The 53,111-nt window shown below is 58.8% G+C and carries 57 protein-coding genes and 1 rRNA gene (2 of these 58 running past the window's edge); 37 read left to right on the top strand and 21 right to left on the bottom strand.

From position 1 onward, the window contains the following. The 3 genes from JFT91_RS06535 to JFT91_RS06525 form a co-directional block, all read right to left on the bottom strand. Window positions 1–59, bottom strand: a 16S ribosomal RNA gene (locus JFT91_RS06535) (it extends 1,478 nt beyond the left edge of the window). 644 nt (window positions 60–703) lie between these two features. Further along, the gene (locus tag JFT91_RS06530; protein ID WP_201231869.1) at window positions 704–1,924 is read right to left on the bottom strand and encodes a CaiB/BaiF CoA transferase family protein; all 1,221 of its coding nucleotides are present in this window, start codon (window positions 1,922–1,924) and stop codon (window positions 704–706) included. Window positions 1,925–1,937: 13 nt separating this feature from the next. Beyond that, entirely contained in the window at window positions 1,938–3,119 is a 1,182-nt protein-coding gene (locus JFT91_RS06525; protein WP_095049508.1) for an acyl-CoA dehydrogenase, read from the bottom strand. Between the two features lie 158 nt (window positions 3,120–3,277). Between JFT91_RS06525 and JFT91_RS06520 the strand changes: the two genes are divergently transcribed. The 11 genes from JFT91_RS06520 (at window position 3,278) to JFT91_RS06470 (ending at window position 13,401) form a co-directional block, all read left to right on the top strand. After that, on the top strand, window positions 3,278–4,177 hold the full coding sequence (locus JFT91_RS06520; protein ID WP_201231868.1) for a LysR family transcriptional regulator: 900 nt from the start codon (window positions 3,278–3,280) through the stop codon (window positions 4,175–4,177). 434 nt (window positions 4,178–4,611) lie between these two features. Beyond that, complete coding sequence (locus JFT91_RS06515; protein ID WP_201231867.1) at window positions 4,612–5,733, top strand: Re/Si-specific NAD(P)(+) transhydrogenase subunit alpha; 1,122 nt, start codon at window positions 4,612–4,614, stop codon at window positions 5,731–5,733. A gap of 15 nt (window positions 5,734–5,748) precedes the next feature. Beyond that, window positions 5,749–6,069, top strand: a complete 321-nt coding sequence (locus JFT91_RS06510; RefSeq protein WP_003187417.1) for an NAD(P) transhydrogenase subunit alpha part 2 — start codon at window positions 5,749–5,751, stop codon at window positions 6,067–6,069. After that, window positions 6,069–7,502 carry an NAD(P)(+) transhydrogenase (Re/Si-specific) subunit beta gene (locus tag JFT91_RS06505; RefSeq protein WP_201229661.1) on the top strand — a complete coding sequence of 478 codons (1,434 nt, stop codon included), beginning with the start codon at window positions 6,069–6,071 and terminating at the stop codon, window positions 7,500–7,502. Before JFT91_RS06510 ends, JFT91_RS06505 begins: the two co-directional genes overlap by 1 nt. Window positions 7,503–7,716: 214 nt before the next feature. Beyond that, on the top strand, window positions 7,717–9,210 hold the full coding sequence (gene scpC / locus JFT91_RS06500; RefSeq protein ID WP_201231866.1) for a succinyl-CoA:acetate CoA-transferase ScpC: 1,494 nt from the start codon (window positions 7,717–7,719) through the stop codon (window positions 9,208–9,210). A 321-nt stretch (window positions 9,211–9,531) separates the two neighbouring features. Next, complete coding sequence (locus JFT91_RS06495; protein WP_007911656.1) at window positions 9,532–9,747, top strand: DUF1127 domain-containing protein; 216 nt, start codon at window positions 9,532–9,534, stop codon at window positions 9,745–9,747. A gap of 257 nt (window positions 9,748–10,004) precedes the next feature. Continuing rightward, on the top strand, window positions 10,005–10,214 hold the full coding sequence (locus JFT91_RS06490; RefSeq protein WP_201199422.1) for a DUF1127 domain-containing protein: 210 nt from the start codon (window positions 10,005–10,007) through the stop codon (window positions 10,212–10,214). A 134-nt stretch (window positions 10,215–10,348) separates the two neighbouring features. Beyond that, complete coding sequence (locus JFT91_RS06485; protein WP_201199420.1) at window positions 10,349–10,666, top strand: DUF2388 domain-containing protein; 318 nt, start codon at window positions 10,349–10,351, stop codon at window positions 10,664–10,666. Window positions 10,667–10,771: 105 nt separating this feature from the next. Further along, entirely contained in the window at window positions 10,772–11,080 is a 309-nt protein-coding gene (locus JFT91_RS06480) for a DUF2388 domain-containing protein (RefSeq protein ID WP_201231865.1), read from the top strand. 42 nt (window positions 11,081–11,122) lie between these two features. Beyond that, window positions 11,123–11,443 (top strand): DUF2388 domain-containing protein, encoded by a 321-nt coding sequence (locus tag JFT91_RS06475; protein WP_034152281.1) that lies wholly within the window; start codon window positions 11,123–11,125, stop codon window positions 11,441–11,443. Next, the gene (locus JFT91_RS06470) at window positions 11,440–13,401 is read left to right on the top strand and encodes a DUF7844 domain-containing protein (RefSeq protein ID WP_201231864.1); all 1,962 of its coding nucleotides are present in this window, start codon (window positions 11,440–11,442) and stop codon (window positions 13,399–13,401) included. Before JFT91_RS06475 ends, JFT91_RS06470 begins: the two co-directional genes overlap by 4 nt. Window positions 13,402–13,585: 184 nt before the next feature. Here JFT91_RS06470 and JFT91_RS06465 read toward each other — a convergent pair whose 3' ends face one another. The 3 genes from JFT91_RS06465 to trpB all read right to left on the bottom strand — a co-directional run bounded on the left by JFT91_RS06465 (window position 13,586) and on the right by trpB (window position 16,208). Continuing rightward, complete coding sequence (locus tag JFT91_RS06465) at window positions 13,586–14,041, bottom strand: anti-virulence regulator CigR family protein (RefSeq protein WP_201231863.1); 456 nt, start codon at window positions 14,039–14,041, stop codon at window positions 13,586–13,588. 122 nt (window positions 14,042–14,163) lie between these two features. Next, window positions 14,164–14,976 carry a tryptophan synthase subunit alpha gene (trpA, locus tag JFT91_RS06460; protein ID WP_201229651.1) on the bottom strand — a complete coding sequence of 271 codons (813 nt, stop codon included), beginning with the start codon at window positions 14,974–14,976 and terminating at the stop codon, window positions 14,164–14,166. Continuing rightward, window positions 14,976–16,208 carry a tryptophan synthase subunit beta gene (trpB, locus tag JFT91_RS06455; protein WP_201231862.1) on the bottom strand — a complete coding sequence of 411 codons (1,233 nt, stop codon included), beginning with the start codon at window positions 16,206–16,208 and terminating at the stop codon, window positions 14,976–14,978. Before trpB ends, trpA begins: the two co-directional genes overlap by 1 nt. A gap of 114 nt (window positions 16,209–16,322) precedes the next feature. On the opposite strand from trpB, the gene JFT91_RS06450 reads away from it, so the two are divergent. After that, window positions 16,323–17,240 (top strand): LysR family transcriptional regulator, encoded by a 918-nt coding sequence (locus JFT91_RS06450; protein ID WP_201229650.1) that lies wholly within the window; start codon window positions 16,323–16,325, stop codon window positions 17,238–17,240. On the opposite strand, the gene JFT91_RS06445 is transcribed toward JFT91_RS06450, so the two are convergent. After that, window positions 17,213–17,539: an ElaB/YgaM/YqjD family protein gene (locus JFT91_RS06445; protein WP_007911686.1), complete on the bottom strand. Its 327-nt coding sequence runs from the start codon at window positions 17,537–17,539 to the stop codon at window positions 17,213–17,215. The two genes, JFT91_RS06450 and JFT91_RS06445, sit on opposite strands and share 28 nt — an antisense overlap. A gap of 157 nt (window positions 17,540–17,696) precedes the next feature. Between JFT91_RS06445 and JFT91_RS06440 the strand changes: the two genes are divergently transcribed. After that, a complete protein-coding gene (locus tag JFT91_RS06440; RefSeq protein WP_007911688.1) occupies window positions 17,697–17,912 on the top strand; it encodes a dodecin in 216 nt (71 codons plus the stop codon). Between the two features lie 128 nt (window positions 17,913–18,040). Further along, a complete protein-coding gene (locus JFT91_RS06435) occupies window positions 18,041–18,262 on the top strand; it encodes a DUF1161 domain-containing protein (protein WP_201229649.1) in 222 nt (73 codons plus the stop codon). 164 nt (window positions 18,263–18,426) lie between these two features. Here the strand turns inward: JFT91_RS06435 and JFT91_RS06430 are convergent, their stop codons facing one another. After that, complete coding sequence (locus JFT91_RS06430; protein WP_201147185.1) at window positions 18,427–19,428, bottom strand: LLM class flavin-dependent oxidoreductase; 1,002 nt, start codon at window positions 19,426–19,428, stop codon at window positions 18,427–18,429. Between the two features lie 241 nt (window positions 19,429–19,669). On the opposite strand from JFT91_RS06430, the gene JFT91_RS06425 reads away from it, so the two are divergent. Continuing rightward, complete coding sequence (locus JFT91_RS06425; protein WP_201229648.1) at window positions 19,670–20,101, top strand: OsmC family protein; 432 nt, start codon at window positions 19,670–19,672, stop codon at window positions 20,099–20,101. 259 nt (window positions 20,102–20,360) lie between these two features. After that, window positions 20,361–20,600 (top strand): DUF1161 domain-containing protein, encoded by a 240-nt coding sequence (locus JFT91_RS06420; protein WP_201231861.1) that lies wholly within the window; start codon window positions 20,361–20,363, stop codon window positions 20,598–20,600. 6 nt (window positions 20,601–20,606) lie between these two features. On the opposite strand, the gene JFT91_RS06415 is transcribed toward JFT91_RS06420, so the two are convergent. Both JFT91_RS06415 and JFT91_RS06410 read right to left on the bottom strand, forming a co-directional pair. Continuing rightward, entirely contained in the window at window positions 20,607–21,026 is a 420-nt protein-coding gene (locus JFT91_RS06415) for a PA0061/PA0062 family lipoprotein (RefSeq protein ID WP_201231860.1), read from the bottom strand. Window positions 21,027–21,066: 40 nt separating this feature from the next. Further along, window positions 21,067–21,489: a PA0061/PA0062 family lipoprotein gene (locus tag JFT91_RS06410; RefSeq protein WP_201229644.1), complete on the bottom strand. Its 423-nt coding sequence runs from the start codon at window positions 21,487–21,489 to the stop codon at window positions 21,067–21,069. A 60-nt stretch (window positions 21,490–21,549) separates the two neighbouring features. Here JFT91_RS06410 and JFT91_RS06405 point away from each other — a divergent pair, with 60 nt between their 5' ends. Beyond that, the gene (locus JFT91_RS06405; protein ID WP_201231859.1) at window positions 21,550–22,632 is read left to right on the top strand and encodes an aminopeptidase; all 1,083 of its coding nucleotides are present in this window, start codon (window positions 21,550–21,552) and stop codon (window positions 22,630–22,632) included. 93 nt (window positions 22,633–22,725) lie between these two features. Here JFT91_RS06405 and JFT91_RS06400 read toward each other — a convergent pair whose 3' ends face one another. Next, window positions 22,726–23,376 (bottom strand): HAD family hydrolase, encoded by a 651-nt coding sequence (locus tag JFT91_RS06400; protein WP_201231858.1) that lies wholly within the window; start codon window positions 23,374–23,376, stop codon window positions 22,726–22,728. A gap of 28 nt (window positions 23,377–23,404) precedes the next feature. Further along, a complete protein-coding gene (locus JFT91_RS06395) occupies window positions 23,405–23,950 on the bottom strand; it encodes a gamma carbonic anhydrase family protein (RefSeq protein WP_201229638.1) in 546 nt (181 codons plus the stop codon). 88 nt (window positions 23,951–24,038) lie between these two features. Here JFT91_RS06395 and prlC point away from each other — a divergent pair, with 88 nt between their 5' ends. The 3 genes from prlC (at window position 24,039) to JFT91_RS06380 (ending at window position 28,524) form a co-directional block, all read left to right on the top strand. Next, complete coding sequence (prlC, locus tag JFT91_RS06390; protein ID WP_201231857.1) at window positions 24,039–26,090, top strand: oligopeptidase A; 2,052 nt, start codon at window positions 24,039–24,041, stop codon at window positions 26,088–26,090. Then, complete coding sequence (locus JFT91_RS06385) at window positions 26,087–26,380, top strand: YheV family putative zinc ribbon protein (protein WP_201229636.1); 294 nt, start codon at window positions 26,087–26,089, stop codon at window positions 26,378–26,380. Before prlC ends, JFT91_RS06385 begins: the two co-directional genes overlap by 4 nt. Before the next feature lie 113 nt (window positions 26,381–26,493). Next, window positions 26,494–28,524: a M3 family metallopeptidase gene (locus JFT91_RS06380; protein ID WP_201231856.1), complete on the top strand. Its 2,031-nt coding sequence runs from the start codon at window positions 26,494–26,496 to the stop codon at window positions 28,522–28,524. A 9-nt stretch (window positions 28,525–28,533) separates the two neighbouring features. Here JFT91_RS06380 and JFT91_RS06375 read toward each other — a convergent pair whose 3' ends face one another. Next, window positions 28,534–29,178, bottom strand: a complete 645-nt coding sequence (locus JFT91_RS06375) for a dual specificity protein phosphatase family protein (RefSeq protein ID WP_201231855.1) — start codon at window positions 29,176–29,178, stop codon at window positions 28,534–28,536. Window positions 29,179–29,483: 305 nt separating this feature from the next. Here JFT91_RS06375 and JFT91_RS06370 point away from each other — a divergent pair, with 305 nt between their 5' ends. Genes JFT91_RS06370 through JFT91_RS06360 form a run of 3 tightly spaced genes read left to right on the top strand, consistent with a single transcriptional unit; the run spans window position 29,484 to window position 33,328 of the window. After that, complete coding sequence (locus tag JFT91_RS06370) at window positions 29,484–30,230, top strand: gluconate 2-dehydrogenase subunit 3 family protein (protein WP_201231854.1); 747 nt, start codon at window positions 29,484–29,486, stop codon at window positions 30,228–30,230. Window positions 30,231–30,232: 2 nt separating this feature from the next. Next, complete coding sequence (locus JFT91_RS06365) at window positions 30,233–32,017, top strand: GMC family oxidoreductase (protein WP_201229631.1); 1,785 nt, start codon at window positions 30,233–30,235, stop codon at window positions 32,015–32,017. 12 nt (window positions 32,018–32,029) lie between these two features. Continuing rightward, window positions 32,030–33,328 carry a c-type cytochrome gene (locus JFT91_RS06360; protein WP_201231853.1) on the top strand — a complete coding sequence of 433 codons (1,299 nt, stop codon included), beginning with the start codon at window positions 32,030–32,032 and terminating at the stop codon, window positions 33,326–33,328. Window positions 33,329–33,383: 55 nt separating this feature from the next. Here JFT91_RS06360 and JFT91_RS06355 read toward each other — a convergent pair whose 3' ends face one another. After that, entirely contained in the window at window positions 33,384–33,656 is a 273-nt protein-coding gene (locus JFT91_RS06355; protein WP_201231852.1) for a hypothetical protein, read from the bottom strand. A gap of 262 nt (window positions 33,657–33,918) precedes the next feature. Here JFT91_RS06355 and JFT91_RS06350 point away from each other — a divergent pair, with 262 nt between their 5' ends. Next, entirely contained in the window at window positions 33,919–34,464 is a 546-nt protein-coding gene (locus JFT91_RS06350) for a hypothetical protein (protein ID WP_201231851.1), read from the top strand. A gap of 103 nt (window positions 34,465–34,567) precedes the next feature. Here the strand turns inward: JFT91_RS06350 and JFT91_RS06345 are convergent, their stop codons facing one another. Then, complete coding sequence (locus JFT91_RS06345; RefSeq protein ID WP_201231850.1) at window positions 34,568–34,870, bottom strand: hypothetical protein; 303 nt, start codon at window positions 34,868–34,870, stop codon at window positions 34,568–34,570. A 244-nt stretch (window positions 34,871–35,114) separates the two neighbouring features. Here JFT91_RS06345 and JFT91_RS06340 point away from each other — a divergent pair, with 244 nt between their 5' ends. Then, on the top strand, window positions 35,115–36,173 hold the full coding sequence (locus tag JFT91_RS06340; RefSeq protein ID WP_201231849.1) for a PA0069 family radical SAM protein: 1,059 nt from the start codon (window positions 35,115–35,117) through the stop codon (window positions 36,171–36,173). Between the two features lie 100 nt (window positions 36,174–36,273). On the opposite strand, the gene JFT91_RS06335 is transcribed toward JFT91_RS06340, so the two are convergent. After that, entirely contained in the window at window positions 36,274–36,708 is a 435-nt protein-coding gene (locus JFT91_RS06335) for a hypothetical protein (protein ID WP_242489222.1), read from the bottom strand. A 353-nt stretch (window positions 36,709–37,061) separates the two neighbouring features. On the opposite strand from JFT91_RS06335, the gene JFT91_RS06330 reads away from it, so the two are divergent. Together JFT91_RS06330 and JFT91_RS06325 are read left to right on the top strand one after the other, a co-directional pair. Then, entirely contained in the window at window positions 37,062–37,793 is a 732-nt protein-coding gene (locus tag JFT91_RS06330) for a carbonic anhydrase (RefSeq protein WP_201231848.1), read from the top strand. Between the two features lie 90 nt (window positions 37,794–37,883). Beyond that, window positions 37,884–39,410: a SulP family inorganic anion transporter gene (locus JFT91_RS06325; protein WP_201231847.1), complete on the top strand. Its 1,527-nt coding sequence runs from the start codon at window positions 37,884–37,886 to the stop codon at window positions 39,408–39,410. 137 nt (window positions 39,411–39,547) lie between these two features. On the opposite strand, the gene JFT91_RS06320 is transcribed toward JFT91_RS06325, so the two are convergent. Further along, window positions 39,548–40,198, bottom strand: coding sequence for a hypothetical protein (locus JFT91_RS06320; protein ID WP_201229617.1), 651 nt, complete (start codon window positions 40,196–40,198; stop codon window positions 39,548–39,550). A 369-nt stretch (window positions 40,199–40,567) separates the two neighbouring features. Here JFT91_RS06320 and coxB point away from each other — a divergent pair, with 369 nt between their 5' ends. The 4 genes from coxB (at window position 40,568) to JFT91_RS06300 (ending at window position 45,267) form a co-directional block, all read left to right on the top strand. Further along, the gene (gene coxB, locus JFT91_RS06315; protein ID WP_201229615.1) at window positions 40,568–41,698 is read left to right on the top strand and encodes a cytochrome c oxidase subunit II; all 1,131 of its coding nucleotides are present in this window, start codon (window positions 40,568–40,570) and stop codon (window positions 41,696–41,698) included. 82 nt (window positions 41,699–41,780) lie between these two features. Beyond that, window positions 41,781–43,367, top strand: coding sequence for a cytochrome c oxidase subunit I (gene ctaD, locus JFT91_RS06310; RefSeq protein WP_201229613.1), 1,587 nt, complete (start codon window positions 41,781–41,783; stop codon window positions 43,365–43,367). 435 nt (window positions 43,368–43,802) lie between these two features. Continuing rightward, window positions 43,803–44,354, top strand: coding sequence for a cytochrome c oxidase assembly protein (locus tag JFT91_RS06305; RefSeq protein WP_201229610.1), 552 nt, complete (start codon window positions 43,803–43,805; stop codon window positions 44,352–44,354). A 25-nt stretch (window positions 44,355–44,379) separates the two neighbouring features. Beyond that, window positions 44,380–45,267 carry a cytochrome c oxidase subunit 3 gene (locus JFT91_RS06300; protein ID WP_201229609.1) on the top strand — a complete coding sequence of 296 codons (888 nt, stop codon included), beginning with the start codon at window positions 44,380–44,382 and terminating at the stop codon, window positions 45,265–45,267. 76 nt (window positions 45,268–45,343) lie between these two features. Here JFT91_RS06300 and JFT91_RS06295 read toward each other — a convergent pair whose 3' ends face one another. Then, window positions 45,344–45,547 carry a twin transmembrane helix small protein gene (locus tag JFT91_RS06295; protein ID WP_102902573.1) on the bottom strand — a complete coding sequence of 68 codons (204 nt, stop codon included), beginning with the start codon at window positions 45,545–45,547 and terminating at the stop codon, window positions 45,344–45,346. 71 nt (window positions 45,548–45,618) lie between these two features. On the opposite strand from JFT91_RS06295, the gene JFT91_RS06290 reads away from it, so the two are divergent. From JFT91_RS06290 to JFT91_RS06270, 5 genes are read left to right on the top strand one after another with little or no spacing between them, the layout of a single operon-like run. Continuing rightward, a complete protein-coding gene (locus JFT91_RS06290) occupies window positions 45,619–46,359 on the top strand; it encodes an SURF1 family protein (protein WP_201231846.1) in 741 nt (246 codons plus the stop codon). Next, window positions 46,325–46,918, top strand: a complete 594-nt coding sequence (locus tag JFT91_RS06285) for a PA_0111/PP_0108 family redox-active disulfide protein (protein ID WP_201229607.1) — start codon at window positions 46,325–46,327, stop codon at window positions 46,916–46,918. The genes JFT91_RS06290 and JFT91_RS06285 overlap by 35 nt, the downstream gene beginning before the upstream one ends. 10 nt (window positions 46,919–46,928) lie before the next feature. Next, window positions 46,929–48,008: a COX15/CtaA family protein gene (locus JFT91_RS06280; RefSeq protein WP_201231845.1), complete on the top strand. Its 1,080-nt coding sequence runs from the start codon at window positions 46,929–46,931 to the stop codon at window positions 48,006–48,008. Then, on the top strand, window positions 47,996–48,895 hold the full coding sequence (gene cyoE, locus JFT91_RS06275; protein WP_201148741.1) for a heme o synthase: 900 nt from the start codon (window positions 47,996–47,998) through the stop codon (window positions 48,893–48,895). Before JFT91_RS06280 ends, cyoE begins: the two co-directional genes overlap by 13 nt. Then, window positions 48,892–49,527: an SCO family protein gene (locus JFT91_RS06270; RefSeq protein ID WP_008081211.1), complete on the top strand. Its 636-nt coding sequence runs from the start codon at window positions 48,892–48,894 to the stop codon at window positions 49,525–49,527. The genes cyoE and JFT91_RS06270 overlap by 4 nt, the downstream gene beginning before the upstream one ends. A 232-nt stretch (window positions 49,528–49,759) precedes the next feature. Here the strand turns inward: JFT91_RS06270 and JFT91_RS06265 are convergent, their stop codons facing one another. From JFT91_RS06265 to JFT91_RS06255, 3 genes are all read right to left on the bottom strand, one after another. Continuing rightward, a complete protein-coding gene (locus JFT91_RS06265) occupies window positions 49,760–50,530 on the bottom strand; it encodes a MetQ/NlpA family ABC transporter substrate-binding protein (protein WP_201148743.1) in 771 nt (256 codons plus the stop codon). Between the two features lie 79 nt (window positions 50,531–50,609). Then, the gene (locus tag JFT91_RS06260; protein WP_201231844.1) at window positions 50,610–51,284 is read right to left on the bottom strand and encodes a methionine ABC transporter permease; all 675 of its coding nucleotides are present in this window, start codon (window positions 51,282–51,284) and stop codon (window positions 50,610–50,612) included. Further along, window positions 51,284–52,291, bottom strand: a complete 1,008-nt coding sequence (locus JFT91_RS06255) for an ATP-binding cassette domain-containing protein (RefSeq protein WP_201231843.1) — start codon at window positions 52,289–52,291, stop codon at window positions 51,284–51,286. Before JFT91_RS06255 ends, JFT91_RS06260 begins: the two co-directional genes overlap by 1 nt. A 260-nt stretch (window positions 52,292–52,551) precedes the next feature. Between JFT91_RS06255 and katE the strand changes: the two genes are divergently transcribed. Beyond that, window positions 52,552–53,111 carry the beginning of a catalase HPII gene (gene katE, locus JFT91_RS06250; RefSeq protein WP_201232244.1) on the top strand. The gene runs 1,582 nt beyond the window's last position, so the window shows 560 of its 2,142 coding nt (coding positions 1–560); it begins with the start codon at window positions 52,552–52,554; the stop codon falls past the right edge of the window.

Raw genomic sequence — 53,111 nt, 5'->3', positions numbered from 1 at the left:
TGCATGTGTTAGGCCTGCCGCCAGCGTTCAATCTGAGCCATGATCAAACTCTTCAGTTCAAACATCTTTGGGTTTTTAAGAAACCCTAAACTTGGCTCAGCAATCGTTGGTTACATCTTTGATTTCTCGCGGAGTAACTTGTGATGCTGATAATCTTGTTGACTATCAGTCTGACTCCACAAGCACCCACACGAATTGCTTGATTCAGTTGTTAAAGAGCGGTTGGTTAAGATCTTTCGTCTCAACCGAGGCGCGCATTCTACAGCAGCCTCATTTGCTGTCAAGTGATTATTTTCAGAAGTTTTCGAAGAATTCTTCAACAACTTCAACCACTTGCGCTTCCGATCTCTCGTCAGCGGGAGGCGAATTCTACAGCGTTACACGCTGCTGTCAACACCTCTTTTTCTCCGCTTTCGACCGAGAAGATCGAAACGTTGAAAGCGCCATAACAACCGGCATTTCCAACTCCTTCCAGGCTTCGATGAACTGAAGCAACCTACCGCCGAAACCTACATAACTCATTGAATCTCAAGGAGTTTTCCGTTTCGACTGCGCCGGAAGTGGGGCGAATTATAGACGTCCAGAATCTGCCGTCAACCGTTAATTTCGCTTTTCTTTCAATCACTTGCAGATTGACTAAAAAACACCCAATTACATCGATATAAACGAAGGAATCACAGAGCCTTCTATATAGAAGGAGGAATCAAAGCACCCCAGCCGTCTTCAAATCAGCCACCGCACCGGCGCCCAAGCCCAGCACTCGCTGCAAAACCTCCAACGTATGCTCACCCAGCATAGGAGGGGCACGACGATACTCGACCGGCGTCTGCGACATCCGAATCGGGCTGGCGACTTGAGGCACCATCCCTGCCAACGCGTGCGGCATTTCTATCGCCAACCCGCGAGCCTTCACCTGCGGATCCTCGAACACCTGCGACAAGTCATTGATCGGACCACATGGCACACCCGCCTGCTCCAGCTGAGTGACCCACTCGGCAGTGGACTTGAACACGGTTGCCTGACGGATCAACGGAATCAGCACCGCCCGATTTGCCACCCGCAGCTTATTAGTAACGAACCTTGGGTCATCCGCCCATTGCGGTTGCCCGGCCACCTCAGCAAATTTGCGGAACTGCCCGTCATTACCAACGGTAAGAATGAAATCACCGTCAGCCGTAGGAAAGTCCTGATAGGGCACGATGTTTGGATGCGCATTACCCAGACGCTTAGGCGCGTTGCCCGTCGTCAGGTAGTTCATTGCCTGGTTGGCCAGACACGCCACCTGCACATCCAGCAATGCCATATCGATATGCTGGCCACCACCGTCATGATCACGGTGAGCGAGTGCTGCGAGTATCGCCACCGTCGAATAGAGACCGGTCAGAATGTCAGTCAGCGCCACCCCTACCTTCACCGGGCCAGCACCTTCCTCACCCTCGGGACGACCGGTCAGGCTCATCAGCCCGCCAAGCCCCTGAATCATGAAGTCATACCCGGCTCGCTTGGCATAGGGCCCGGTCTGGCCGAATCCGGTAATCGAGCAGTAAATCAGATCCGGATTGATTGCCTTCAGCGACTCATAATCCAATCCATATGCCGCCAGGCCACCGACCTTGAAGTTCTCGATGAGGATGTCCGACTTCGCCGCCAGCTCGCGCACCAGCTTCTGCCCTTCAGGGCGGGTGAAGTCGATGGTCACCGATTGCTTGTTGCGGTTGGCCGACAGGTAATAAGCCGCCTCTGTCGTATTCTCGCCATAAGTGTCTTTAAGGAAGGGCGGGCCCCAGGCGCGCGTATCATCACCATTGCCCGGGCGCTCGACCTTGATCACCTCCGCGCCAAGGTCAGCAAGAATCTGCCCGGCCCAGGGCCCGGCCAATACTCGCGATAAATCCAGTACCCGCAGATGCGACAGCGCGCCCATGGTCGCTCTCCTATTAATAGAACGCCTGCAGACCGGTTTGCGCACGACCAAGGATCAACGCGTGAACGTCGTGGGTCCCTTCATAGGTATTCACCACTTCCAGGTTGACCAGGTGACGCGCCACGCCGAACTCGTCGGAGATACCGTTGCCACCCAACATGTCGCGAGCCATACGGGCGATGTCCAGCGACTTGCCGCACGAGTTGCGCTTCATGATCGAAGTGATTTCAACGGCGGCCGTGCCTTCATCCTTCATACGCCCCAGACGCAGGCAGCCTTGCAGTGCCAGAGTGATTTCGGTCTGCATGTCGGCCAGTTTCTTCTGGATCAATTGAGTAGCGGCCAATGGGCGACCGAATTGCTGACGATCCAGCGTGTACTGGCGAGCGGTGTGCCAGCAGAACTCGGCGGCGCCCAGCGCACCCCAGGAGATGCCGTAGCGTGCAGAGTTGAGGCAGGTGAACGGGCCTTTCAGACCGCGCACGTCCGGGAAGATGTTCTCTTCCGGTACGAACACGTTGTCCATGACGATCTCACCGGTGATCGACGCACGCAGGCCGACTTTGCCGTGAATCGCCGGAGCGCTCAGACCTTTCCAGCCTTTTTCCAGCACGAAACCACGGATGTCGCCAGCATCGTCCTTGGCCCAGACCACGAACACATCGGCGATCGGGCTGTTGGTGATCCACATCTTCGCGCCAGTCAGGCTGTAACCGCCATCGACTTTGCGTGCACGGGTGATCATCGCGCCCGGGTCGGAACCGTGGTTCGGCTCAGTCAGGCCGAAGCAGCCGATCCACTCGCCGGAAGCCAGTTTCGGCAGGTATTTCTGTTTCTGGGCTTCGGTACCGAATTCGTTGATCGGCACCATCACCAACGAAGATTGCACGCTCATCATCGAACGGTAGCCGGAGTCGACACGCTCCACTTCACGAGCAATCAGACCGTAGCTGACGTAGTTGAGCCCGCTGCCACCGTATTGCTCTGGGATGGTTGCGCCCAACAGACCGACTTCGCCCATTTCGCGGAATATCGCCGGATCAGTCTTCTCATGACGGAAAGCTTCAAGAACGCGCGGCGCGAGCTTCTGCTGAGCGAACTGCTCGGCGGTGTCGCGGATCATGCGCTCCTCTTCGGTGAGCTGTTGATCCAGCAGCAGGGGATCGATCCAGTTGAAGCTAGCTTTACCGCCCATGAGTGTGTCCTCGTAAATCGGGTGAATTAACGTGGCATTGATCCTAGGCGCGGTTCGCCGTCGCGGCAAACGAGGATTTCGCATCCTGTTGTGCTAATTTCTCACTTCGAAACGTCGCTGAATGCCTTTTATGCGGCGCATTAGTGAGGTTGACGTACATGCGCAGGAAGATCCCCAGCACCACCGCTTTGATCAGCTTTGAAGCAGCCGCTCGACACGAAAGCTTCACCAGGGCCGCCGAAGAACTTTCCCTCACTCAGGGGGCCATTTGCCGACAGATCGCCACCCTGGAGGATTTCCTGAGTGTGGAACTGTTCCGACGCTCGCGGCGGGGCGTGAAGCTGACCGAAGCAGGACTTTCCTACAGCCGCCGCGTCGCGACGCAACTGGATGCAGTCGAACGCGACACTCTCTCGGTGATGGGCCAGCAAGGCACCAATGTGATCGAACTGGCGGTGGTGCCGACCTTTGGCACCCAATGGCTGCTCCCACGTCTCAAGGATTTCCAGCTCCAGCACCCGGAAGTCACGGTCAACCTGACTAACCGCACCCGCCCCTTTCTGTTTGCCGATACCGAATTCGACGCGGCGATCTACTTCGGCGATGCCGATTGGTCGGGTACTGAATCCCACAGGCTGATGGGCGAGAATCCGATGCCGGTGTGCAGCCCTGCCCTACTCGGCAACGAGACGCTTCTGACAGCCGATGAGATTGCCGAACTGCCGCTGCTGCAACAGACCACTCGTCCCTATGCCTGGCGCCAGTGGTTCAACTCGCAACACCTGAATATCCCCCGCGACATGACAGGTCCGCGCTACGAGCTATTCTCCATGCTCGCCCAAGCGGCCATGCACGACATGGGGATTGCGCTGATTCCACCGTTCCTGATTAAGCGTGAACTGGCCGAGAAACGCTTGGTGATTGCCAACCCGCAAGCGCTCTCCAGCATCAAGGCCTATTACCTGATGATTCCTGAGCGAAAAGTCGAATCGGCGTCTCTGAAGGCATTTCGCGACTGGTTGGTAAATCAGGCGCAGAGCTACAGCCTAGAAGGATAAAGGCTTACAGCCTTAGCTGACCTCGTAGTCAGAAAAATCAAAGCACTACAGATATAAGTATTTGTCGCATATTCAGCGACTGTATCCGAAAGTCGTACAGACGTCCCACAAGCGCCTGACGACGTGGCTTTGAGCCTCCATGCACGACTCATTACTGCCTATTCACGTCGCCGATGAGAAATTTTTTCAAATTCAGCCAGAATCCTTGAACAGCACGGCTTACAAGGGATTCAAGTGGTCAAGTGCGACATTCGGTCACGGGATGACTTGTAGTTAATTTTCCGTCACCCGTCATAATCCCTTGAAGGGCATAAAGTTCGCCTGCAAAATGCCGCGCCCCGCCCTGATTTGGCGGGATCGTGCTGATCGGCCGCCCCAGTCGCACCATCCGTAGTGCATGGGTTTACTCAATAAGATCACGCAGGAGATTTGACGTGCACATTGGTGTTCCTCTCGAAACCCAGACCGGTGAAACACGGGTTGCTGCAACCCCGGAAACCATTAAAAAGCTGATCGGCCAAGGTCATAAGGTCACTGTGCAAACCGGCGCCGGCGTTAAAGCCAGTGTGGTCGACAGTGCCTATGAAGCGGCAGGCGCAACCATTGGCAGTGCCAATGACGCGTTTGGCGCCGAGCTGATTCTCAAAGTGGTCGCCCCCAGCGATGCCGAACTGTCGCTGATCAAGCGCGGTACGGTGCTGGTTGGCATGCTCAACCCGTTCAACAACGAAACCATCGCGAAGATGGCCGAGTGCGGCATTACCGCGTTCGCCCTCGAAGCGGCGCCGCGCACCTCGCGGGCGCAGAGTCTCGATGTGTTGTCGTCGCAGGCGAACATTGCCGGCTATAAGGCTGTGTTGCTGGCCGCTCACCACTATCCGCGCTTCATGCCAATGCTGATGACGGCTGCGGGCACCGTGAAAGCGGCGCGCGTGCTGATTCTCGGCGCGGGTGTGGCCGGGTTGCAGGCGATTGCCACGGCGAAACGTCTGGGAGCAGTGATCGAAGCGTCCGACGTGCGTCCGGCAGTGAAGGAACAGATTGAATCCCTCGGCGCCAAGTTCGTCGACGTGCCTTACGAGACCGATGAAGAGCGTGAATGCGCGGTCGGTGTCGGCGGTTACGCGCGGCCCATGCCGGCGAGCTGGATGCAGCGTCAGGCCCAGGCCGTGCACGAGCGCGCCAAGCAGGCTGACATTGTCATCACCACCGCACTGATTCCGGGTCGCAAGGCGCCGACGCTGTTGAGCGCAGAGACCGTGGCGCAGATGAAGCCGGGTTCGGTGGTCATCGACCTCGCGGCGGCTCAGGGTGGCAACTGCCCGCTGACCGTTGCCGATCAGGTCGTGATCGAGAATGGCGTGACCATTTGCGGCCCGACCAATCTGGCCGGCGAAGTCGCTGCAGACGCTTCGGCGCTGTACGCACGCAACCTGTTGGACTTCCTCAAGCTGGTTTTCACTAAAGAAGGCCAGTTCGACGTCAACCTCGAAGACGACATCGTCGCCGCGTGCCTGATGTGCCGCGACGGCCAAGTCATCCGCAAAAACGCCTAAGCAGGGATTCAGACGATGGAAGAGCTTATCTCCCCCGGTATCTACAACCTGATCATCTTCGTGCTGGCGATTTATGTCGGTTACCACGTGGTCTGGAACGTTACACCTGCACTGCACACGCCGTTGATGGCAGTGACCAACGCCATCTCGGCGATCGTGATCGTCGGCGCCATGCTCGCCGCCGCACTGACCGTTACGCCGCTGGGCAAAACCATGGGCACTCTCGCTGTGGCACTGGCAGCGGTCAACGTGTTCGGTGGTTTCCTGGTCACCCGCCGCATGCTTGAGATGTTCAAGAAGAAAGCCCCGAAAGTAAAAGAAGAGGCGCCGAAGTAATGAGCATGAATCTTGTCACGACGCTCTACCTGATCGCGTCGATCTGCTTTATCCAGGCCCTCAAAGGCCTGTCGCACCCGACCACATCGCGGCGCGGCAACCTGTTCGGCATGCTCGGCATGGCATTGGCCATTCTCACTACCGTCGGCCTCATCTATAAGCTCGGCGCTGAACTCGCTACCGCTGGCATCGGCTACGTCATCGTCGGCCTGCTGATCGGCGGCACCGCCGGTTCGATCATGGCCAAGCGCGTTGAAATGACCAAGATGCCGGAACTGGTCGCGTTCATGCACAGCATGATCGGCCTCGCGGCAGTGTTCATTGCCATTGCCGCGGTGGTTGAGCCGCAATCGCTGGGCATCGTCAAGCAACTGGGCGACTCGATCCCTACGGGTAACCGTCTGGAGTTGTTCCTCGGTGCTGCGATCGGTGCGATTACCTTCTCTGGTTCGGTGATCGCCTTCGGCAAGCTCTCGGGCAAGTACAAGTTTCGTCTGTTCCAGGGCGCACCAGTACAGTTCACCGGTCAGCACAAACTGAATGCGGTGCTGGGTCTGGCGACGCTGGCACTCGGCCTGACTTTCATGTTCACCGGCAACCTCACCGCCTTCGCGCTGATGCTGGCGCTGGCGTTCGTGATGGGCGTGCTGATCATCATCCCGATCGGCGGCGCGGACATGCCGGTCGTGGTATCGATGCTCAACAGCTATTCGGGCTGGGCGGCGGCGGGTATCGGCTTCTCGCTGAACAACTCGATGCTGATCATTGCCGGCTCTCTGGTGGGTTCGAGCGGTGCGATCCTCTCGTACATCATGTGCAAGGCGATGAACCGTTCCTTCTTTAATGTACTGCTCGGCGGTTTCGGCAACACGGCCGACGCTGGTCCGGCCGGTGCGAAAGAGGCCCGTCCGGTGAAATCCGGCTCGGCTGACGACGCAACCTTCCTGCTGACCAACGCCGACACCGTGATCATCGTTCCGGGTTACGGCCTGGCGGTAGCGCGTGCACAACATGCGCTGAAAGAGCTGACCGAGAAGCTGACCCACCGTGGCGTGACCGTGAAGTATGCGATTCACCCGGTCGCGGGGCGTATGCCAGGGCACATGAACGTCCTGCTGGCCGAGGCCGAAGTGCCTTATGACCAGGTGTTCGAGATGGAAGACATCAACTCCGAGTTCGGTCAGGCCGACGTGGTGCTGGTGCTCGGCGCGAACGACGTGGTCAACCCGGCCGCGAAGAACGATCCGAAATCGCCGATTGCCGGCATGCCGATTCTCGAGGCGTTCAAGGCCAAGACCATCATCGTCAACAAGCGCTCGATGGCCAGCGGCTATGCCGGTCTGGACAACGAACTGTTCTACCTGGACAAGACCATGATGGTCTTCGGCGACGCGAAGAAAGTCATCGAAGACATGGTCAAAGCGGTCGAGTAACTCCCCGCTGCAATACCGAACGCCCCGACTTATCGGGGCGTTTTTGTTTGTGCAAACAGTCGGACAATATGCCGCGTTGTTGCAGATCCAGTAACGGTGTTTTACTTGAAACCCGCTAAATAGACGCCTCGTTTGCGACCTTGGTAGCGGGACAGGCGCCCGTCAAATTCACTAGACTGCGCATCCTGCTACTCGCTTCCCGAGATAATAATCCATGTACCGTGACCGTATTCGCCTGCCTTCGTTGTTGGACAAAGTGATGAGCGCCGCCGACGCAGCCGCTCTGATTGAGGACGGCATGACCGTCGGCATGAGCGGTTTCACCCGTGCCGGCGAAGCCAAAGCCGTCCCTCACGCACTGGCCGAGCGGGCCAAGGTCACGCCGCTGAAGATCAGCCTGATGACCGGCGCCAGCCTGGGCAACGACCTCGACAAGCAACTGACCGAAGCCGGCGTGCTGTCGCGACGCATGCCGTTCCAGGTCGACAGCACCTTGCGCAAGGCGATCAACGCCGGCGAAGTGATGTTCATCGACCAGCACTTGTCGGAAACCGTCGAGCAACTGCGCAACCAACAACTGAAGCTGCCGGACATCGCGGTGATCGAAGCCGTGGCCATCACGGAACAAGGCCACATCGTGCCGACCACGTCGGTGGGCAACTCGGCGAGCTTCGCGATTTTCGCCAAACAGGTCATCGTCGAGATCAACCTGGCGCACAACGCCAACCTCGAAGGCCTGCATGACATCTATATCCCGACCTACCGCCCGACGCGCACGCCGATCCCGCTGGTAAAAGTCGACGACCGCATCGGTAGCACTGCGATTCCTATTCCACCGGAAAAGATCGTTGCCATCGTCATCACTCAGCAGCCTGATTCGCCGTCCACCGTGTCGTCGCCGGACGCTGATACCAATGCCATCGCCGATCACCTGATCACCTTCTTCAAGCAGGAAGTCGACGCCGGGCGCATGACCAACAAGCTCGGCCCGCTGCAGGCCGGGATCGGCAATATCGCCAACGCGGTGATGTGCGGCCTGATCGAGTCGCCGTTCGAAGACCTGACCATGTACTCCGAAGTGCTGCAGGACTCGACCTTCGACCTGATCGACGCGGGCAAGCTGAGCTTTGCTTCGGGCAGCTCGATCACCCTGTCGGAGCGCCGTAACAGTGACGTGTTCGGCAATCTGGAAAAGTACAAAGACAAACTGGTGCTGCGCCCGCAGGAGATCTCCAACCACCCGGAAGTGGTGCGTCGTCTGGGCATCATCGGCATCAACACGGCGCTGGAGTTCGACATCTACGGCAACGTCAACTCCACCCACGTCTGCGGCACGCGGATGATGAACGGCATCGGCGGCTCCGGTGACTTCGCGCGTAACGCGCACCTGGCGGTATTCGTGACCAAGTCGATTGCCAAGGGTGGCGCGATTTCCAGCGTGGTGCCGATGGTCAGCCACGTTGACCACACCGAACATGACGTCGACATTCTCGTGACCGAAGTGGGGCTGGCCGACCTGCGTGGCTTGGCGCCACGCGAACGTGCCCAGGTGATCATCGACAACTGTGTACACCCGGACTACCGCAAGGCTTTGAACGATTACTTCACGGCGGCTTGTGCAATCGGTGGTCACACCCCGCACATCCTGCGTGAGGCGTTGAGCTGGCACATCAACCTGGAAGAAACCGGGCGCATGTTGGCGGTGTAACTCGCACAGATAATCCGCTGGGGCAAACACAGTTTGCTCCAGCGGATTTTCGCAAACCGTCTTAACGACAAAAACTGTACTGCTGTACCGGTCGATTCTTACAGCAATTGCCTACAAAACCCCTCCACTCAAGCACAAATGCACCACTTAAGTGCAGACAGGTACAGTTTGCTCAATTTTGACCCGTACACCGTCTTTAAACAGTTAACTGGTCACTCACAATACAGTTGAACTGTATCTAGAGAGACTAGGCAAACGAGAGGATCATGGGCACCAGTCAAACCACTACCTGATCCCGCCACAAGCGGAAGGATGTCAACCATGGAACGTACACTCAGTTCCGAACTGTTCTTCGAAGACAAAGCTGTAAACACCCAGGCTTCCCTGCCTCTGCGCGTTATCGCCAACCTGATGTTGTGGCAGCGCCGCATCTCCAGCCGCCACCAACTGGCTCGTCTGGATTCGCGTCTGCTGGCTGACGCCGGTATCAGCGAAGCACAACGCTACGAAGAGCTGAGCAAGCCGTTCTGGCGCTAAGTAGCGTCGCTGGCTCTGGTCGTTAGACCCACCGCCAGCAACCCGAATTGAAAATACAAAACCCGTCGTGGGAAACCACGACGGGTTTTGTCGTTTTGACCACGGAAAACGGCCGGTACAGGCACCTGAGCCGAACACAAGTACAGTTTTAATAAAATCGATTCTGAACCAGTACAATTTTACGCCGGTGTATCTGCTCCGTTGCCTGTATCAGGCTCACCATGACCCTTCACCCTATTTGGCTAAAGGAAAAGGTCATGAACGACTTACAGGATGTTTCAGCAATGTCGAGCAGCGCGCCCCAGCGCAGCCACCCTTTGCGCCGCGTGTTTCGCAATATCTGGCAAGCCCTGGAGCGCGCCAGGACGCGGCGCCTGTTGGCGCAACTGGAGGGTCGGGATCTCGCAGATCTGGGTCTCAGCCACGCCGATCGGCTGAATGAAATGGAGAAACCCTTCTGGCGCTAGCATTTTGCCCACTGTGCGAACCTCGTCGCCGGGCCTAATATCCACGCAGAACGTGGCGAATGCAGTGCAACCGGCGTCTGACTCCTCAGATACCGAGCCACCTCTCACTACGGTTTATCCTCAGGAGTTACCCTATGTCCCGTCTTCGCCTGCTCAGCGCTGCTGCCCTGCTGGCAATGGCTGCCAACGCCAGTGCCACCAGCTTCATCGTTACCACCGACGCCGTTGTCGGTGCGCTGAAATCCTCGTCCGACGCCACTTCCGACGTTTCCTCTTCCTTTCGTGACGACAAAATCGTCCTCGCCGCCCGTGACGACGCTGCCAGCTTCGTAGCCAGCGAAGGCGAAATCCGTGGCGTGAAGCTGGAAAGCGCGCTGGATCACATTCGCCATCAGGCACCACAGTTACAAGCAACCGATGCGCAGCTGGCTCAGGCTATTCTGACCATCTAAGCTGCTGGCATTGCGGGACACGTCGTGCGTGTCCCGATGTTTCGGCGCTGGCTCTGGCCCGGGCATTGCGCTAGTGTTGGGGCTCGCTAACCGTTACCGAGTCCTATGCGTTTTCTGCCAAATCTGTTTATCCCTTCCGTATTGCTCACAGCCTGCTGGGCGACTTCAGCCGATGCCTTTGATGTATCGACGCAAAACACTGTTGTCTCCGTTTGGGCGACCGGCATGGTGTCTTCGGCACCGTTCGACCGTAAACTGCTGCTCGCCGCCCACGATGACGCGGCCGCATTTGTTGCCAGTGACGGTGAATGGCGCGGCGCGCGGCTGGAATCCGCGTTGCATTACCTGCGCAAAACGCGGCCAAAACTTCATGTCAGCGACCTTGAACTGGCAGAGGCAATTCTCGTCCAATAGTCATCCTGTCCCCAGTTACCCTTGCCCTTCCGGAGTCGTTCCATGCGTAGCCCGCTGATTGCTGCCGCCCTCGGCCTGTTTTTGTTGGCCGATGTGGCCCAGGCGCACACCCTGGTAGCCACCAGTAACATCATCGTTCGTGCCTCCCAGCGCACTATCGATTTCACCTCCGACACCACCACGTCGATCCGCGATTCGAAAATCATCCGCGAAGCTCACGACGACGCCGCCAGTTTCGTCGCCAGCAACGGTGATATCCGTGGCGCCCACCTCGAAGCCGCGCTTAACACCTTGCGCACTCGCGTGCCGGAAGCACGCGACGCCAGTGATCAGGTGCTCGCCGAAGCCATTCTCGCGCTGTGAAGTCACTCGGCGCCTGGCTACTGGCCGGGGCGTTGTTGCTGCTTGGCAACAGCGCCCACGCCGGCCTGCAACTGCGGCTCAAGACCGACGGTTTGAGTCCGGCTCAACAACAGGCCAGTCAGGCGCTGATCGATGAGGCCATGCAGAAACTGCCGCCGAGTTTCATCGAGCGCCTGGACCGGCGCATCGATGTCGGCTGGACCGACGACATGCCCGGCAATGCCTATGGCCAGGCCACCCTGGTCGCCGAACTCGATCTGAACCGTAAATTGCTCGCCGGGCTCACCGACGGCAGTGCAGCCAGAGAAAAAACCAATCGTCCCCACGGCACTGTGCGTCAGGAACTGCTCGCCACGGTGTTGCATGAAATCACCCACATTTATGACCGCGCACGCCTGTGGCCAGCCGCCGAACGTACGCTGATCCAGCGCTGCACCCGACGCAGCAACAGCGCCGGGCTGGTCGGTATACCCGACGAGTGCCGTGGTCAGAACGGTCGCCGCTTCACTCTCAGCGATGACCCTCGCCTGCTTGACCTTGCCGGCTGGCAGCAATACGTCGGCCGGCGTGGTGAGCGTGAACAACACAATCGGCAGATCGCCCGCAGCCCGGATCTGTACGAGATCTCCAGTCCCAAGGAGTTCGTTGCGGTCAACATGGAGTATTTCCTCCTCGACCCGAGCTACGCCTGCCGTCGCCCGGCGCTGTATCGCTATTACAAGGAGCACTTTGGCTGGGCGCCGCCGGCCAAGGACACTTGCAGCAAGACCTTCGCGTTTCTCAATGCCGGCAACGATTTCGCCAAGCAACCGCTGGGGCAGGTCGATCCGGAACGGGTCTACGCCGTCGACTACCTGCTGGCCGAGGCCAACCAGAATTGGGTCAGCCGCTGGGGCCACAGCATGTTGCGCCTGGTGATCTGCGCGCCGGGCCGTCCACGTGGCCCGGACTGCCGGCTCGATCTCGATCAGCATCTGGTGTTGTCGTACCGCGCCTTCGTCGGCGACGTGCAGTTGTCGAGCTGGGACGGTCTGGTCGGCAAGTACCCCTCGCGACTGTTCGTATTGCCGCTCGCGCAGGTCATCGACGAATACACCAAAACCGAACTGCGCAGCCTTGCGTCAGTGCCGCTGAACCTGTCGCGTGACGAGATCGAAGGCGTGGTCGAGCACGCCGCCGAGATGCACTGGAGCTACGACGGCAACTACTTCTTCCTGTCCAACAACTGCGCGGTGGAAGGTTTGAAACTGTTGCGCAGCGGCAGCAACAACGCGCAACTGGTCGGTCTCGACAGCATCATGCCCAACGGTTTGCTCGAAGTGCTCAAGGGCCGCGGTCTGGCGGATACAAGCGTACTGGATGACCCGAAAGAAGCCTTGCGCCTGGGATATCGCTTCGACTCGTTCCGCGATCGCTATCAGGCGATGTTCGATGTGCTGAAGAAACAGCTGCCGATCAAACAGACCTCCGTTGAAGAATGGCTTTCATTGTCCGCCGAACAACGCCGCGAGTGGTTCGAGCGCGCCGACCTGCGCACCAGCGCCGCGTTGTTGTTGCTGGAGCAGGCCAGTTATCGCCGTCAGTTGTTGCTGGCACAGGACGAGGTCAAGCAGCGCTACCTCGGTGCCCGGGAGCTGGAGAACGGCGGCATGGACAAGGCTAACGCGACCTTGCAGGAAATCCTCGCCAACAGCGGCTTCCTCAGCCGCCCGGCAGAGCTTCTTGATAGTCGTGGTTATGGGTTGCCACAGCCGAGCGAGTTCAAGCGGCTTGAGGATGAAAGCAGTCAGCGGCAGAAAAAGCTGCTGGTGCTGTCCGGTGATCTGGATGCTGAAGTGCGTAAGTTGCTAGAGCCCAAGCGCGCTGCGGAGATTGCGGCCAGCGAGGCCAATGTGAAGCAGATCGGCGAGCATTTGCGCAAATTGCACAAAGCCTCGGGCGGACTGGAACTGCCCTGAACCTAAGGTTAACCCACACCTTTTTGGTGAGGGGATTTATCCCCGACCGACTGCGCAGCAGTCGCAATCCCAACGAACACGGTTTACCTGATCATCCGTGTTTGCCGGATTCGGGGCTACTTCGCAGCCCATCGGGGATAAATCCCCTCACCACAGTTAATGGACTGTCAGTTAGATCAGACGATTAATACAAAACCCCATCGAGGATTTCGTAAACGATCCCGGTGCCCACCGCGATCAGCACGATATCGCCCCCCGCCCGGCGCCATTCATAGCCCGGATACACCGGCAAGCGACCTAACGCGCGACCATCCAGGCGCTCACCGTAATAGCCGTGCGGCAATGGCCGGCCACGTTCCAGATGAATGCCCGGTGGTGGCGGCGCACCGCGCACGAAGTAGCCGTGGTTGTCGCGGATCGTCTGGCGTACAGGGCCAAAATCGCGCGGCGGCGGGCCGCCACGGTGGTCGTTTTGCGGGCCACGGTGGTCGTCACCGTGATTGTCACCGCGGTTATCGTAATGGCCCTGCGGCGGGCCGCCGTGGTCGTAATCACCGCGCTGATCGGCGCTGGCCAGCAACGGTGTCGCACTGATCATCAGCACGCCCAGTCCGGCAATCAGACGTTTCGGCATTTTCATCGGGTCTTTCCTCACTGCACTGACAGCAAAAAGGGATTCAGAACGTGGTTCTGAATCCCTCGGTCTTGCTGGATTAGTCTGTGCCGCGAGGCGCTAATTCCTCTGTATCAGGAACTTTACCTTCAGCTGACGCGAGCCTTACGCACGCCCTCGGACAGTGCCGAACACAGGCCCAGGACACCATCGATAGCCTGATCCGGCGTGGTCGCGTTGGCGATGTGATCGATCAGCGCCGAGCCCACCACCACACCGTCTGCCAGACGCGCGATGGATGCCGCTTGTTCCGGCGTACGGATGCCGAAACCGATGCTGATCGGCAAGTCGGTATGCCGACGCAAACGAGTGACCGCCTCTTCAACATGCTCCAGCGTCGCGGCGCCGGCACCGGTGACACCGGCAACCGACACGTAGTAAACAAAACCGGAACTGCCGTTGAGTACCTTCGGCAGGCGCGCATCGTCGGTGGTCGGCGTGGTCAGACGGATGAAGTCCAGGCCGGCAGCCTGCGCCGGGTCGCACAGTTCTTCGTTGTGCTCTGGCGGCATGTCGACGACGATCAAGCCATCAACGCCGGCCTCTTTCGCGTCGGCAATAAAGCGCGGCACGCCATACATGTGGATCGGGTTGTAGTAACCCATCAGCACCAGCGGCGTGTCGCTGTTGCCTTCACGGAATTCGCGAACCATCTGCAGGGTTTTCACCAGGTTCTGCTTGGCGCCCAGTGCACGGATATTGGCCAACTGAATCGCTGGGCCATCGGCCATTGGATCGGTGAATGGCATGCCCAATTCGATCACGTCGGCGCCGGCACCCGGCAAGCCTTTGAGAATTGCCAGCGAGGTGTCGTAGTCCGGATCACCGGCCGTGACGAAGGTCACCAGTGCGGCGCGGTTTTGTTCTTTGAGTTCGGCAAAACGGGTTTGCAGGCGGCTCATCAGTGTTTCTCCTGCTTAGACTGTTCCATGTGATGCATGACGGTCTGCATGTCTTTGTCGCCACGGCCGGACAGGTTGACCACCATCAGGTGATCCTTCGGCAGCGACGGTGCGCGTTTGAACACTTCAGCCAGGGCGTGGGCGCTTTCCAGAGCAGGAATGATCCCTTCCAGGCGGCAGCATTTGTGGAACGCATCAAGGGCTTCGTCGTCGGTCACCGAGGTGTATTGAACGCGGCCAATGTCATGCAACCAGGCGTGTTCCGGGCCGATGCCCGGGTAGTCGAGGCCGGCGGAAATCGAGTGCGCGTCGATGATCTGGCCATCGTCGTCCTGCAGCAGGAAAGTACGGTTACCGTGCAACACGCCCGGAACGCCGCCGTTGAGGCTCGCGGCGTGCTTGCCGGTTTCGATGCCGTAACCAGCCGCTTCAACACCGATGATCTCGACGCTCTTGTCGTCGAGGAACGGGTGAAACAGGCCCATGGCGTTGGAGCCGCCACCGATGCACGCCACCAGGCTGTCCGGCAGACGACCTTCCTGGGCTCGCAACTGATCGCGGGTTTCCTTGCCGATCACGGCCTGGAAGTCGCGCACCATCGCTGGGTACGGATGCGGGCCGGCCACGGTGCCGATCAGGTAGAAAGTGCTGTCGACGTTGGTCACCCAGTCACGCAGCGCTTCGTTCATCGCGTCTTTCAGGGTGCCGGTGCCGGCGACGACTGGAATCACTTCAGCGCCGAGCAATTTCATGCGGAACACGTTGGCCTGCTGACGTTCGATGTCAGTGGTGCCCATGTAGATCACGCAATCCAGACCGAAACGTGCAGCGACGGTGGCGGTGGCCACGCCGTGCATGCCGGCGCCGGTTTCTGCGATGATGCGTTTCTTGCCCATGCGCCGTGCCAGCAGGATCTGGCCGATGCAGTTGTTGATCTTGTGCGCGCCGGTGTGGTTCAGCTCTTCGCGCTTGAGGTAGATCTTCGCGCCGCCGCAGAACTCGGTCAGGCGTTCAGCGAAATACAGCGGGCTCGGACGTCCGACGTAGTCGCGCTGGAAGTAGGCCAATTCTTCTTTGAACGCCGGATCTTCCTTGGCCGTTTCATATTCGCGGGCCAGATCAAGGATCAGCGGCATCAGGGTTTCAGCCACGTAGCGGCCACCGAACGAGCCGAACAGGCCGTTGGCGTCAGGGCCGTTACGCAGATCAGAGGTGTTCGAAGTCTGGGTCATGGGTCGCTCCAGGTGAATTCGGGTCGAAAGACAATGACGCCCACTCTACCCCTGACCTTCTATGCTGAAAACCGATAAGATCGCTGCAACCTGTCAGGAAAACTCACAGATACCATGAGCCATGACCTTCCTCCCTTGAACGCCTTGCGCGCGTTCGAAGCCACCGCCCGGCTGAACAGCGTCAGTCAGGCCGCCGAACAGCTGCACGTCACCCATGGCGCGGTCAGTCGTCAGCTCAAGGTGCTGGAAGAACACCTGGGTGTAAGTCTGTTCGTCAAGGATGGACGCGGCTTGAAACTCACAGATGCCGGCGTGCGTTTACGCGATGCCAGCGGCGAAGCCTTCGACCGCTTGCGCAATGTTTGTGCAGAGCTGACGCAAAGCACCGCCGATGCGCCGTTCGTACTCGGTTGCTCCGGAAGTCTGCTGGCACGCTGGTTTATTCCGCGCTTGGGCCGATTGAATGCCGACCTGCCGGACTTGCGCTTGCACCTTTCAGCGGGTGAAGGCGATCTCGATCCTCGGCGTCCGGGGCTGGATGCCTTGCTACTGTTCGCCGAGCCGCCATGGCCGGCAGACATGCAGGTTTACGAATTGGCCGCCGAACGCATAGGCCCAGTGATGAGCCCACTGTTCAGCGGCTATCAACGCCTGCAAACAGCGCCAGCCGCATCGCTGCTCAATGAACCGCTGCTGCACACCACTTCTCGTCCACAGGCGTGGCCGAGCTGGGCACAGCAAAACCACCTCGACGCCAAGGCGTTGAAGCTCGGGCAAGGTTTCGAGCATTTGTATTACTTGCTGGAAGCAGCGGTGGCAGGACTTGGCGTCGCCATCGCGCCGGAGCCGTTGGTGACTGAGGATTTGAAAGCGGGTCGCCTGGTTGCGCCGTGGGGTTTCTGTGAAACCCCGGCGCAACTGGCGTTGTGGCTACCCAAGCGCGCCGCAGACGGGCGCGCTCGGCAACTGGCGCAATGGCTCAAGAACGAGCTGCACCAGAGCGATCACTCGCCGCGCTTGAACAGCAGATAAGCGGCTAGCAGACCGATCGCACCGACCGCCACACCGGCGGTCGTCCACGGATGTTCCTGAGCATAATCGCGCGTGGCGATCCCGGTCTCACGGGTTTTCACTTTGACTTCTTCATAGGCGTCGCTGAGCAGGTGACGCGAGTGTTTCAGCGCGCTTTCAGCATTGCTTTTCAGCGCTTTGAGGGTCTTGCGCGACTCGTCTGAAGCGTCGTCTTTCAAGCTTTCCAACGATTTGAGCAGACTCTCGATCTCGGCTTCCATGCTTTGCAACGAGGCTTTACGTAAAGAGGTGTTGGCCATGGTGGCTCTCCTGCATTGGTGATGAGTGGCGTGTGTTGTTTGGGACTTCAACGGTTTGAGAAAGTGCAGAAAATCTGAACTTCGTCTGCGCAGAGCCACCGAATTCAACAGTGCAGATTCACTGCTAGTCTCAATTTCACACGCCAAGGAGATCGCCATGAGTGACCATCACACGTACAAGAAAGTCGAGCTGGTCGGTTCGTCCGCCAGCAGCATCGAAGACGCCATCAACAACGCGCTGGCCGAGGCCAACAAGAGCATCAAGCACCTGGAGTGGTTTGAAGTGGTCGATACCCGTGGCCACATCAAGGACGGTAAGGCTGCACACTTTCAGGTGACACTGAAAGTCGGCTTCCGCATTGCCAGTAGCTGAGTTTGGTCTACGCTTCTGAACTTGCGCGCTGGCCGAGTGCCATAGGAATGGCAAAGCGCTACAGGGTGAGCGCATCGGGTAAACGACCCGATGCCCGCCTCTTTTAATCCGACCAGGGAGTGCGACCGATGAAGAAGTTCATGTTGGCAGTAGGTTTGTTGAGCCTTGCGGGTGGTGCGTTTGCTGCCGGCAAGCCTTGTGAAGAGCTGAAAAGCGAGATCGCGGCGAAGCTGGATGCCAAGGGCGTTTCCGGGTATTCGCTGGAGATTGTCGACAAGGGCGCCCACGACGGCAAAGTCGTCGGTACCTGCGAAGGCAAGACCAAGGAAATCGTCTACAAGCGCGGTTGATCGCGCCTGAAATGCAAAAAGCCGACGCCAATGCGTCGGCTTTTTTGTGAACGATACATTCCCCCTGTAGGAGTGAGCCTGCTCGCGATGGCGGCGTAACAGTCAACAATCCAGTGACTATGGAAACGCCATCGCGAGCAGGCTCACTCCTACAGGGATTGGCGTTATCCCTTCATCACCTGCGCCAGCAGTTCGTAGGAATGCACGCGGTCGGCGTGTTCGTAGAGATCACTGGTGAAAATCAGCTCATCGGCCTGGGTTTGCTCGATCAGCACTTCGAGTTTCGCGCGGATCTTCTGCGGGCTGCCGACCATCGCCAGACCGAGGAAATCGCCCACCGCCTCACGCTCGTGCGGCAGCCACAGGCCTTCCATGGTTTTCACCGGCGGGCGCTGCACCAGACTTTGCCCACGCATCAGCGCAAGAATGCGCTGGTACACCGACGTCGCCAGATAATCGGCTTGCTCATCGGTATCCGCTGCCACGAGTGGCACGCCGAGCATCACATACGGCTTGTCGAGCACCGCCGACGGCTTGAAGTGATTGCGATAGACACGAATCGCCTCATGCATGAAGCGCGGTGCGAAATGCGAGGCGAAGGCGTAGGGCAAACCGCGCTCGCCGGCCAATTGCGCACTGAACAGACTGGAGCCAAGCAACCAGATCGGCACGTTGGTGCCGGTGCCCGGCATAGCGATCACGCGTTGATCCGGCGTGCGCGGGCCAAGGAAGCGTGCCAGTTCGGCAACGTCTTCAGGGAAATCATCGGCACTGCCAGAGCGTTCACGGCGCAGGGCCCGCGCGGTCATCTGATCGGAGCCGGGCGCACGGCCCAAGCCCAGATCGATCCGCCCAGGATACAAACTTTCAAGGGTGCCGAACTGCTCGGCAATCACCAGCGGCGCATGGTTGGGCAGCATGACACCACCCGAGCCGACGCGAATGGTCGATGTACCACCGGCCAGATAGCCGAGTAACACCGATGTCGCCGAGCTGGCGATGCCATCCATGTTGTGGTGTTCGGCCACCCAGAACCGCGTGTAGCCGAACTTCTCGGCATGCTGCGCCAGATCGAGCGAGTTGCGCAGAGACTGCGCCGGGCTGCCGTTTTCGCGAACCGGCACCAGATCGAGGGTAGAAAATTTTACGTCCGAGAGTTGCTTCATAAACCTGCTTCTCCAAGTGAGGAGGCAGGTTTTTCTTGCGAACGAAAACCTGCCGAATCCATAAGCGTGTTTTGTGCAATGAGGGCATATACCCGAGTTTCAATAGCAGCGTCGAAATTTCCTACTAAAAAAGTCAACGATTCAGACAGGCTGAACTTTGTCGCGCCATCTATCCTCAGAAGCCTTGCAAGCAAAAACCACGTCGGCGCGGCATTCCGCGCCAGATCTTGAGGAGGCAGACATGGCTATCGTGAAGAAAGCATCCGCACATTGGGCAGGTGACCTGAAAACCGGCATCGGCTCGATTTCCACCGAAACCGGTGTCCTCAGAGAAGCACCATACGGCTTCAAGGCACGTTTCGAAGGCGGCAAGGGCACCAACCCGGAAGAACTGATCGGCGCCGCGCATGCCGGTTGTTTCTCGATGGCGTTCTCGATGATTCTCGGCGATGCGGGCCTCAAGGCCGACAGCATCGACACCCAGGCAGAAGTCACCCTTGATCAGGTTGAGGGCGGTTTCGCGATCACGGCGGTAAAGCTGATCCTCAAGGCGAAAATCCCTGGGGCGACGCAGGCGCAGTTTGATGAGCTGAGCAAAAAGGCCAAGGAAGGGTGCCCAGTGTCCAAGGTGCTGAATGCCAAGATTAGCCTTGAGGCCACGCTGGTCAGCTGATTCGGTGTTGACCGGACTGATGCTATCGCGAGCAGGCTCACTCCTACAGTTGATCTCCAGCGGGCACAATTATTGTGAACAACCGAGATCCTCTGTAGGAGTGAGCCTGCTCGCGATAGCCATCTGCAGATAACCTAGGGTTTGAAACCTTCAGCACAAGATGTGAGCGAAGTCAGAACTCGTTTTGTGGAAATATGGTCGAATAGGTGACAGCAGCTTCAGCGCACGCCCGTGCGCGCTGCCTCAGGGAGCTTCACTCATGAAACGTATTGGCTTGGCGATCCTCTGCAGTGCATTGGCCACCTCGGTTGTTGCGGCACCCAAAGATTGCGAAGAACTCAGAAAAGAGATCGAGGTAAAGATTCAGGCTAAAGCAGTGCCGTCCTACACGCTGGAAATCGTCAGCAAGGAAGAAGCCGAAAAACATGACATCGCAATGGTTGTCGGTTCTTGTGAGAACGGCACCAAAGCAATCATCTATCAGAAGAATGGTGACTGAATCACCTCAGATAATGCAGTTGTAGTCGTGATCCTCGGCGACGATTTCGCGCTTGGCGTTGTAAAGCCGGGCACTTGGGGTGAATGCCAGCGAACGCCCTTCCAGCACATAACGTTGCCCGGCCTCGAAATGGTCGTAGCGGATGTACAAGTAGCACAGACGCTCGACTGGGCCGTTCATCAAGCTGCCGCCACCGCCAAACACTTCGAAGTCAAACCGCACGCGTAATTCGTGACTGCCCGGCGCGACTTGAAAAAAGCGCCCGTCCTCCAGGCGCACGTTGTCCAGCCGCTCGGCCATCAGCACTTTGCCGCCGGGTGCCGGCATCGCAAAGTCGACCCAGGCTTTACCGGGATCCGCCGACGGCAGCGGGCTCTGGCAGCCAGCAACGAGACTTGCAGCGAGCAACAGCGTCAACCTGCGCATGATCGATGTCCTTTGATTTGGACATCCAGCATAACGCCGATCAGGTCTTCTGACAGCCCGCCGGCGTGCCCTGCCCAACGACGTTGCGTTGCTCGTCATAGAGCTTGGCCCACGGCCGGAAACCGATGCTGCCGGCCTGCAACTGATAGCGCTGGCCAGCATTGAAATCCTTGAATTTCACGTTCATCTGACAATCGCGCCACAGCGGTTCAGCGTCGGGGCCGATGTTGGTCGCGGCCACCGGAAATTGATAACGCACCTTCAGTTCATGGCTGCCGGGCTGTACCTCGAAGTAGCGTTTGTCGACGGCGGACTTGCGATCGACTTCCAGCGCTTGCAGCGCCGTGTCTTGTTGCCGTGCATCGAGATCGATCCAGGCTTGCGAAGGGTCAGGATCGGGCATTCCGAATCCGGCACAACCGGCCAATGTCAGCAGGCCTCCCGTCAGCATCAACATGCGCATAGCGGTGCTCCTTTAGGCGGGATAGTCTTGCGAGCAGACTCTCCGGGGGGATTTCTTATTTTGATCAGGCCTTTTCCAAGCCATGGGTTACTTGATCGCGTTTTTCGGGTTTTGTTTCCGGGTGTGTTGCTTTTGTTGCTCAACGGTTGCACCAGCGTCAGCTATTACGGCCAGTTGGCCAGTGGTCAGTTGCAATTGCTGCGGGCGCGCGAGCCGGTGGAAAAGGTCATTGCCGACCCGAGCCGCGACGCGACATTGCGCAAGCATCTGGCCCAGTCGCAAAAAGCCCGCGCATTCGCCAGCGAGCACCTGCAGTTGCCGGACAATCAGAGCTATCGCCTGTACGCCGACATTGGCCGGCCGTTCGTGGTGTGGAATGTGTTCGCCACTCAGGAGTTTTCCCTGACACCGCAGAACCATTGCTTTCCGATTGCCGGGTGCGTGGCATATCGCGGTTACTACAGCCAAGGCGCGGCACGCGGCGAAGCGGCGATCCAGCGTTTGCAGGGTATGGACGTGTCGATTGGCGGTGTCGAGGCGTACTCGACGCTCGGCTGGTTCAATGACCCGATCATCAACACCATGATGGGTTGGGGCGACGAACGCCTGGCCACGCTTATTTTTCACGAACTGGCGCATCAGCGCTTTTATGTGAAGGACGACACCGAGTTCAACGAGTCCTTTGCCACGTTTGTCGAGCAGGAAGGCACGCGGCAGTGGCGGGCGTCTCGCGGATTGCCCGCAGATACCGATTCACGGTTGCAGCAGCGTGACCAGTTTATTGCGTTGGTGCTGGATACCCGCTCTCGGTTGGAGAAGCTGTACGCCCAACCATTGCCGGTGGAACAGATGCGCGAACGCAAAGCGGCAGAATTCGAGCAGTTTCGCCGGGATTACCGAGTCATTCGCGACAGCCAATGGGCCGGGGACAAGCGCTATGACGCCTGGGTGAATGCGCCATTGAACAACGCGCGGTTGTTGCCGTTTGGACTGTATGACCAATGGGTGCCGGCGTTTTCGGCGTTGTTCAAAAAGGTCGAGGGAGATTGGCAGAGGTTTTATGTCGAGGTCGAGAAATTGGGTGAACTGCCGGTGTCTGAGCGTAAAGCGGCTTTGAAAATATTGGCAGATCCAGACAGTTGAGTTGGCTGGGAGGACGTCATCGCGAGCAGGCTCACTCCTACAGGGGAATGCGTTCCAAATGTAGGAGTGAGCCTGCTCGCGATAGCGTACTGATCAGCGCCGCAGAAATGCCTGATGCAACTCGTCCAGTGTTTCAAAGTGATAAGCCGGTGCTTCGGCATTCAATTCTTCAAAACTGCCAAACCCATAGCCCACCGCCGCCGCATCCAGGCCATTGCTGCGTGCACCGATGAGGTCATGTTTGCGGTCGCCGATCATCAGCGTGTTCGCCGGGTCCAAACCCTCTTCTTTGATCAAGTGCGCAATCAACTCAACCTTGTTGGTGCGCGTGCCATCCAGCTCGCTTCCGTAAATCACCTTGAAGTGTCGGGCGAAGTCGAAATGCCGGGCAATCTCACGGGCGAAAATCCACGGCTTGGACGTCGCGATATACAGCTGCCGACCTTGACCACTGAGGGTTTCCAGCAACGGCGTAACACCATCGAACACGCGGTTTTCATAGAGGCCGGTGACTTTGAAACGCTCGCGATAGAAATTCACCGCGTCCCACGCCTTGGCCTCGTCGAAGTCGTAGAACTGCATGAATGCCTGTAGCAGCGGCGGGCCGATGAAGTGTTCGAGTTTGGTCAGGTCCGGCTCATCGATACCGAGTTTGGCCAGGGCGAACTGGATGGAACGGGTGATGCCCTCACGCGGGTCGGTCAGGGTGCCATCGAGGTCGAACAGTACGGTTTGGTAATGCATGAATATTCCCAAGCAGGTGTCAGTCGATTCAGATCTGGTCGTAGCCTTCGGCCAGATGCAGATCCTTGAGCTTCACGTAGTTGGCGGCGCTGTAGGTGAAGAAGGCATTTTCCTTGTCGCTTAACGGGCGAATCTGTTTCACCGGGCTGCCCACGTAGAGGAAACCACTTTCCAAGCGCTTGCCCGGCGGCACCAGACTGCCAGCGCCGATGATCACATCATCCTCGACCACCGCGCCGTCCATGACGATGCTGCCCATGCCGATCAACACGCGGCTGCCGACTGTGCAGCCGTGCAGCATGACTTTGTGAGCGATGGTCACGTCATCGCCGATCAGCAGCGGGAAGCCGTCCGGGTTGAACGGGCCGGCGTGGGTGATGTGCAACACGCAGCCGTCCTGCACGCTGGTGCGCGCGCCGATGCGGATGCGGTGCATGTCGCCACGGATCACGGTCAGCGGCCAGACCGAGCTGTCTTCACCAATTTCGACGTCGCCGATCACCACCGCCGAGGCGTCAACAAACGCGCCTTTGCGCAGGCTGGGGGTGTGATTCTGGTACTTGCGAACGGACACGATAATTTCTCTCTCTGTCGCCGATAGCTGCGGTGAATGCCGATTGTAATTAAGATGGTTGCATGTTTCCCCAGCCAAGGTGCCAACCGTGAGCGTGAACAACCCTCTGCTGCAGTCCTACGACCTGCCACCGTTCTCCACGATCCGTGCCGAACACGTCCTGCCCGCCATCGAAACGATCCTGGCCGACAACCGCGCCGCCATTGCCGAAATTCTCAAGACTCAGGTGCAGAACCCGACCTGGGCCGGCCTGGTATTGGCGATGGACGAACTCAATGATCGCCTCAGCGCCGCCTGGAGCCCCGTCAGCCACCTCAACGCCGTGTGCAACAGCGCCGAATTGCGTGAAGCCTACGAGTCGTGCCTGCCCGCCCTGAGCGCCTACTCCACCGAGATGGGCCAGAACCGCGAACTGTTCCAGGCGTTTGAAGCGCTGGCCAACAGCCCCGAAGCCGCCGGTTTCGACGTGGCGCAAAAGACTATTCTGGAACACGCCCTGCGTGACTTCCGTCTGTCGGGTATCGATCTGCCGGAAGCCGAGCAGAAACGCTACGCCGAAGTGCAGAGCAAGCTGTCCGAACTGGGCAGTCGTTTCTCCAACCAACTGCTCGACGCCACACAGGCGTGGACCAAGCACGTCAGCGACGAAGCCGCCCTTGCCGGCCTGACCGATTCGGCCAAGGCGCAAATGGCCGCTGCTGCACAGGCCAAAGGCCTCGATGGCTGGCTGATCACCCTGGAATTCCCGAGCTACTACGCGGTGATGACCTACGCGCAAGACCGTGCGCTGCGCGAAGAAGTCTACGCCGCCTACTGCACCCGCGCCTCGGACCAAGGCCCGAACGCCGGACAGAACGACAATGGCCCGGTGATGGAAGAGATCCTCGACCTGCGTCAGGAACTGGCCAAACTCTTGGGCTTCACCAGCTTCTCCGAGCTGAGCCTGGCGACCAAAATGGCCGAGTCCAGCGATCAGGTGCTGAGCTTCCTGCGCGATCTGGCCAAGCGCAGCAAACCGTTCGCCGCGCAGGATCTGCAACAGCTGCGCGCTTACGCCGCCGAACAGGGTTGCGCCGACCTGCAAAGCTGGGACAGCGGTTTCTACGGTGAAAAGCTCCGTGAACAACGCTACAGCGTCGCCCAGGAAGCCCTGCGCGCCTACTTCCCGATCGACAAGGTCTTGGGCGGTCTGTTCGCCATCGTGCAACGTCTGTACGGCATCGAAATCGCCGAACAGAAAGGCTTCGACACCTGGCACCCGGATGTACGCCTGTTCGAAATCAAGGAAAACGGTCAGCACGTCGGCCGCTTCTTCTTCGACCTCTATGCCCGCGCCAACAAGCGTGGCGGTGCATGGATGGACGGCGCCCGCGACCGCCGTCGCACCGTAGACGGCGTGCTGCAGAGCCCGGTGGCCAATCTGGTGTGCAACTTCACCCCGGCCGACAGCGGCAAGCCTGCGCTGCTGACCCACGATGAAGTGACCACGCTGTTCCACGAATTCGGGCATGGCCTGCATCACCTGCTGACCCGCGTTGAGCATGCCGGCGTGTCCGGTATCAACGGCGTGGCGTGGGACGCGGTCGAGCTGCCAAGCCAGTTCATGGAAAACTGGTGCTGGGAGCCGGAAGGCCTCGCGCTGATCTCTGGTCACTACGAAAGCGGCGAACCGCTGCCCCAGGATCTGCTGGAAAAAATGCTCGCAGCGAAGAACTTCCAGTCCGGCCTGATGATGGTGCGTCAGCTGGAGTTCTCGCTGTTCGACTTCGAACTGCACGCCACTCACGGTGACGGCCGCAGCGTTGCGCAGGTGCTGGAAGGCGTGCGCGACGAGGTGTCGGTGATGCGTCCGCCAGCCTATAACCGCTTCCCGAACAGCTTCGCGCACATTTTTGCCGGCGGTTACGCAGCGGGTTACTACAGCTACAAATGGGCTGAAGTATTGTCGGCCGATGCCTTTTCCAAGTTCGAAGAAGACGGCGTGCTCAACGCTGAAACCGGTCGTGCTTTCCGCGAAGCGATTCTGGCGCGCGGCGGTTCGCAGGCGCCGATGGTGCTGTTCGTCGACTTCCGTGGCCGTGAGCCATCGATTGACGCACTGTTACGCCACAGCGGCCTGAGTGAGGACGCGGCAGCATGAGTGAGGGGCCTGTGATTACCAAAAAACGCTTTATCGCCGGGGCAGTCTGCCCGGCGTGCAGCGAGCCGGACAAGTTGATGATGTGGAACGAAGACAGCGTGCCGCACCGTGAATGCGTGGCCTGCGGTTACGCCGACACGCTCAACGAGCAAGGGCTGTCGGTGCCGAAAGAACTGGGCACGCGGGTTAACACCAGCGCTGTCAACAAACCTGCGCCAGACAAAACCGTGCAGGCAGTGCAGTTTTTCCCCAACCCGAAGCTGAAGAAAAAGCCTGACGAGCAACACTGACGGATGACCCACCTTTCACCGATTGCTCGGTGAAAGGTGGTAACTATGTACCGCCCTTCCCCTGCGCTTCCTGATTAGGCTGTCTGTTTCAGCCATCCCTCAAGGAAGACGCCATGCCTGATTCCAATCCGCTGTTACAGCACTGGACGCTACCTCCGTGGTCGACGGTGCGCGCCGAACACCTGCTGCCGGCCATCACAACGATTGTGACCAACAATCAGCAGACCATTGAGCACGTCATCGCCAGCCAGACCGAGCAGCCGAACTGGGACGACCTGATCCTCGCCATCAATGAAGCCGATGCGCGTCTGGATGAAGCCATGGCCATCATCGAAATCCTCTCGACGGTCAGACCCGACGATATCGACTGGCTCAGGGAGAGCGCGTTGTGCAGCCTGACGGCAGCTCAGTACACCGCCGAAAGGAACACCGATGCGGCGCTGTACCGAACCTATCAACGGCTGGCGAACAGCTCGGTCGCCGCAAGCTTCGATGATCCGCGCAAAGCTTCGCTGGCGAAAATCCTGCGCAAGTTCCGCTTGTCCGGCATCGATCTTCAGCCAGCACAGCAACACAAGCTCGCCCGCCTGAACCGCGCCATCCGCCACTTGGAGCAGGTGTTTCAAAGCAATCTGGAACAGGCCAACGCCGCGTGGAGCAGGCACATCGACGACGTCACCCAGCTCGAAGGCTTGCCCGCCGCAGTGAAGGCGCGCCTTGCCCTCAATGCCAGTCAGGCAGGACTTGAAGGCTGGCGGCTCACGCTGGATCAAAACACCTTTCGGTCGATCATGAGCCACGCGCACAACCGAGCGCTGCGCGAGGACTGTTTCACGGCATGGATGAATCGAGCGTCCGACCTTGGCCCTCAGGCGCAAGAACTGGATAACGCTGCAGTCCTGACCGTGTTGCTCGCTTTACGCCAAGAGAAAGCCGAATTGTTGGGCTTCGAGAATTTCGTGCAGTTGCGCCTGGCCAATCGCATGGCCACTTCCACAGAACACGTCGCAGCCTTTTTGCGCCAGCAGATAGCCGCGAATACGCCAGCCCTGCAGCGCGATGCCAAGGCCCTGAAAGCGTTCGCACACACACGCGGGATAGCGCAGATACAGGCATGGGATGAGGACTTCCTTGCCGAGCAATTACGCCTTGAACAATTGAACGGCGCACTGAAGGGCTTGCGGCAGTATTTCCCGCTGGATGGCACGTTGCGTCGGCTCTGTCAGTTCAGTGAGCGCCTCTTCGGGATTGCCATTGTCGAGCAAACGTCCTTCAGCCACTGGCACGAAACGGTTCGGCTTCTGGAAGTCAGCGAGCATGGGCAAGTGATCGGGCATATCTACGTGGATCCCTTTCACCGCGAAGACGTTGCCGACTACGCCTTCACTTCAGCTTTGCGTATTCGCCGCGTCAACGCCGAAGGACGTCCTTCGCTACCGATTGCTCACCTGTACTGCAACTTCACCCCCGCCACCGAGGATCATCCGTGCCTGCTTTCCCACGAGAGTCTGCGCGTGCTGTTCCACGAATTCGGGCATTGTTTGCAACATGTGCTGACGCGCTCGCCTCACCGTAACCTGTCGGGGATATCCCAACTCGGCCGCGATACCGCCGAATTCGCCGGGCAGTTGTTCGAACACTGGTGCCTGTCAGGCGAATTTCTGCTGTGGCTGGGCGCCCATTACCAGAGCGGCGAACGCCTGACAGAACAACGCGTCAACACCGCACTGACGGCCATCGGCGCCCACACCAGCCGGGCTACCGGCATGTTGCTGATGAGTGCGCTGTTTGATCTGGAGTTGCATTGCAGCCAAGGCGATGGCCGCAGCCTTGAGCAGGTGTTCGAGGACGTGCAACGCGAGATCCCGGAACTGCGAATGTCGGGGCATCACCGCTTTGCCAATGGCTTCGACTACCTGGTGACCGGTTACGAGGCCTCGGTCTACGCCTACAAATGGTCGGGTGTGCTGGCCAGCGCCGTGTTCACGCGATTTCAGCGCGATGGCGTGTTCGATCCACAAACCGGTCGGGATTTTCGCGAGGCCTTCTTTGCCCCCGGCGACTCACGTTCGATGCTGAGCGCGCTTGCGGCCTTTCTCGGCCGGCCCGTCAACCCAGGACTGCTGGCATCCCCGACCGATTGAGCCGCTCGATCACTTGAGATTGACCGACTGAAACCAGCTCTTCATCGAGCAGGTCGCAAACGCGCTGGTGCTGCAATCACCATTGGCCAGCGCGGTGCGCAATTTGTCGGCATCGGCCTGCATCACATAACGCACGCTGTCGCGGAAATGGCCGCTTTCACCAAAACCGCCCTGGGTCATTTCGCTCAAGGCGTCTTCTTTGCTCCAGCCCTGCACCACCACTCGATACATCGCTGCCATCAGGCCGGTGCGGTCGGAACCGTGTTTGCAATGCATCAGCACCGGGCCATTGGCCTCGGCAGCCTGAATGGCACGCAGCGTCTTGAGAACGTCGGCATCGTCGACATGGTTGGTGCGATAAGGCAACTGCACCTGGTTGATGCCAGAGTCGGACAGCCAGCTACTGTCGGCTTCCGGCAGGAAGTTGATCACCGTCGCGACCTTGAGATTTTTCAGCAGCGGCACCGCCCCACCATCGGGCAATGCGCTGCGGTAGAGCGTCGGCGACATCTGGAACAGGTTGTATTGCACTTCGACCGGTTGCGCCCATTCGTTCGGGCGCACCGTTGCCGCCGCCGCAGCCTGAGCGGGCATCCAGTGCAATAGTGCAACAAGCGATAAACACAAAGCAGGGAAAAAACGCACTCGGGACATGCTGGGGTGACCGTGTCGGGATTGATCGGTGAGAGGTGCCACAGCATCGATGTTCAGCGGTCAAAGCCCCGTGAGCCGATTGTCAAAGAAATGTGAATCGAAGCTGTTTCAGCACATGCGCTGAAGAAAAACCGCGGTTTTTTCCGCTGAATCGGTTCATACAGAAGCTTAGCCTGCTACCATTTGTCACACGATGTTGCAGACTCGTCCCCCTTTTCCGGGTCAGACCGGTTGCGTCGCGACGAAAAATCCTCAAGCCGTTCGCAGAAACGGCTGACCCCCTAATGCCTGATGAGGTGCCCTCCATGTCTGATGCAGATCGAGACAATCCGCGGCGTGAGTTTTTGCGTAAATCCCTGACCCTGATTCCGGTCGTCACTCTGGCCGGTACCGCGCTGGGCAGCAGCGTCTTGCAAGCCGCGCCTGAAACCGCACCGCCTGCGCCCCCAGCACAACCGGCCCGCACAGACGCCAGCGTCTACCAGCCGAGCTATTTCACCGCCGAAGAATGGGCGTTCATCAATGCCGCCGTCGCGCAATTGATCCCTAACGATGCCCAGGGTCCGGGCGCGCTCGAAGCTGGCGTGCCGGAATACATCGACCGGCAGATGAACACCCCGTACGCCGCCGGAGCCCTGTGGTTCATGCAAGGCCCGTTCAATGCCGACGCCGCGCCGGAGATGGGTTGGCAGAGCAAACTGGTGCCTAAAGAGATCTATCGCCTCGGCATCGCCGCCACGGATCAGTGGGCAAAATCCCTCAACGGTAAAGTATTTGCTGAGCAAGACAGCGCTACCCGAGACGATTTGCTCAAGCAACTAGAAGCTGGCAAACCGCAGTTCGACGCGGTTCCGGCGAAGATTTTCTTCAACCTGCTGCTGCAAAACACCAAGGAAGGGTTCTTCTGCGACCCGATCCACGGTGGCAACAAAGGCATGGTCGGCTGGACCATGATCGGCTTCCCCGGCGCCCGCGCCGATTTCATGGACTGGGTGGAACGCAACGAGCAATACCCCTTCCCGGCAGTTTCGATTCGCGGCGAGAGGGCGTGAGCATGGCAACGGTAATGAAGAAGGTCGACGCAGTGATCGTCGGTTTCGGCTGGACAGGCGCAATCATGGCCAAAGAGCTGACCGAGGCTGGGCTCAACGTGCTGGCGCTGGAGCGCGGGCCGATGCAGGACACCTACCCTGACGGCAACTATCCACAGGTGATCGACGAACTCACCTACAGCGTGCGCAAAAAACTCTTCCAGGACATCTCCAAAGAGACCGTGACCATTCGCCATAGCGTCAATGACATCGCGCTGCCGAACCGTCAGTTGGGCGCGTTTCTGCCGGGCAACGGTGTCGGCGGCGCCGGTCTGCACTGGTCGGGCGTGCACTTTCGCGTCGATCCAATCGAGTTGCGCATGCGTAGCCACTACGAAGAGCGCTACGGCAAAAGCTTTATCCCCAAGGACATGACCATCCAGGACTTCGGCGTCAGCTATGAAGAGCTGGAGCCGTTCTTCGATTTCGCCGAAAAAGTCTTCGGCACCTCTGGCCAGGCATGGACCGTGAAAGGCCAACTGGTCGGTCAGGGCAAGGGCGGCAATCCTTACGCGCCGGATCGCTCCAACCCGTTCCCGCTGGAAGCGCAGAAGAACACCGTTTCCGCACAGCTGTTCGGCAAAGCGGCTACTGAAGTCGGTTACAAACCTTACAACCTGCCTTCGGCGAACACCTCGGGGCCCTACACCAACCCTTACGGCGCACAAATGGGCCCGTGCAACTTCTGCGGGTTCTGCAGCGGTTACGTTTGCTACATGTATTCCAAAGCCTCGCCGAACGTGAACATTCTGCCGGCGCTCAAGCCGCTGCCGAATTTCGAGCTGCGCGCCAACGCGCACGTGCTGCGGATCAACCTCGACAGCACGAAAAGCAAAGCCACTGGCGTCACCTACGTCGACGGTCAGGGCCGCGAGATCGAGCAACCGGCGGATCTGGTGATCCTCGGCGCGTTCCAGTTGCACAACGTGCGTTTGATGCTGCTCTCGGGCATCGGCAAACCCTACGACCCGATCAGCGGCGAAGGCGTGGTCGGGCGTAACTTCGCTTACCAGAACATGGCGACCATCAAGGCGTTCTTCGACAAGGACACCCACACCAACAACTTCATCGGCGCCGGCGGTAACGGCGTGGCGCTGGATGACTTCAACGCCGACAACTTCGACCACGGCCCGCACGGCTTCGTCGGTGGTTCGCCGATGTGGGTCAACCAGGCCGGCAGCCGGCCGATTGCCGGCACTTCCAACCCGCCGGGCACACCGGCCTGGGGCAGTGCGTGGAAACGCGCGACCGCCGATTACTACACCCATCAGGTCTCGATGGACGCCCACGGCGCGCATCAGTCCTACCGTGGCAACTACCTCGATCTCGACCCGGTTTACCGCGATGCCTACGGCTTGCCGCTGCTGCGGATGACGTTCGACTGGCAGGAAAACGACATTAAGATGAACCGCTTCATGGTCGAGAAAATGGGCAAGATCGCCGAAGCCATGGGCCCGAAAGCCATTGCCGTGATCGGCAAGCAAGTCGGCGACCACTTCAACACCGCGGCCTACCAGACCACCCACCTCAACGGTGGCGCGATCATGGGCACCGACCCGAAAACCAGCGCACTGAACCGCTACTTGCAGAGCTGGGACGTGCATAACGTCTTTGTGCCGGGTGCGTCGGCGTTCCCGCAGGGCCTGGGTTACAACCCGACCGGTCTGGTCGCGGCATTGACCTATTGGTCGGCGAAGGCGATCCGTGAGCAATACCTGAAAAACCCCGGCCCGCTGGTTCAGGCTTAAGGAGCGATGACCATGAAGACTCTCGTTATCGCGACCCTGGCGCTTCTCGGCAGTGCCTCAATCCATGCGGCCGACGTTGATCAGGCATTGATCAAACAAGGCGAATACCTCGCCCGCGCCGGTGACTGCGTGGCCTGCCATACCGCCAAGGGCGGCAAACCTTTCGCCGGCGGCCTGCCGATGGAAACTCCGATCGGCACGATCTATTCGACCAACATCACCCCGGATAAAACCGGCGTCGGTGAATACAGCTTCGAAGACTTCGATCAGGCCGTACGGCATGGCGTCGCCAAAAACGGCAGTACGTTGTACCCGGCGATGCCGTATCCGTCCTACGCGCGCGTCAGCGAAACCGACATGAAGGCGCTGTACGCGTTCTTTATGCACGGCGTTGAACCGGTCGCGCAGGAGAACAAGGCCAGCGACATTCCGTGGCCGTTGAGCATGCGCTGGCCGCTGATGGGCTGGCGCTGGATGTTTGCACCGAAAGTCGAGGACTACACCGCGACCAGTACCGACCCGGTGATCGACCGTGGCGCGTATCTGGTTGAAGGCCTCGGCCATTGCGGCGCCTGCCACACTCCACGTGCGCTGACCATGCAGGAAAAATCCCTGAGCGCGACTGACGGCAAAAACTTCCTCGCCGGCAGCGCGCCCCTGGAAGGCTGGATCGCCAAGAGTTTGCGCGGTGATCACAAGGACGGCCTCGGCGGCTGGAGCGAGGAGCAACTGGTGCAATTCCTCAAAACCGGTCGCAGCGATCGCAGCGCGGTGTTCGGCGGCATGAGCGATGTGGTCACCCACAGCATGCAATACATGACCGACGCCGACCTGACCGCGATTGCCCGTTACCTGAAATCGCTGCCGGCCAATGATCCTGCCGACCAGCCGCACCAGTACGACGAGAAAGCCGCCAAAGCCTTGTGGAACGGTGACGACAGCCAACGCGGCGCCTCGGTGTACATCGATAACTGCGCGGCGTGCCACCGTACCGATGGCCACGGTTACACGCGAGTGTTCCCGGCGCTGGCGGGCAATCCGGTGCTGCAATCGGAAGATCCGACCTCGCTGATTCACATCGTACTCAAGGGCGGGACTTTGCCGGCGACCCACACCGCACCTTCGACCTTCACCATGCCGGGTTTCGCCTGGCGCTTGTCGGATCAGGAAGTGGCGGATGTGGTGAGTTTTATTCGTGGCAGTTGGGGTAATAAAGGCGCGCCGGTGAAAGCTGCCGAGGTAGCCAATCTGCGTAAAAACGACATGCACACGACATCCGGGGATGACCTGGGGCAGGTCACTGCGCATTAACGAGAATTGAATACCGCTGACATGGCATTAATGTGTTTGCTGTGTCAGCGGTAATTCAACGCCTGGATTGAAAGTCGCATAATTGCGCGAATGCATCAGCCAGCTGCAAATAGAGCTTCCTTTCATATTTGTCGATGTCTTCATCAACAGCATCGACAGCGTCTTCGGATATCAGGTCATACCGACCATTGCCTTGAGACGTAGAGGCGAACAGCGAGTAGTCGTAGTCCAACATTTCGATCGCATCTTCATCGTAGTGATAAAACGCGATCTCCGGATTTCCGTTTTGGTCTTTATCCGCAATCTCCAGCAATATCCTGATAGCCATGCATCAAATCCTTCAACTGATTGCGTTACGCCAACCGGCAATCTGCCGAGGGTTCCTTGAAGTTAACGACTGGAGAGAACCCGGTCTACTGTGAGACCTGACAGGGTGTATAGCCATACAGTCAGCAAACCTGATCAATCGGTGCTGTAAATGCATACACCTGTCAACTCTGACAGTAGACGCTCGCTTTTAGGTTACTTAATGTGCAAAGGGACAGAGATTCAATGGCCCTTAATTTCGCGCTGGTATGGAGCACATGGAAATGAGCTATTCAGTGTTATATGAGTTCAGATACACGGATGGGATCGGAACAGCCGAAGCGGTAATTTCCCGATACAACAATGGCGATGTTGTTAATTCAGCACCCGACGTCGTCGTCACGGCGTACGCCAATACCGCCAACGGAAAATATGACACGGTCACCGGAGTCGACGATGTCGAGGGCGACGGCGACACTGATGAGGATGACGACTCCTATTACACCCTGGCAGGCGATCTCGCCTCTGCGATTGTCGGCTTGAGTAACGTCGGTGAAGGACGTCTTTACAAATGCATGCTTATCTCATTTGGAGACAACGCCTCAGGGAGCAAACTTGCCGACGTCAACATTGGCTTGTTTGATGTCGCGAACTCCGATTTGACTCGCCCGAATTCAGTCGTGACCGTCACAGGTTATGACAAGGGGTTGTATACAAAAGTGCTGGCGTCAACGGACGCAGACGGTGATGGCGATATTGATCTGGACGATGAGTTTATTTTCAGAAAAATAGCGGGCTCTTTTGCCTCAATGAGAGACTTTAAAGTTTGAATAATCACTGAGATGGTCGCTACCGTTTTGACGAAACACTGTCCGGACAAAAAAGCCTGCATGCGTAAATCATGCAGGTTTTTTGCATTTATCACCGTGTACGTTACGGATTAACGATACTTACGTAAGCCTTGGCCAGTGCTACCAACTTGGCCTTGTCATCACTATCAATATCGCCGTCGCCGTCCACATCTTTCTTGTCCGTGCGGATGGTGAAGGACTTGCCTTGATCGCTGGACACCGCGACCACGTAGGTCGAATCGACCAGTGCTTCGGTCGACAACTCCTCCTCGGCATTCCAGCCCAGTTCCTTGCGGGCCAGTTGCATCGAAACAATGGTATTGGGTTCCGATTGACTCGGAAGCAACATTTGTAGAAATACACCACGTTGATTGAGAAACGACATAAATTAAATCCTTTTAGAATTCATACACAGGCATCAGTGCCGGTAATTTTCGAAGGCTATAGATGATAATTTTTCTTCACAACCCAACATATGTTTCGTGGGTTGTCTCTTGTTCCAGTTATATATATGAACAACCCAGCGCATGGCAGACCTAAACCGCACCTGTATTCCTAAGCCGAACGGTACTGGATGGTTCAGGGCTTGACCCTGTACTGTATGCATATACAGATTTGAGGTTCGCGCAATGATCAGCCCTCTCCCTCCTCGCGGTCGCGGCACCGCGACTGACCCGCACAATCGCTTCGCGCCAAGCCGTTCGGTGGCCGAGGATGACGGCTGGTATCAGGAAGTGCCCGAGACGCAAAACACCGAGGTGATGATCGAAACCGCGAAAACCATCATCACTCGCAACACTTCGCCGGACCTGCCCTTTGATCGCTCGATCAATCCTTATCGCGGTTGCGAGCATGGCTGCATCTATTGCTACGCGCGGCCCAGCCACGCCTATTGGGACATGTCGCCGGGGCTGGATTTTGAAACCAGGCTGATCGCCAAGACCAACGCCGCCCAGGTGCTGGAAGAACAGCTCGGGAAAAAAGGCTATCAGTGCGCGCCGATCAATCTGGGCTCCAATACCGACCCGTATCAGCCGATCGAGCGCGAACACAAAATCACCCGCCAGACCCTCGAAGTGCTGCTGCGTTATCGCCATCCGGTGACCATCATCACCAAAGGCTCGCTGATTCTGCGCGACCTTGACCTGCTCACCGAGTTGGCGCAGCAACGGCTGGTGGCGGTAATGATCAGCCTGACCACGCTGGACGACGAACTCAAACGCATCCTCGAACCTCGCGCGGCGGCTCCCAAGGCGCGATTGCGTGCTATTCGGGTGATGCGCGAAGCGGGGATTCCGGTCGGCGTGCTGTGTTCGCCGATGATTCCGATGATCAATGACAGCGAAATCGAAAGCCTGCTCACCGAGGCCCATGCGGCCGGTGCCCAGAGTGCCGCGTACATGATGTTGCGCCTGCCGCTGGAAGTGGCGCCGCTGTTCGAGGAATGGCTGGCTGCGCACTATCCGCAAAGGGCTGCGCATGTGCTGAGCCTGATTCGCCAGAGCCGTGGCGGCGAGCTCTACGACAGCCGTTTTGGCGCCCGCATGCGTGGCGAAGGGCCGTTCGCCGATCTGCTCGCGCAGCGGTTTGCCAAAGCCATCAAACGTCTTGGGCTCAATCATCGCGAAGGCTATAACCTCGATTGCACAGCCTTTTGTCCGCCGGGTCGCCAGATGTCGCTGATCTGATGACTCATTGGCTGCTGCCCACGTGCTGTTAGTTGAAATCCAGCGGATGCGTGTTTAAACCGGGGCCGACATGAGAGTTCATGTCAGCCCCGATAATGGCTCAGGGATTCAAAATACTGTTGTAAGCCTTGGCCAGGGCTGCCAGTTTTGCAGTGTCCTTGGCATCAATGTCGCCATCACCGTCAATGTCGGTTTCGACAGGACCCATTCTGAAAGTCTTGCCGCGATCCCTCGATATGGCCGTGACTACTTTGGAGTCTGCAAGCGACTCGGTTTTTTCATGGGTAACCGGGTCTACACGTTCCTGTTTGGTTGCCAACTGCATAGTGATCATAATTTCGTGCTGAGGGCCGTTAATCACCATCCGGTCGAGGAACACACCCCGAATGTCTCTCGAGCGATAAACACTTGTCATGTAAAACTCCTTTTTGTGGTTGCCTCCATGGCAAGCTCGATAATACGAAATAACCCGCAGAAAACTACCCGACATGTGTGTCGCAAAATTAACCTGCAAGCGCTCTGGTAAAAAACTCATGAAAAACCCTGAGGGTGGCATTCGTGGTCCGGCCGCACGACGAGCCTGATCATTGACATCCGTGCGGGCAAAATCAGCCTTTTGTCCGCCGGGTCGCCAGATGTCGCTGATTTAGCGACAATTAGCCTATGGTTGAGGGGTTGGAATCCTTCCGCCGAAATTACCCAGTCACATTTTTTGTGACCTGGAACACACGTTCTAGAGCGTTTGATTCAGTTTGAGTTAAGTTTCGGCGGCTACCTTGTTCATCGAGTGACTGACGGGTCGGGACGACCCGGATGTTTTAAACAGCCACTGGCTTCACACCGGAATACATGGGAACGACTCCCCTAATCCGCCTATGAGGATGAATCATGAGTGACAAGGATAAACAGCCGATAGCTGCGTCGGCGCAAGCCGTCCCCGTGGCGGACTCCGCCGATGCAGCGCTGCGACAGATCGTTGACGGCTTTTTGCATTTTCATCATGAGGTCTTCCCGCAGCAGGAAGAACTCTTCAAGAAACTCGCCACGGCCCAGTCGCCGAAGGCGATGTTCATCACTTGCGCCGACTCGCGCATCGTCCCCGAACTGATCACCCAAAGCTCCCCCGGCGATTTGTTCGTAACCCGTAACGTCGGCAACGTAGTACCGCCTTACGGCCAGATGAACGGTGGCGTTTCCACCGCCATCGAATACGCGGTACTGGCGCTCGGCGTGCAACACATCATCATCTGCGGCCACTCCGATTGCGGCGCCATGCGCGCGGTGCTCAACCCGGACAGCCTGGAAAAAATGCCGACGGTCAAAGCCTGGTTGCGTCACGCCGAAGTGGCAAAAACCATGGTGCATGAAAACTGTAACTGCGCCGACGAAAAAGAGAGCATGCCGGTCCTCACCGAGGAAAACGTCATCGCCCAATTGCAGCACTTGCGTACCCATCCTTCGGTAGCCTCACGCATGGCGAACGGTCATCTGTTCATCCATGGCTGGGTCTACAACATCGAAACCAGTGAAATCAAAGCTTACGACGCGGATCAGGGACGTTTCCTGCCGCTCGATGGCAGCCATCCGATTCCGGTGGCGACGCCCAAAGCGCGCTTCTAAAACCTCCTAAACATCTGTGTGGTTTGACGCCGGTCGCTGATTCAGCGACCCGGCCTCGCCATGCCTGAAGAAAACTTCGGGAGAATCACCATGCGTGCTGCTCAATTGAAAGCGGTGTTGCCACGGGAGTTGCTCGCTTCAGTGGTTGTGTTTCTGGTCGCCCTGCCGCTGTGCATGGGCATTGCGATTGCGTCAGGGTTGCCACCGGCAAAAGGCTTGATCACCGGGATCATCGGCGGTCTGGTGGTCGGTTGGCTGGCGGGTTCGCCGTTGCAGGTCAGCGGGCCGGCGGCGGGTTTGGCGGTGCTCGTGTTCGAGCTGGTGCGCCAGCACGGCATCGAGATGCTCGGGCCGATTCTGTTGCTTGCCGGTTTCCTGCAACTGGTCGCCGGGCGCTTGAAGCTTGGCTGCTGGTTCCGGGTTACGGCGCCAGCGGTGGTGTATGGGATGCTGGCGGGGATCGGCGTGTTGATCGTGCTGTCACAGGTGCATGTGATGCTCGACGCCGCGCCGAAACCGTCCGGTCTGGATAACCTCACGGCATTCCCCGGCGCAGTGGCGCAAGCCTTGCCGTCGTTTGGCTGGCAGGCCGGGCTGCTCGGACTCTCGACGATTGCGGTGATGTGGCTGTGGGAGAAATTTCGCCCGCATTCGTTGCGCTTCGTTCCCGGTGCATTGCTCGGCGTCGGTCTGGCGACAGGTGCCAGTCTGCTGCTGGCCTTGCAAGTGAAACGGGTTGAAGTACCGGCGAACCTCGCGGAAGCCATCGATTGGCTGAAACCGGCCGATCTGCTCAGCCTGGCCGATCCGACGTTGCTGATTGCCGCCTTCGCTGTGGCGTTTATCGCCAGCGCGGAAACCCTGTTGTCCGCAGCCGCGGTGGATCGCATGCACAACGGCGTACGCTCGGACTTCGACCGCGAACTGTCGGCGCAAGGGGTTGGCAACATGCTCTGCGGTCTGGTCGGCGCGCTGCCGATGACCGGGGTGATCGTGCGCAGTTCGGCCAACGTTCAGGCCGGTGCCACCACCCGTTACTCGACGATCTTCCATGGTCTGTGGCTGCTAGCGTTCGTGCTGTTGCTGTCGAGCGTGCTGCAAAGCATTCCGGTGGCGAGTCTGGCGGGTGTGCTGGTCTATACCGGTTTCAAACTGGTCGACCTGAAAGCCTTCCGTGGCCTCGGTCGTTATGGGCGGATGCCGATGTTCACCTACGCCGCAACGGCGCTGGCGATCATCTTCACCGACCTGTTGACCGGTGTGCTGATCGGTTTCGGTCTGACCTTGTTGAAGCTGGCGTTCAAGGCTTCGCGACTGAAGATCAGCCTGATCGATTTGCCGCAGGAAGGCGAGATGGAGTTGCGTCTGCTCGGTGCAGCGACCTTTCTCAAGGTGCCGGCGTTGACCCAGGTGCTGAACACCATTCCGGCAGGCGCGACGGTGCATGTGCCGCTCAATAACCTGAGCTACATCGACCATTCGTGTCTGGAGTTGCTGGAAGAGTGGGGCCGGGCGAATGCGGCCAAGGGCTCGAAGCTGTTGATCGAGTCGCGCGGGTTGAAGCGCAGGCTTGAAGGGCGGGTTCGCACCAACACCGGCATAGGTGCGGCTGGCTAACTATCCCATTTTTAACACACCCTCTGTGGGAGCGAGCCTGCTCGCGAAAGCGGTAAATCAGCCAACAGAGATGTTGAATGATCGACCGCATTCGCGAGCAGGCTCGCTCCCACATTGGATCTATGGGGTATGAAAAATTACGCAGCGGGCTGGTCCAGTTCCAGACCCACACCCAGTCGGCGGCCCATGCACGGCCAGCGTTTCCACGCGGCGCCGGTGTCCGGGCTGCTGAGTTTGTCGCGGTAGGCTTCTACCGATTCCAGCGCAAAACTTTCGTCGTTGAGCATCTCGTCGATGGCGTGATGCACCGCTTCGTCCAGTTGGTTGGCAAATTCCTCACCGATCAATTGGTGAGCAATCAGATTAGCGACCGTCATGTCCAAGGGGATCAGTGGCTGGCCGAAATGCTTGATGTACAGGTCGTTGACCTCTTCGACAAAACGGTGCGCCAGATAAGCTTCGTCCAGCAGGCTGTCCAGGCCAACGTGTCCGGCCATGATCGCCGGCGGCTGGAGGAAATACTGCTCGGCGATTTTCAGCACCGGTTTGATCTGCGATTCGATTCCCGCTTCCCTGGCGACTTCATTGGCTGCGTCCAGCAGGTCTGGCACTTCATCGATATAGGCGGCGACAAAACGCGTCAGCACACCTTGGGCGTCGGCTTCCGGCAACTGGATCGCCGGGTGTAAATGAGGAAGCTTGCTTTCCAGTTGGCGGGTCAGCAGGCCAGTGTCTTTCTCATGCTTTTGGGCTTTTTGGATCTGCTCGCGCAATGCGGCGGTGTTCATGAAAACTCCAGGAAACAAGGCAATGAAATAGGGAAGACATAACTTAGCTGGCTTACGAAAAATGCTAAGACGCATTTGTCATAATTATTTCATCCTTGATGCACCTGCGTTATATCCATTTGCCACCACTCGTCTGCATCCTTCTCCATTCGTGCCCTCGAACGCAAGCCCCAGCTGTTTCAGATCATTTACCTCGGCACATTGCATTTCTCAGTCGCTGTCTATACTCGCCATTGAATGGAGTTAGCTGATGACGCCCGACTGCACCCGCAGCAAGGCCCGGCGATTCAAGTTCGTAGTCTGATGCAGCCGCTCCCTTGCCGCAGGCGAAAGCCGGCGGGATAACAAGAACGATAAGGGGAACCCGCAATGATGCGACATCCACATGTCTGGATGGGCCTCCTGTTGTGGTCGATTTTCAGCCAGGCGAATGCAGCCTGGACTGTGAATATGGCGCCTGGAGCGACTGAAATCAGTCACGCAGTATTCGACCTGCACATGACCATTTTCTGGATCTGTGTGGTGATCGGGATCATCGTCTTCGGCGCCATGTTCTGGTCGATGATTGTCCATCGCCGGTCAACCGGTCAGGTCGCCGCGAAATTCCACGAAAGTACCACCGTCGAAATTCTCTGGACCATCGTGCCGTTCCTGATTCTGGTGGTAATGGCCATTCCGGCGACCGCGACCCTGATCAGGATGTACGACACCAGTGAGCCGGATATCGATATCCAGATCACCGGTTACCAGTGGAAGTGGCACTACAAATACCTGGGCCAGGACGTCGAGTTCTTCAGCAACCTGGCCACCCCCGCCGAGCAGATCCACAACAAGGAAACCAAGGGCGAGCATTACTTGCTTGAGGTCGACAAGCCGTTGGTGCTGCCGACCGGGGCCAAGGTGCGCTTCCTCGTGACTTCCGCCGACGTTATCCACTCCTGGTGGGTGCCGGCCTTCGCGGTCAAGCGCGATGCGATCCCGGGGTTCGTCAACGAAGCCTGGACGCGCATCGACAAGCCCGGCATCTACCGTGGCCAGTGCGCCGAACTGTGCGGCAAAGACCACGGCTTCATGCCGATTGTGGTCGAGGTCAAGGAAAAACCCGACTACGAAAAGTGGCTCGCAGATCGCAAAGCCGAAGCCGCACAGCTCAAAGAGCTGACCAGCAAGGACTGGACGCTCGACGAACTCAAGGAACGCGGCGACAAGATCTATCACACCACTTGCGTGGCCTGTCACCAGGCCGAAGGTCAGGGCCTGCCACCAATGTTCCCGGCGCTCAAGGGCTCCGAACTGATCATGAAAGGCAGCAAGGCCGATCACCTGCATCGTGTGGTCTACGGCAAACCGGGCACGGCCATGGCGGCGTTCGGCAAGCAGCTGTCGGAAGTCGATATCGCCGCGGTCGTGACCTACGAACGTAACGCCTGGGGCAACAACAAGGGCGACATGGTCACGCCAAAAGAAGTGCTGGAGATGAAACAGGCGGGGGACAAATGAGCCGGCCTATCACATCTACCCGCCACGGTTCGCGGCCAGCCGCCGCGAATCACCTCGCCTGTTCACGTAAAGGAGACCGGCCATGAGCGCTGTAATCGATGACCATGGTCATGCCGACCACGCCCACGGCCCCGCAAAAGGCCTGATGCGCTGGGTGCTGACCACCAACCACAAGGACATCGGCACGCTGTACCTGTGGTTTGCGTTCTCCATGTTCCTGCTGGGCGGCACGTTCGCCATGGTGATTCGCGCCGAGCTGTTCCAGCCCGGTTTGCAGATCGTCGAGCCGGCGTTCTTCAACCAGATGACCACCATGCACGGCCTGGTGATGGTCTTCGGTGCGGTGATGCCAGCGTTTGTCGGCCTCGCCAACTGGATGATCCCGTTGATGATCGGCGCGCCGGACATGGCCTTGCCACGGATGAACAACTTCAGCTTCTGGCTGTTGCCGGCGGCATTCCTGATCCTGGTGTCGACCCTGTTCACTGCCGGTGGCGGACCGAATTTCGGCTGGACGTTCTACGCGCCGCTGTCGACGACCTACGCGCCGGAAAGCGTCACCTACTTCATCTTCGCCATCCACTTGATGGGCATCAGTTCGATCATGGGCGCGATCAACGTGATCGCGACCATCCTCAACCTGCGCGCCCCCGGCATGACGCTGATGAAAATGCCGCTGTTCGTCTGGACCTGGCTGATCACCGCGTTCCTGCTGATCGCGGTGATGCCGGTACTGGCCGGGTGCGTGACGATGATGCTGATGGACATCCACTTCGGCACCAGTTTCTTCAGTGCTGCCGGTGGCGGTGATCCGGTCTTGTTCCAGCATGTGTTCTGGTTCTTCGGGCATCCCGAGGTGTACATCATGATCCTGCCGGCCTTCGGCGCCGTCAGCTCGATCATCCCGACCTTCTCGCGCAAACCGCTGTTCGGCTACACCTCGATGGTCTACGCGACGGCGAGCATCGCCTTCCTGTCGTTCATCGTCTGGGCGCACCACATGTTCGTGGTCGGCATTCCGCTGGTGGGCGAACTGTTCTTCATGTACGCCACGCTGCTGATCGCCGTGCCGACCGGGGTCAAGGTGTTCAACTGGGCCAGCACCATGTGGCAAGGCTCGCTGACCTTCGAGACACCGATGCTGTTTGCCGTGGCGTTCGTAATCCTGTTCTCCATCGGCGGTTTCTCCGGGCTGATGCTGGCCATCGCCCCGGCGGACTTCCAGTACCAGGACACCTACTTCGTGGTCGCGCACTTCCACTACGTGCTGGTGCCGGGGGCGATCTTCGGGATCTTCGCGTCTACCTACTACTGGCTGCCGAAATGGACCGGGCACATGTACGACGAAACCCTTGGCAAGCTGCACTTCTGGCTGTCCTTCGTCGGCATGAACCTGACGTTCTTCCCGATGCACTTCGTCGGTCTGGCGGGGATGCCACGACGGATTCCGGACTACAACCTGCAATTCGCCGACTTCAACATGGTCTCGTCGATTGGCGCGTTCATGTTCGGCACCACGCAGCTGTTCTTCCTGTTCATCGTCATCAAGACCATCCGCGGCGGCCCGCCAGCACCGGCCAAACCATGGGATGGCGCCGAAGGCCTGGAGTGGAGCGTGCCGTCACCGGCGCCATACCACACCTTCACCACACCGCCGGAAGTGAAATGAACACCCGGCCGTTGGTGAGATGTGTACAGGCACACAGACCTCCTTGGGATCCCCAAAGATCCCCTGTGGATGCTCACAGATATTTTTTGGATGCACACAAAACCCCTGTGGATGCTCACAGATATCTTTTGGATGCACACAAAACCCCTGTGGATGCTCACAGATATTTTTTGGATGCACACAAAACCCCTGTGGATGCTCACAGATACTTTTGGGATGCACACAAAACCCCTGTGAATGCTCACAGATATTCTTTGGATGCACACAAAGCCCCTGTGGCGAGGGGATTTATCCCCGTTGGGCTGCGCAGCGGCCCCAAAATCTGCGATCGAGATTTATCAGGCAGACCGTGTGCGCTGGATTCAGGGCTGCTGCGCAGCCCAACGGGGATAAATCCCCTCGCCACAAAGGCATCACCGATAGGGGGTGGAAGCCATGGCTGACTCGGTCTCGATGAAGAAACTCGTGACTCGCCTGCTCGGCGTGGTCGTGGCGATGTTTGTTTTCGGTTTCGCCCTGGTGCCGATCTACGACGTGATGTGCAAAGCCTTCGGCATCAACGGCAAGACCGCCGGGCAGTACGAGGGCGAGCAAGTGGTCGACACCTCGCGCCAGGTGCGCGTGCAGTTTTTGTCGACCAACAACGTCGACATGCCGTGGGATTTCTACCCCAAGCACGACGAATTGACCGCCAACCCCGGCGCCGTCAACGAGATGATCTTTATCGCGCGCAATCCCACCGACAAACCGATGAGTGCGCAAGCCGTGCCAAGCATCGCGCCGAGCAATGCGGCGGCGTATTTCCACAAGACCGAATGCTTTTGCTTTACCCAGCAGGTGCTGCAGCCCGGTCAGCAGATCGAAATGCCGGTGCGCTTCATTGTTGACCGCGACATGCCCAAGGATGTGAAGCACCTGACGCTGTCCTACACGCTGTTCGATATCACCGCCCGACATCCTCCAGTGGCTGTAAACACTGGCGGTTGAGCGTGCCCGATAAGGAGAACAATAAATGGCAACTCATGAGCACTATTACGTTCCGGCCCAGAGCAAATGGCCAATCATCGCCACATTCGGCATGGCCATCACCGTGTACGGCCTGGCGACCTGGTTCAACGACCTGAAGGCGGCGCGCCCGGAATCCCACGGCCCGTACATCTTTTTCGTCGGTGGCCTGCTGCTGGCGTACATGCTGTTCGGCTGGTTCGGTGCGGTGATCAAGGAAAGCCGCGCGGGCCTCTATAGCTCGCAGCTGGATCGCTCGTTCCGCTGGGGCATGAGTTGGTTCATTTTCTCCGAGGTGATGTTCTTCGCAGCGTTCTTCGGTGCGCTGTTTTACGTGCGGCACATCTCCGGGCCGGCGCTCGGCGGTGAAGGGCCGAAAGGCATCGCGCATATGTTGTGGCCAAACTTCCAGTTCACCTGGCCGCTGCTGCACACCCCGGATCCGAAACTGTTCCCGCCACCGAAAGAAGTCATCAGCCCGTGGGGCCTGCCGCTGATCAACACGATCCTGCTGGTCAGCTCCAGCGTGACCATCACCATCGCCCACCATGCGCTGAAGAAAGGCCATCGCGGCGCGCTGAAAATCTGGCTGGCGATCACCGTGTTGCTCGGCTGTGCGTTTCTCGGTTTCCAGGCCGAGGAATACATGCACGCTTACCACGAGCTGGGCCTGACCCTTGGTTCGGGGATTTATGGCGCGACGTTCTTCATGCTCACCGGGTTCCACGGCGCCCACGTGACCATTGGCACGATCATCCTGTTCGTGATGCTGATGCGGATCATGAAGGGCCACTTCGATGCCGAGCACCAGTTCGGTTTCGAGGCGGCGAGCTGGTATTGGCACTTCGTCGACGTGGTGTGGATCGGCTTGTTCATCTTCGTTTATGTGCTTTAACAACAGCGGCAAGCGGCAAGCCTCAAGCTCAAAGCGGTAAAGCTTCTACTTGTAGCTTGTAGCTGACCGCTTGCAGCTACCACGTAACGTGGGACACCAGTTGGCCGCTGTAGAAGCCCCAGGCGATCAAGCCGACGGTGGCAGCGGCCAAGGCCACCCGAACACTCAAGGCGATGACCAGGCGATTTGAGCTGCTGTCGTCCTTGACCAGGAAAAACAGGCCGCTGAACAGGCTGATCACCGTGGCAATCAGCATCAGGACGATCGCTGTTTTGAGCATGGGAAGAACTCCGGGGGACAGGCGATGCAGTTGAGTATAGCGATCGCAACGACTGACTTTGTGGCGCGGCCATGAAGCGCTTCCGCCCGGGCGTAATACCGACCGTGGTGGTGGCGCTGTTGCTGCCGCTGCTGGTGTCGCTGGGCTTTTGGCAACTGAGCCGTGGCGCAGAAAAAACCGCCCTGCTCGCCAGTTACGCCGAACGCCGCGCCGCCGAACCGATGGCCAGCACCGAGTTGCCGCACAGTACCGATCCGGCCTATCGCCGCGTGCACCTGCACGGCCAGTTCGATGCTGCGCACAGTCTGTTGCTGGATAACCGCCAGCGCAACGGCAAGGTCGGCGTCGAGCTGCTGCAACCGTTTCAGGATCAACGCAGCGGCCTCTGGCTGTTGGTCAATCGCGGCTGGCTGCCATGGCCGGATCGCCGCGTACCGCCGCAATTCACCACGCCCACCGAGGCGCTGAATGTCGATGCGTGGGTCTACGTCGCCCTCGGCGCCACTTTCCAACTCCACGCCGATCCGGTCAGCAGCACCTGGCCGCAAACCATCACCGCCGTCGAACCCGCCAAGCTGTGGAAAACCCTCGACCGCGATGGCTTCGCCTACGAAGTACGCGCCGAACCCGGCCCGGCCAGCTACGAGGCCGATTGGCCGGTGGTTGCCATGGGCCCGGAAAAACACCTTGGTTACGCCGTGCAGTGGTTCGCCATGGCCACCGCCCTGCTCGGCCTCTACATCTATTTGGGCTTGCACAACGCAAAGGAGAAACACCATGGGAACGGCCATGAATCCACCCAGCATGTCTGAGGCGAAACCTGTCGCCAGCCGTCGTCGCGGACGCATTCAACTGTTGCTGATCCTGCTCGGCGTGATCGGCCCGATGATCCTCGCCACCGGCATGTACAAATTACAGTTCTGGGTGCCGGACGGCCGCAGCTACCACGGCGAACTGATCGGCAATGGCCAGACCCGCGCCGACCTTGGCGTGCAGGCTGATGATGAACGCTGGCAGATGCTGGTCACAGCGCCGAAGGATTGCGCGGTGGATTGCCAGCAGCTTGTTTACCTCGCGCGGCAGATTCAGATCGGTCTGGGTCGCGATGCCGGGCGCGCCAGCCACGCGCTCGCCGTTGCGCAACCGGTCAGCACCGATTACGAGGCCAAGCTCAGCCGCGAATATCCACAATTGCAACGTTACCCGCTGGACGTGACCACGTTCAGCAAGACCACAGGCGACAAGGCCGCGCCGCAGCTGTGGATCATCGACCCGCACGGCAACCTCGTGCTGCGTTACGAGCCGAATGTGAAAGGCAAGGATCTGCTCAACGACCTGCGTCACCTGCTGAAACTGTCGAACATCGGATAAGGGCATCGTCATGGCCAAACCTGGATTTCGCCTCGCGCTGTTTGCCACCCTGCTGGCACTGATTGTGGTGCTGCTCGGCGCCTACACCCGCCTGACCCACGCAGGCTTGGGCTGCCCGGACTGGCCGGGCTGCTACGGGTTTATCAGCGTGCCGAAAAGCGAAACCCAACTGGCCCATGCCGAACTGCATTACCCCGACTCGCCCGTGGTGGCGCACAAGGGCTGGAACGAGATGATCCACCGCTACTTCGCCGGCACCCTCGGCATGCTCATTTCGATTCTGGCCGGGCGCGCGTGGGTCAACCGTCGTCATCCGGGGCAGCCATTGAAATTGCCGCTGTTTTTGCTGGCCGTGGTGTTTGCGCAAGCGGCATTCGGCATGTGGACGGTGACGCTCAAGCTCTGGCCGCAAGTGGTCACCGGGCATTTGCTCGGCGGTTTTGCGACCTTGAGTCTGCTGTTTTTGCTGACGCTGCGATTGTCCGGGGTACTGCCGGCGCTGACCGTGCCCAAGCGTTTGCAGTATTGGGCGACAGCGGGATTGTTGCTGGTGATCGGCCAGATCGCGCTGGGTGGCTGGGTCAGTTCCAACTACGCGGCGGTGGCCTGCATCGACTTCCCGACTTGCCACGGCCAATGGTTGCCGCCCGCAGACTTTGCCAACGGTTTTCACCTGACCCAGCACATCGGCCCGAATTATCTCGGCGGGCAACTCGACAGTGATGCACGCACAGCGATTCACCTGACTCACCGCATCGGCGCACTGCTGGTGACGCTGGTGCTGCTCGGTCTGGCGTGGCAATTGAAAGTGGTCGGCATGACGCGCCTGGCCGGATTGGTCGTCGTCGCCCTCGCCGCCCAAATCACCCTGGGCATCAGCAACGTGCTGTTCCATCTGCCGCTGCCGGTCGCCGTGGCGCATAACGCCGGCGGTGCGGCGTTGTTGCTGACCATGGTGCTGGTCAACTATCACGCGCGCACCAGTCTGGTCCGGGTCAGACAACCGGTGCTCGCCCGTTGGCGCCTGAGCCCGCGTAAACACGCAGCCGCGCCCATCACAATAAAAGGAGAAACGCCGTGGCGATTCTGATTGGCGAACGTCCGCATCAGGCGATCTGGCGTGATTATCTGGAGCTGACCAAGCCGAAAGTCGTGGTGCTGATGCTGATCACCTCGCTGGTCGGCATGTTCCTCGCGACCCGCGCCGGGGTGCCATGGACGGTGCTGGTGTTCGGCAATCTGGGGATTGCGTTGTGTGCCGGCGGTGCGGCGGCGGTCAATCATGTGGTGGATCGACGCATCGATGCGGTGATGGCGCGCACGCACAAACGACCCTTGGCCGAAGGCCGGGTTTCACCTGCGGCGGCGCTGACTTTTGCCTTGGTACTGGCGCTGCTCGGTCAGGCCCTGTTGCTGACCTTCACCAATCCGCTGACGGCGTGGCTGACGCTGGCCTCACTGCTGGGTTACGCGGTGATCTATACCGGTTTCCTCAAACGCGCGACGCCGCAGAACATCGTCATCGGCGGCCTCGCTGGCGCCGCGCCGCCACTGCTCGGCTGGACTGCCGCCACCGGCCACGTCAGCGCCGAACCGCTGTTGCTGGTGCTGATCATCTTCGCCTGGACGCCGCCGCACTTCTGGGCGCTGGCGATTCATCGCAAAGAGGAATACGCCAAGGCCGACATCCCGATGCTGCCGGTGACCCACGGCGAGCACTACACCAAAGTGCACATTCTGCTGTACACCTTCGCCCTGCTGGCGGTGAGTCTGCTGCCGTACGTGATCCACATGAGCGGCGCGCTCTACCTGATTTGTGCGCTTGGCCTGGGCGCAAGGTTTCTGCAATGGGCCGTGGTGCTGTACCGTGGCACTCGGCCGCACGCGGCGATCAACACCTTCAAGTACTCTATCTGGTACTTGTTCCTGTTGTTCATCGCCCTGCTCGTAGACCACTACTTACTGTTGAACCTATGACTCGAACCCAGAAAACCGTCTTCATCCTCGTTGCCGTGATCGCGCTGATCCTCGGCCTGACCGTCAACAAAGTGCTGAGCGGCAAGGGCCAGGGCGACCCGACTGCGTTGATCGATGCCGGCATTATCCTGCTGCCGCAAAGCCGCAACCTGCCGGACGTAACGATGACCGATCAGGACGGCAAACCGGTCGCGATCAATGAGTTGAAAGGTAAGTGGAGCCTGCTGTTCTTCGGCTACACCTTCTGCCCGGACATTTGCCCGACCACGTTGGCGCAACTGCGGCAGATCAAGAGTGAACTGCCCAAAGACGCTGTGGACAAGTTGCAAATCGTGCTCGTCAGCGTTGACCCGAACCGCGATAACCCCAAGCAGTTGAAGCAGTACCTGGGCTACTTCGATCCGCAGTTCATCGGCCTGACGCCGACGTCGATTGAAGAGCTGCAGAAGGTGGCGAATGCGGTGAGTATTCCGTTTATACCGGCGGACACCAGCAAGCCGAATTACACCGTCGACCATAGCGGCAACCTCGCGGTGATCGGGCCGGACGGCACTCAGCGCGGGTTTATTCGGGCGCCGTTGAACAACGCCAAATTGGTCGCACAACTGCCGGTGATGCTGAACCGCAAGTAACGCACCACTGGAAGCACCGGGACTCTTTGTGGCGAGGGGATTTATCCCCGTTGGGCTGCGAAGCGGCCCCAAAACCTGCGACCCGATTCCCACAGTCACACCGCGTGCACTGGCTTTGCGACGGCTGCGCCGCCGAACGGGGATAAATCCCCTCGCCACAAATGCAGTGCGGTAAGCAGGCACAAAAAAGGGGACGCACTTGGCGTCCCCTTTTTCGTTGCAACGACCTGAATCAGAACGCCGGCAATACCGCGCCTTTGTACTTCTCGGTGATGAATTGCTTCACTTCCGGGCTGTGCAGGGCGGCGGCCAGTTTCTTCATCGCGTCGCTGTCCTTGTTGTCCTCGCGGGACACCAGGATGTTCACGTACGGCGAATCATTGCCTTCGATCACCAGCGCATCCTTGGACGGATCGAGTTTGGCTTCCAGCGCGTAATTGGTGTTGATCAGCGCCAGGTCAACCTGAGTCAGCACGCGCGGGATGGTCGCGGCTTCCAGTTCACGGATTTTCAGGTCTTTCGGGTTCTGCGCGATGTCTTTGACGGTCGACAGGATGTTTTTCGGATCCTTCAAGGTGATCACGCCTGCCTTGGCCAGCAGCAACAGCGCACGGCCGCCGTTGGTGGCATCGTTCGGGATCACCACGTTGGCGCCGCTTGGCAGGTCCTTCAGATCCTTGATCTTGCTGGAGTAGGCGCCCAGTGGCTCGAGGTGCACACCGGTCACGGCAACCAGGTGGGTGCCCTTGGCCTTGTTGAACTCATCGAGGTACGGCTGGTGCTGGAAGAAGTTGGCGTCCAGACGTTTTTCGGCGACCTGTACGTTTGGCTGAATGTAGTCGGTGAAGACCTTGACCTTCAGATCCACACCTTCTTTGGCCAGTGCCGGCTTCACGAACTCGAGGATTTCCGCATGCGGCACTGGGGAGGCGGCAACAGTCAGGGTTTCGGCGTGGGCCGAGAATGCTGCAACGGCAGCAATAGCAGCGATCAGTTTTTTCATTCAGCTAACTCCTTTTCAAAGCGCCCGTTCCGGCGCCTGCCAGCGAATGGCCGGCTCATCTCTAAGTTACAAAAACCGGTTATTTACGCGAGAAGTGTACGACCAGTCGATCACCGACCATCTGCAACACTTGCACCAGAATCAGCAGCAACACCACGGTGACGATCATCACGTCAGTCTGGAAACGCTGGTAGCCGAAGCGGATCGCCAGGTCACCCAAGCCACCGGCGCCAACCACACCGGCCATCGCCGTGTAGGAAACCAGTGTAATCGCCGTCACCGTAATCGCTGCGAAGATGCCCGGACGGGCCTCAGGCAGCAAGGCATTCATGATGATCTGCCGGGTGGTTGCGCCCATCGATTGGGTCGCTTCGATAATGCCGCGATCGACTTCACGCAGCGCGGTTTCCACCAGACGCGCGAAGAACGGTGTTGCACCCACGACCAATGGCGGAATCGCGCCAGCCACGCCCAGCGACGTGCCTGTGATCAGCACGGTGAACGGGATCATCACGATCAACAGAATAATGAACGGCAGCGAACGGAGGATGTTCACCGCCAGTGACATGAACGCGTAGAAGCCACGGTTTTCCAGCAACTGACGCGGGCTGCAAAGGAACAGCAACACGCCCAGCGGCAGGCCCAGCAGGATGGTGAACAGCAGCGAACCGCCGAGCATCAGCAGGGTGTCGCCGGTGGCCAGCCAGATTTCGTACCGATCGATATTGGTGAAGAAACTGATCAGGTCTTCCATTAGCGCAATACCTCCATGTGAACGTCAGCGGCGGTGAAGCGGGCGAAGGCCGCTTCCATGTCGCCACCGGTGACGGCGAGGGTCAATTGCCCGTAAGGAATGTCTTTGATGCGGTCGATACGACCGGCGAGGATGCTGTAGTCGACACCGGTTTCCCGGGCGACGGTACCGAGCAACGGCGCATAGGTCGCTTCGCCCTGGAAGGTCAGACGCACGATGCGTCCCGGCACGTGAGCGAAGTCATCACGCTGCTCGCTTTCGTCGATCTGCTCGCTTTCCTGAACGAAGCGCTTGGTGGTCGGGTGCTGCGGATGCAGGAACACATCGGCCACCGAACCCTGCTCGACGATCACGCCGGCGTCCATCACCGCCACTTGATCACACACGCGACGGATCACATCCATCTCGTGGGTGATCAGCACGATGGTCAGTTTCAGCTCACGGTTGATCTCGGCCAGCAATTGCAGAACCGATGCCGTGGTCTGCGGATCAAGGGCACTGGTGGCCTCGTCGCACAGCAGAATCTTGGGTTTGGTTGCCAGGGCGCGGGCGATGCCGACGCGCTGCTTCTGGCCGCCGGACAGTTGCGCCGGGTACTTTTTCGCGTGGTCGGACAGACCGACGCGCTTGAGCAACTCGGCGACGCGCTTATCAATGTCGCTGCTCGACAGCTGGCCTGCCAGGGTCAACGGCAACGCAACGTTGTCGGCCACGGTCTTCGAAGCGAGGAGGTTGAAGTGCTGGAAGATCATCCCGACTTGCTGGCGGAAACGGCGCAGGCCGTTGGCGTCCAGCGCAGTGACCTCTTCACCATCGACGAAGATCTTGCCGCCGCTGGAGTCTTCCAGGCGATTGATCAGACGCAGCAGGGTACTTTTTCCCGCACCGGAATGGCCGATCAGGCCGAAGACCTGACCGTTCTCGATCGAGAGGCTGGTCGGGTGCAGGGCGGGTATGTCCTTACCGGCGACGCGGTAAGTTTTGTGGACGTTTTGAAACTCGATCACGTAGCGAACCTTGTGGGGCGCGTTAGAAAAGGATCAGCGGTTAGCCGGGCGCGCATTTTAGCCTGTCCGTATAGAGGTTCTTAGCATTTATTTCTCATTTAACCTTCGATTTGGCAATAACAAGATCAAAGGTCATAAAAAAGGAACGCCCCGAGCGCCTCATCAGTCACTAGGTAAGCGACTTGAAAACCCTGGGTGCCGTGCCCGGGAACCACTCAAGAGTCCCCGGCATACATCGGGGTCAACCGAGGAGTTTACGACTGATGAGCAAGAAGCCTACGTCCGACAAAAGCCAGATGGCCGGTACCGATACCCCGGATCGCGCCAACACCAACGCCAAACTCGATAGCCTGGAAAAATTCCGCTCCGACGCCACCGGTCAGGCCCTGCGCACCAACCAGGGTGTGAAGATCGCCGACAACCAGAACACCCTCAAGGTGGGCGCCCGCGGCCCATCGCTGCTGGAAGACTTCATCATGCGTGAAAAAATCACGCACTTTGACCACGAGCGGATTCCCGAGCGCATCGTTCACGCGCGCGGCACCGGCGCGCATGGTTTCTTTCAGGCTTACGAAAACCATGCAGCGCTGACCAAGGCCGGTTTCCTGCAGGATCCGGGAAAAAAGACGCCGGTATTCGTGCGCTTTTCCACTGTGCAGGGCCCACGCGGCTCCGGTGACACCGTACGTGACGTGCGCGGCTTTGCCGTGAAATTCTTCACCGACGAAGGCAACTTCGATCTGGTCGGCAACAATATGCCGGTGTTCTTCATTCAGGACGCGATCAAGTTCCCCGACTTCGTTCACGCGGTGAAACCCGA

The organism is Pseudomonas sp. TH08, from assembly GCF_016651275.1.
Classification (GTDB): Bacteria; Pseudomonadota; Gammaproteobacteria; order Pseudomonadales; family Pseudomonadaceae; genus Aquipseudomonas.
Note: the sequence above shows the minus strand (reverse complement) of the source record. Positions and strands in the feature narration are given on the sequence as shown.

Excerpts from the sequence above, each read along its gene's own strand:
- JFT91_RS06530 (WP_201231869.1), bottom strand. The coding sequence starts at position 1,924 with ATGGGCGCGCTGTCGCATCTGCGGGTACTGGATTTATCGCGAGTATTG.
- JFT91_RS06525 (WP_095049508.1), bottom strand. The coding sequence starts at position 3,119 with ATGGGCGGTAAAGCTAGCTTCAACTGGATCGATCCCCTGCTGCTGGAT.
- JFT91_RS06520 (WP_201231868.1), top strand. The coding sequence starts at position 3,278 with ATGCGCAGGAAGATCCCCAGCACCACCGCTTTGATCAGCTTTGAAGCA.
- JFT91_RS06510 (WP_003187417.1), top strand. The coding sequence starts at position 5,749 with ATGGAAGAGCTTATCTCCCCCGGTATCTACAACCTGATCATCTTCGTG.
- JFT91_RS06505 (WP_201229661.1), top strand. The coding sequence starts at position 6,069 with ATGAGCATGAATCTTGTCACGACGCTCTACCTGATCGCGTCGATCTGC.
- scpC (WP_201231866.1), top strand. The coding sequence starts at position 7,717 with ATGTACCGTGACCGTATTCGCCTGCCTTCGTTGTTGGACAAAGTGATG.
- JFT91_RS06495 (WP_007911656.1), top strand. The coding sequence starts at position 9,532 with ATGGAACGTACACTCAGTTCCGAACTGTTCTTCGAAGACAAAGCTGTA.
- JFT91_RS06490 (WP_201199422.1), top strand. The coding sequence starts at position 10,005 with ATGAACGACTTACAGGATGTTTCAGCAATGTCGAGCAGCGCGCCCCAG.
- JFT91_RS06485 (WP_201199420.1), top strand. The coding sequence starts at position 10,349 with ATGTCCCGTCTTCGCCTGCTCAGCGCTGCTGCCCTGCTGGCAATGGCT.
- JFT91_RS06480 (WP_201231865.1), top strand. The coding sequence starts at position 10,772 with ATGCGTTTTCTGCCAAATCTGTTTATCCCTTCCGTATTGCTCACAGCC.
- JFT91_RS06475 (WP_034152281.1), top strand. The coding sequence starts at position 11,123 with ATGCGTAGCCCGCTGATTGCTGCCGCCCTCGGCCTGTTTTTGTTGGCC.
- JFT91_RS06465 (WP_201231863.1), bottom strand. The coding sequence starts at position 14,041 with ATGAAAATGCCGAAACGTCTGATTGCCGGACTGGGCGTGCTGATGATC.
- trpA (WP_201229651.1), bottom strand. The coding sequence starts at position 14,976 with ATGAGCCGCCTGCAAACCCGTTTTGCCGAACTCAAAGAACAAAACCGC.
- trpB (WP_201231862.1), bottom strand. The coding sequence starts at position 16,208 with ATGACCCAGACTTCGAACACCTCTGATCTGCGTAACGGCCCTGACGCC.
- JFT91_RS06450 (WP_201229650.1), top strand. The coding sequence starts at position 16,323 with ATGAGCCATGACCTTCCTCCCTTGAACGCCTTGCGCGCGTTCGAAGCC.
- JFT91_RS06445 (WP_007911686.1), bottom strand. The coding sequence starts at position 17,539 with ATGGCCAACACCTCTTTACGTAAAGCCTCGTTGCAAAGCATGGAAGCC.
- JFT91_RS06440 (WP_007911688.1), top strand. The coding sequence starts at position 17,697 with ATGAGTGACCATCACACGTACAAGAAAGTCGAGCTGGTCGGTTCGTCC.
- JFT91_RS06435 (WP_201229649.1), top strand. The coding sequence starts at position 18,041 with ATGAAGAAGTTCATGTTGGCAGTAGGTTTGTTGAGCCTTGCGGGTGGT.
- JFT91_RS06430 (WP_201147185.1), bottom strand. The coding sequence starts at position 19,428 with ATGAAGCAACTCTCGGACGTAAAATTTTCTACCCTCGATCTGGTGCCG.
- JFT91_RS06425 (WP_201229648.1), top strand. The coding sequence starts at position 19,670 with ATGGCTATCGTGAAGAAAGCATCCGCACATTGGGCAGGTGACCTGAAA.
- JFT91_RS06420 (WP_201231861.1), top strand. The coding sequence starts at position 20,361 with ATGAAACGTATTGGCTTGGCGATCCTCTGCAGTGCATTGGCCACCTCG.
- JFT91_RS06415 (WP_201231860.1), bottom strand. The coding sequence starts at position 21,026 with ATGCGCAGGTTGACGCTGTTGCTCGCTGCAAGTCTCGTTGCTGGCTGC.
- JFT91_RS06410 (WP_201229644.1), bottom strand. The coding sequence starts at position 21,489 with ATGCGCATGTTGATGCTGACGGGAGGCCTGCTGACATTGGCCGGTTGT.
- JFT91_RS06400 (WP_201231858.1), bottom strand. The coding sequence starts at position 23,376 with ATGCATTACCAAACCGTACTGTTCGACCTCGATGGCACCCTGACCGAC.
- JFT91_RS06385 (WP_201229636.1), top strand. The coding sequence starts at position 26,087 with ATGAGTGAGGGGCCTGTGATTACCAAAAAACGCTTTATCGCCGGGGCA.
- JFT91_RS06380 (WP_201231856.1), top strand. The coding sequence starts at position 26,494 with ATGCCTGATTCCAATCCGCTGTTACAGCACTGGACGCTACCTCCGTGG.
- JFT91_RS06375 (WP_201231855.1), bottom strand. The coding sequence starts at position 29,178 with ATGTCCCGAGTGCGTTTTTTCCCTGCTTTGTGTTTATCGCTTGTTGCA.
- JFT91_RS06370 (WP_201231854.1), top strand. The coding sequence starts at position 29,484 with ATGTCTGATGCAGATCGAGACAATCCGCGGCGTGAGTTTTTGCGTAAA.
- JFT91_RS06365 (WP_201229631.1), top strand. The coding sequence starts at position 30,233 with ATGGCAACGGTAATGAAGAAGGTCGACGCAGTGATCGTCGGTTTCGGC.
- JFT91_RS06360 (WP_201231853.1), top strand. The coding sequence starts at position 32,030 with ATGAAGACTCTCGTTATCGCGACCCTGGCGCTTCTCGGCAGTGCCTCA.
- JFT91_RS06355 (WP_201231852.1), bottom strand. The coding sequence starts at position 33,656 with ATGGCTATCAGGATATTGCTGGAGATTGCGGATAAAGACCAAAACGGA.
- JFT91_RS06350 (WP_201231851.1), top strand. The coding sequence starts at position 33,919 with ATGAGCTATTCAGTGTTATATGAGTTCAGATACACGGATGGGATCGGA.
- JFT91_RS06345 (WP_201231850.1), bottom strand. The coding sequence starts at position 34,870 with ATGTCGTTTCTCAATCAACGTGGTGTATTTCTACAAATGTTGCTTCCG.
- JFT91_RS06340 (WP_201231849.1), top strand. The coding sequence starts at position 35,115 with ATGATCAGCCCTCTCCCTCCTCGCGGTCGCGGCACCGCGACTGACCCG.
- JFT91_RS06335 (WP_242489222.1), bottom strand. The coding sequence starts at position 36,708 with ATGAGTTTTTTACCAGAGCGCTTGCAGGTTAATTTTGCGACACACATG.
- JFT91_RS06330 (WP_201231848.1), top strand. The coding sequence starts at position 37,062 with ATGAGTGACAAGGATAAACAGCCGATAGCTGCGTCGGCGCAAGCCGTC.
- JFT91_RS06325 (WP_201231847.1), top strand. The coding sequence starts at position 37,884 with ATGCGTGCTGCTCAATTGAAAGCGGTGTTGCCACGGGAGTTGCTCGCT.
- JFT91_RS06320 (WP_201229617.1), bottom strand. The coding sequence starts at position 40,198 with ATGAACACCGCCGCATTGCGCGAGCAGATCCAAAAAGCCCAAAAGCAT.
- coxB (WP_201229615.1), top strand. The coding sequence starts at position 40,568 with ATGATGCGACATCCACATGTCTGGATGGGCCTCCTGTTGTGGTCGATT.
- ctaD (WP_201229613.1), top strand. The coding sequence starts at position 41,781 with ATGAGCGCTGTAATCGATGACCATGGTCATGCCGACCACGCCCACGGC.
- JFT91_RS06305 (WP_201229610.1), top strand. The coding sequence starts at position 43,803 with ATGGCTGACTCGGTCTCGATGAAGAAACTCGTGACTCGCCTGCTCGGC.
- JFT91_RS06300 (WP_201229609.1), top strand. The coding sequence starts at position 44,380 with ATGGCAACTCATGAGCACTATTACGTTCCGGCCCAGAGCAAATGGCCA.
- JFT91_RS06295 (WP_102902573.1), bottom strand. The coding sequence starts at position 45,547 with ATGCTCAAAACAGCGATCGTCCTGATGCTGATTGCCACGGTGATCAGC.
- JFT91_RS06290 (WP_201231846.1), top strand. The coding sequence starts at position 45,619 with ATGAAGCGCTTCCGCCCGGGCGTAATACCGACCGTGGTGGTGGCGCTG.
- JFT91_RS06285 (WP_201229607.1), top strand. The coding sequence starts at position 46,325 with ATGGGAACGGCCATGAATCCACCCAGCATGTCTGAGGCGAAACCTGTC.
- JFT91_RS06280 (WP_201231845.1), top strand. The coding sequence starts at position 46,929 with ATGGCCAAACCTGGATTTCGCCTCGCGCTGTTTGCCACCCTGCTGGCA.
- JFT91_RS06270 (WP_008081211.1), top strand. The coding sequence starts at position 48,892 with ATGACTCGAACCCAGAAAACCGTCTTCATCCTCGTTGCCGTGATCGCG.
- JFT91_RS06265 (WP_201148743.1), bottom strand. The coding sequence starts at position 50,530 with ATGAAAAAACTGATCGCTGCTATTGCTGCCGTTGCAGCATTCTCGGCC.
- JFT91_RS06260 (WP_201231844.1), bottom strand. The coding sequence starts at position 51,284 with ATGGAAGACCTGATCAGTTTCTTCACCAATATCGATCGGTACGAAATC.